A 57671-nucleotide genomic window follows, 5' to 3' on the forward strand; every position below is an offset into this window, starting at 1 on the left:
CGTATCGTTGAATAAATCGTTGTATGGCTTACATTCATTGTTTGATCCAAATCAGGAAATGTCTTTAAACGCTTTGCTATTTGCTGAGGAGACCATAAACAACGGATCGCTTCAACAATAAATTTCCAGAGGATTGAATCGATTTTGAGTTTTCTGTGACCACGTCTACGTCTAGCGAAGGTGTTATCAGAAGCATATCGAGCTTGATAAACGTCATTGATGCTATTTCTTTTAAGCTCACGATAGATCGTACTAGGATGTCTTTTAATGAGTTCAGCAAATTTTCTGGCTGAAAAGCCTTCTTTTCTTGACTCAAGCATTAATGCAGTACGATCTTCAAAGTTAAGATGATGGTATGACAATTTTATATACTCCATAAACCCTTTAAATTAATTAGGTGGTTTATGTCGCACTTCAAGTTTTACTCTGCCGTATGCTAGGGAATTATGCTGAAGAAGCAGAATCTCAACATATTAAAAGAATTTTAAAAGAATATTTAAGAAATGGGAAAAGTCTTGAAAATTTTGAATTTATAAATTTTGAAGACTATCCAAAATTTAGAATTACTCGTGAGGGTTATGAAGCTGATTTTGTCAGTCAGTTACTAACTAAGATAACGAATCCTAATTCATATTTATATAAAAGTTATATTTTGCAAGAAAATAGTGAAAATAACTCAAGTGAACAAGTTCAAAAGCTAATCAATTATAAGCTATTATGTGATAAAGATGTTCAAAAAGTAATTATAGAGTTGCTTTTTAAGATTAGGTTGTTTAATAATCAATTTATCACAGCACGTAACTTTCTAGATCTAATACATGAGCTTATATGTGGTAAAGGATATTTATTTGATAATTTATTTAATCAAGGTGATAATGAATTATTAGAAAAAATAAAAGAGTTTGATCCGACACTTTTAAGAACGAAAAATATTGATCGATTTATTCTTTCGTTTGAATTAAGTACTACAAGTGAGAAATTTAAAGAATTTAAGGAGTATTTAAAAGATTTTTTAAAAATAGAAAATTTAAATAATGCAATGTCATATATTCGACTGTTTTATTTGTTGAAATTTTCTGATTTTGGAAATGGCTATCAGCAAGATTTTAAAGAGGATTTTATTGAAGATCTTTTATTAAATTATTTGGAATTTTATCGTCATCATCAATATTATGACCCCTCCATCTCTAAGCCAATACTTAAAAGTTTTTACTCTCGAGATTTAGTTTTTGCTATCAGAAATTATATTAATAAAAAAGCTCCATATTTGGAAGAAGATCAATACTTAATTTCTGAATATGGGCACAATCAGATTATTTCAATTCTCAAAATTACACCTAACTTTGCTGCGATTGAAAAATATTCTAGTCAACAACCATGTGTAAAATTCAAAACTTTCTTGAAAATTAAAGATCATGAAAATATAAGTATTCCTGTTGATATTAGTCTATTTGATCTGATTCTAAAGTTAAAGTCAGGGTATAGACCAAGTAAAAATGATCGCAGTGTAGTGGTTATCTTAAATAAAATTGTGAATCAATTATTAGTCTTAGCTAATAAATCGAATCAAATTACAGTCAAGACAAGTGAGCAATTCTTTCGTTTAACTTTGGAAGATGACGAAATTGAAGTGGCAGGTATTAAATGAATTTGGATTTGAAATTAAAAGTAGCCAAAAAAAATATTATGGGATCTTTCTATCCTGTGGGTACACGTGGTGAGAGCAAAGGATTTGATTGGGAAATTTTAACCAATTTATTTATTTGTGAGATTTACGGTCTAGATATTTCAAGTTCATCTAAAGTAGAGCAAAAATTAAATGATTTTGAAAACTATTGCCGTTCAAGTTTTGTTCAAGCATTAGATGATCCAAGAGCATGGGATCATCTTAAAAAAATTTATTTTGATGAGAGAAATCTTGTTCTGATCTCCCCTAAACTATGTATTTATTCTATTGTAGATAAAATTGATAGTGCAAATGTTGAAAAAAGATTTTTAGGCTTAATTAAAACACTTCTTAAAGCAGGAAAGATATATCAAAATTATTCCGAACAATTAAATTTTCTAGAAAAGATTATTACAAAAAATTTTGATAAAAAGTTTGAAACAAAAGTTTCAAATGAAACTTTATTCGTAAATTACTTGCCTAGCTTAGCTGAAATTTTTTCTAACGATTTAGAATTTTTAATTAAGTATCCTAAATATTTTATTGAAAATATTCAATTATTTATACAAATATATATATGTATTTATACAATACAATTATCATTAACTATTAATAGTTGGCAAAGTTTTAAAGATCAGCATCTTTTACAGTGTTACTTTATTCTAGATTTTGAGAAAGCAAGTCAAGAACGTAATTTATTAATTCAAAGAGGCTATAAGGCTGTTGAGAAAGAATTAAGTTCAATTTTCCCTGTTCTTGCTATGACTGAGAGTTTACAAAGTGCTTTAAAAGATAAACAACCGTTATGGAAATTTTTTGAGAAAATTAATGATGTTGATTTAGATGAACTTAACAAATATTGCGAAGATTTTGCATTAGAACGTAAGTTAACGTTAAAAACAGAAAAATTAAGTACACATCTAGAGACTTTAAAAGAGTTAGAAAGATTGTTCAAGGCCCAGTTTTCTAAAACTGAGAATAGTTCCGAACGTGCTGGTAGGAATGATAATGTAGTTAAAGATATTAAAAATATTATTTTAAAGCCATTTATTAAGGCTCGAGGTCGTGCAGGAAATCTATTCGTTTTAAATCAAGAATATTTATTATTGCTGACTAATCTCGTGATCGGTGAAAATGAGCAGTTAAGGCTTTATGAGTTGATTAAAGGATTTGAAAAAAGAGGAATCTTTTTTGATCGAGAAAGCCATAAAGCTTTGGTTCTATTTTATGAAAGATTAGGTAACATCGAAAAAATGAGTGATAGTGGGGATGCAATCTATGTCAAAAAAACAATATGAAGATTTTTTAGTTGAATTATTTTGTGGTTGGGCAAAAGATCATTTAAGTACTACTGATAATAAACTTAAATTTCGGTCACCAAATCATGAAAATAGTTTAGCACTTTTTAATGCATTCAAAAGAAAATCTATATTCTCTTTTTTTTATCATGATGAAGTATTGCCAAGCCATGAGTTTTTTTATTTTGCTATAGACAGTTTTAAAGTGATTCCTATACTGCAAAAGGATCCTTCTTTAGGATCCATAGACGGATACACGGAAAATTTCATCTCAACAATTAGAGATCTAGTATCAGGTCAAAAAGACCACTTTAAAGATAGTGTGTTACTTATTATTCATAATTCATCTTTAGATACTTTAAACAACTCTTCTAAAGATTTAAGTGTATTAGGAAATGTTTGGAGTCCAAAAGCAATTCATGAAGCTTTAATACAATTTATAGATGATAGTTTTATTAATAAAGATAACCAATTGTCCAAACAATTATTGAATCACCAATTTGAATTAATCTGCTCCGATGGCGCAACAATGTTCGGTTTTCGAGAACTCTTCGATGCAGTGCAAGATGGAAAAATTGAATTTCATGAACTTGGCTATCTTAATGATGAGGGTATACAGAATTGGGTTCAAGCAGATCCTCATCAAATAGATAAGCGCTTAAGTCAAAATAAAAAGCTTAGAGATGAAATTGAATATATTGTTGAACAATTTCCAACTGAATATAAAGAGAAGCTAATTGATTTAGATTTTAGTGAAAAGTTTATAGCTGATAATTTTGATGAAAGTAATTTACAAAGTTGGAAAGCCAAATTAGATTTTGGGGCATGTCAACAAGAACAAGAAAAAAACTCTTCACAGTTGATTACATTTTTAGATTATAAAAATAATGTAGGAAAGTTATATGCTCGAGTTAAAGGTGATATTTCAAAAAAAAATACATCAGCCAGTCGTGAGCATTATTTAATTATTGAAGTTCCATCTGAAAACAGAGTGGTTGATTTAAATTTAGTTTTTGAAAATGGCCAGTTGGTTGAAAATGATATAAAAAAAATAGGGAAAGCAAAAAGAGAATTAACATCAAGAATTAATAATCGTTCAAGTAAAAGAACTGTTTTAGAATTAGGAGCCACTTTTGAAGGGATACCTAAGTTCTTGGATATTAATATTAAAAGAGCTAAACCAAAAGAATGTTTTAAATTTAAAATTCTATTATTGCCTGAAAATATATTTCCAATAGAGGCTTTTTCAACTAAATATCTATTAAATTCAAAAAGTGAGACTGTGATCTTACAGACAGATGAGAAAGAATTTAAATTTAATGAGAAAATAAGCAAAGTATATACTTTGGAAAAGTGTGATGAATATATTGATTTAGAAGCATTTAGTATTATTAATTTTGAGGACTTGTTAAATACAGAAGAAGTAGTTACTTTCATTCTAAAGGGTGAAGATAGTACGCTGAAGTTTGAAGTACAAGGAGTTTCTTCTACAACTTCTTTAACTTTGCCATTATTTTTTAATCAAGAGTTTTATTCAAATTTTTTTAATGATGATGTTTATAGCATCTATAATGTTGAGAAATCATGTATTGCTTTTATGGGGCGTGAATATAAGACTAGGTTTGAGTATAAAAAGTTACTTAATCTAGAAAATTATTTATTAGAAAATAATATTTTATCAAGTATTTTGTCAACAAGATCAGAGATAACAATTGATGATTTGCAAAAAGTTTATCCTGATTTGGCAAATGCTTATGCTGAATTATATTCTTATCTAAAAAATAAAAAAACCTTAGTGAGTTTGGTGTCATGGGGAGAACAATTCTGTCAATTAGTTGAGAATGTAGTAAATATATATATAAAACACATTAATAATATTCAAACGACAAAAATGCTTTATGCTGATGAGATTTTGTTAGTTAATCTTGGTTTTGGTGAGTTGAATGGTGAAGAATACATCACACCATTACATCCATTGAATTTAGCTTACTTTCTTAAGTTAGTATATATGTGTAAAGCTGATAAAAATCATGCTTTTAAAGATATCCATCTCACCACAATCCGTCGTCTTAATGCACAGGGATTACTTCCATTTAATTGGCATCCTAAACATCGATTTACATATAGTCAGGCGATCACTGAGCATCCATTGTGGATTAAATTGGTACCTCAAAAGCAAACAGAGTTAAGTTATATACAACCTTTGGTTAAACAAAAAACTCTTGAGTTTTTAGAGGCTTTCAAAGTTATATTCAAACAAGGCGAAAGAGATACGCTCTTAATTAACTCTATTCATAATGGCTCAAATAAAGAGTTGTTTTTAGGTATCGTGGATTTAATAGAAAGGTTTAAGTTCAAACCTGAAAGTCTACCTAAAATACATATCTCGATTTATGATCGAAAATTAGAAAATACCTATTTTGATGAAGTTGCAGACTCAACGAGCTATACAACGTTAAAAGAATTATCAAAGTTAAGTTTGAATGATCAAAATTCAGATCAGATTATAGATCTTATACGCCAACGTATTACTTATAGTAAATTTGAGATAGAAGAAGACGAAAATTTTAACTATGCTCATCTCACATTTATTAGAAATGATACTGAAGTTGAAGAGGCTCCAGTTAATTTGCGTGTGGGAAAATCTGGTATTGCATCTGATGGATTACTTGCAGGAGAAACCTCTTTTCATCAGGGGGATTCATATTTTACTAGTGCAGGACTAGAAGGAATTGATATTGAAAAAAACCTATCATTTAAAATTATCAGCCGATATAGTGCTTTGAGCTATGCTGCTTGGCAAAAGCAAAATTTTTATGAGTCACGTGGTTTATCGCTAAAAGTTTCTAATGAGTTGCAAGAGTTGTTGGGAAGTGTTTATGAAAATAGCTTATGGACAACAATTATTGATCCAAAGGTAACTCTAGACTTCTTTAAGTCACAGCAGGATGTAGTTTTAATCCATTATTCGGATAGTTACACAAACTCGGCACATTATGATGCAATTACTGTGACGAAACGTCGAGACCTATATGACCAAATTTTAAGTCAAGGTCAGGTAGGTCATATTGATGAGTTTAATGCATTCAATGGTGAATGGTTACTTAAAATGCTTACTCTGCCAGAAAATAGTAGGCGCGAAAAGAAAAGTATTATTGCTGCATATAAGTATGTAAATTGTCTATTGTTCAATAGCGATATTACCTGGGTACCTTTAAGTGTGGCGGAGATGGTACGTGTCTCAGGTAATATTGGACTCAAGATGAGTGAGTCTGATTTTAGCACCTATTGTAATGGCAAAACATTTGGAGTGATGTCTGATGATGTTTTATTTGTTGGTTTTAAAGATCAGCAAATGTATCTTCTTCCCCTTGAAGTAAAAGTAGGACAAAAACAAAGGCATCCTAAAGGAATTGAACAAGTCATAAAATTGAAAGAATATTTAGAAAATCAATTGTTTGGACGTAAGGATATAGCTGGTCATTTATATAGAGGTTTATTTGTACGACAAATCATGATGCAGGTGGAAAAATACCAACTATATAAAATTTATCCTGAAAATTATTTTGATAAATTATTAGCAAATAGAACACGTTGGTTACAAGGTAATTATGACATTACAAATATTCGGGACTATCCAAAAGGCTTTGTGGTTGCTTTTGTAGAAAATAGTAATTTCTTTAATGAAAGTTTTGAATTGATTCATAATATTTTAGTCGTTACATTGCCTGGTCCCTACCAAAATCACTTTATTTCTTCACCATTAAGAAATTTACTCAATGATTGTCGAAGTGAAACTTTATTGCATATACCAGATGAATATATTTTATCTGGTGATACGACTTCAAATGAAATAACACTATTATCAAATGAGTTAATTGATTCAGAAGATAATCTTAATAATGAGCAACATCAAGAAGATATAGAGCAAAATAATCTAAATGAAAGTAATCAACAAGAATTGTTTTTTGATAGGGAACAAATCATTAAGCCTTATAGCATAACAATCTTGGATACTAAGACTATCATTCCTGAGCCTGAGCCTGAGCCTGAGCCTGAGCCTGAGCCTGAGCCTGAGCCTGAGCCTGAGCCTGAAGCGACAAGAACTTTGCAGATCCATTTTGGAGAAAATGTCATTAGGCGTGAACAGTTATATTGGGAACCGACAAATACAGCTAAGTTCATGAATACCAATACAGGGATTATTGGTACGATGGGAACGGGTAAAACACAATTTACAAAGTCATTAATTACTCAACTGGTGCAGAAGCAGTCTGATAACGTAAATTCAGCGTCAATTGGTATGCTAATTTTTGACTATAAATCAGACTATGTGGATGAGAAATTTATTCAGGCAAGTAATGCACAAAAATATAAATTATTTAAACTGCCTTACAATCCACTGAGTCTATTTGGCGATTCACCGATGTTGCCAATTCATACCGCAACAGGTTTTGCCGAAACAATGGGCAAGGCTTTTAATTTAGGGATTAAGCAGCAGCTTAAATTAGAGAATCTAATTTTATCTTGTTATGAAGATTGTGGGATTGATGCTGAAGAACCATCTACATGGTCACTTCCAGCACCGACAATTGATGATGTCTGGAATAAATTTTTAGCACAAGATAAAGTAGATGAAGATTCTTTATATGCGGCTCTTTCCAAATTAGCTAAATTAAAAATATTTGAAACCGATGCAACAAGAATGAAAAGTCTTTACGATTTGATGACGGGCGTTGTTGTTATTGAATTGGGTGACGGTTATGCTTCGGAATTAAAAAATTTGGTTGTTGCGCTTACATTGGATTTATTTTACGTTCAAATGCAAAAGCAGGGTAAACCGATTGTAGACGGGGATTTTAGGCAAATTACGAAGATGATCTGTGTTGATGAAGCGCAGAATATTCTTTCCCAGAACTTTTCAAGTTTACATAAGATTTTGAAAGAAGGGCGAGAGTATGGTGTTGGCCTAATTTTATCAACACAAAATATCTCACACTTTAAGACATCAGAGCATAATTATGCAGACTATATGATGACATGGGTCGTCCATCGTGTAGCGCATATTGTTAATGGTGACATTAAATCAATTTTTAATATCGATGATAAGTCTGAGCAAGAGCATTTGATGGAAACTATTCGCAAACTAGATAAACATTATAGTTTATATATAGATGGGTATAAGAAAATAGTAAAAATGAAAGATAAAGCTTTTTGGGAGTTATGCCAAGAGTTGGAAGTTTATTAAGGGGAAATAATGAGTAATCATGAATCTAATTTAAGTGAGATCCAATTACGAAAGCAACAAATCTCAATTGCTAAACAAGCAGCTGAGATTGTGACATTACGAGAATGGTATGATTCAACTAAGCATGGATATGAGTTAGAAGAATATTTTAAGTATTTTTCTAATTTAGGAAGATTAGGGAAAGAGCTTCATCAGCGTGGAGTGAAAAGGGTAACTGAACTTTATGATGCTGATAATAGCGTATTTGTAGAAGCAACTTTTATTCGAAGTAATCTTGATTTATTAGCACCATTATGTGCTTTAGCTTGTGTATTCCATAAACTAGCAAAAGCCTGAATTACTCAGGCTTTTTTAGTCCAATTTTAAGTTCAATAGCATCACGAATCTGCTTTCTACCAGATCCTGAAGCATTAATAAATTTAGGGTCATCAAAAGGAATATTTTTGGCAGGTAATAATTTATTTATAAAAAATTCCTGACTAATTTTTTTGACTTCTAGGCTTTCTGGAATAATTTTTCTAAGAATGTCAAATAGAGCTTGAATTCCAACTGTTTTGATAATAAAAGAGTTCTTGGTATGTGCTTTCCAGAATACTTCATCACAAGCATGAAGATAATTTAGTACTAATGTATAAATAAATTTATCATTATTACTTACATAATATTTTCGCAAAGGTGAAGTATCATTTCTTCCAGAATTTATTAATTCATTACGGTCTTTTAATTTGTTTTTAATAATATAATTAGAGTCTTTTGCTGGATTCGTTGAAATTAATCGCATAATGCCTTCTACGATCACAGCTGTAGAAACTTGCCACTCAGCACCTTGGCTTAATCGTGCTAATGCCTCATCAGCCTTAGCTGCAATTTTTATTTTTCCACACAAGGGTGATTCTGGTAAAGATGCTAATTTTCTGGTTAAAAAAATCGATAATCTATCTGGTGTCCAACTCTTCGAATCCTCTTCTGATATATTATAACCATATAATTCATAACTTAAACTTTTGTTTACAGGTTTTTGAGTTGTATTAATAATAGAAAATAAATCAGCTTGATATCCTTTAGGTAAGTCTAAATAAACTGAGCATAGTAAATCCATTTTAAGCTGCTCTGAGTTTTTAGAGTAATCTTTTGTAAATCCAAATAAACGATGTTGCCCATCAATAATAGCTGCAATTTTTGTAGGTGAAGGAATTGTTAGGTTGTAAAGCTTACAATTATCATCAAGCTTATTTGATTTTTCAACATACCAACCAATATTTTCATAATTATTATTTTCATCTTGGTATTCATCAATTGTATAGCCAGATTCGTGATAATTAGCAGCTAATATAATTGAATTTGGAAATGCTGAGTCTTCACGGTCAATATATTCAGCAATTTTTTGTAAACGTTCTTTTTCGATATTTCTTTGCGTTCCACCTTCAAGAATATAACCTGTTTCAGTTTTTTTTGCTTTCATAATATCACTAAAGCAAACATCTAAAAGTATGTGAGCAGGAAGAGAGATTGCATAAAAATCACTCATGGGTTGAGATATTTTTATAGCAGGAACGGTAATTGGAAATTTCATGATTCATTAACCTATAATTATAATTCGAAGTCTTCGGGCATTTCACCTGGAAGTTCTTTATTTAAATTCTTTCCACCTAATGCAGCTTTTTCCACAGGTTTATCATATAAATCTTCACATAAGGACAATTGAACCCATGTAATCCACAAACTTATTAAAGTCATAAGAGTTGTAAGAAAGTAAATATTCCAATTTTTTATTTCAAACGCTGAACCAATTAATTCATAAAAGATATATGCAGCTGTGAATACGAAAAAACCTAATAAGCCTTTGACAAAGGTTGGTGCATTTTTAGTTAGAATAATCTGTAAATAGGCTCCACTAATAAACGGAGGAGTCAGCAAAATAATAGAATTAAATAAAGACTGATATTCAGCATTCTTAAGATGCCTCCACTCATACCAAACTCCCATGCAGCCACAAAATACAATAGCAAGAAAGAAGAATAGTACAAATGTTGGATGCCTTATTGGTTTTTTAGTTTGGCTCCATATGAATTGAAAGCCTTCCAAAAAACCATTAAATGGTTTAGTTGGGATATTCATGTAATGTGTCTGATACTTTTATAAGACTAATTAGATCATATTCTAAACTGACCAATAATAAAATAATAGTGATTAGCTTCTACAGCATGTTCGCGTTTAAGATATTAATAAATTATTAAGGGAGGTTTTACTCGTATTGAAGAAAATAAGTCTATTAGACTTATTTTCTTCAATCTATATATTCGCAATTAAACTCTCCGAAGATTTGTAGCGCACAGACATTGCTCCAACCCCTCTATGAATATGCCCCCGCATCCGATCCAGCAGAACTTTATTCTCTAAAGGTTCATCTGCATTGTCTTCAACATATCTTAAAAGAGATAAGAATAAATCTGTATTTTCACCTGTAAGCGTATAGGCATTAAATTCAGAACCATCTTCATTAGGTAAAGGGATGTTACCTAAGGGCCCCTCTTCTAACGACATCATTAGGGCAATACGGCAGAGTAGGTTTGGTGTTAAAGCGGTACGTTGCTTTAGCATACGGAGGCGAGTTGTTGCCTCAGATGAAATCTTAAGCTTGCTGTAATGCAATTCTCTTCTCCATATTATTGGTGCGGTTTAAGTCAGTAAAGTAGCCTGATAATACCTGAGTTGAAGCTAACTCTTGATTGTATTCTAATAAGTAACTTTCAGAAATGTACTTATCTAACTGATTGACATATTGATCATCAATTTCCGTATCAGTTGATAGAATAATGACTTGATGGCTAACATGAGGAAAATATAGCTTCATTAAATTATCACGATGTTCCCGATCTAAACGACCTAATGGAGTATCTACAATCATTGGTAAATGGCGACCACTGGTTTTAGCTAATGCCCATAGCATTGCAATCGCATAAATCTGTTTTTCACCAGCAGATAACGCTGATTTTTCAATAGACTGCCCATTTTTTTTAATTAAGCGTGTACTGAAATTTTTCACATCAATATGAAGTTCGGTAATAAAGTTTTTTTTGCGTAGAAGAGAGTTAAAGATCTCTACAAAGTTTTTACGAACCTCAATAATCTTTTGTTCAAGTAGTGCAGTTTCAAAATCAATAAGTGCTTTAATACCTTTAGCTGCTAATGAGTTTTTATGATTTTGAAGCTCGAAATCAACAACAGCTTCGTTTGCTGATTTTAGGTTGCGCTCTACCGTTACAATCTCCCAGCTGAGTTTCCGATATTCTTCATCTTTTTGTTCTAGAATTATATCAAGTTCACCTAATTTACGTTCTTTTTGCATTAATTCATCTAAATAGGCGTTTGAATCTTCGGCATTCTCTGCACGTGCAATAGAGAATTCAGTTGCCTCTTTGTCCTGATTTAGCTGTACAAAACGACTATAAAGGGTTTGAACTTTTGTCTTGGTTTCTTGTTCTAAATCAATAAGCTTTGCCAAAGATTGTTTAGGTTTGGTTAGCTCGTTAAATGCAATATGTGAGCTTACTTCAGATTGTGTATTAAAATAATTTTTGAGGAAGTGATTCAAGTTTTCCCAATGATCTTTTGTCCATAATTCTTCCTTTTGAACTGAGCTGCTTTGGAATGATGCCAATGTTTGCTCAATAAGGTGCCTACTTGCAGATTGATCGGCAGAAGAGACTTCTAAATGTGTCATGAATTTAGAAATAAGTTTAGGTGCAAACATGAATGGAAGTAAGTTATTTGCTAAGTTAGTAAGCTCTTGCTTACATAAATTAATTTCTTTATTCAGTTGAGATAGTTTTGTTTTTAATTGATCGTATTTCAATGCGATTGCACCGCCTTCTGATACAAATCGTAGTCTTTTTTGCTCAATATTTTTTAGTAAAGCTTGGTGTTCAAATTTAAGTTGAGCACATTCATTTTTTAAATTTGCTTCTTGAGATTTAAGATGATCTAAACGTTGGGTAATAATCTCAATATCATTTTGATTAGCATCATTCAATTTATTGCGATTTAAATAAGAATGCAAATCTAGACGTAGTTTTTCAATTAGATCAATTCCGAGCAGATTTTTAATTGCATCTGATAACATAGCATTATTATCTTCAGCTATATCTTGAATTTTCTCACCATCAAAAAAGAAAAGTTGTGAAATACCAAATGGGATCAACTCTAATAGAAAGTTTTCCCATTCTTGCTCTGGGACAGAAGTAACAGTTTTCCCGTTCTTTTTTAAATCTAGACTTTCTCGAAATTGGTTATCTGAACCAATGGCCCATGAACGACATACCGTAAATTCAGCAGGAATACTTCCTTCCGTATAAATAAAATTGAGTTCAACTCTAGATGTACGTTCTGGATGGTTATGATTTATCTTACTTATAAGATATTGATAATATTCTTTTTGACTAATACCTAAACCAAGTGCACGTCTACCATAAAGAGCCAAACGGATCGAGTCCAAGAAAGTTGTCTTACCTGCACCATTTCGCCCTCCAATTAAGATAATAGGTTGATTAGTTGAGGTTGATGATTTCTTTGGCTCAAGTAAAAACTCTGTGCGCTGACCATATAAACCAATATTATCAAGTATTAATGATTTAATAATCATGGCTTAGCTCCAACATTATTTAATAAATCTAACTGTCCCGATGAAACTTCTTCAGTAAATGAGGATTCATCATCATCTACTTCAATAATTTCATTAATGTCTTGCTGGGAATTACGAGCAGCTAGAATACTTGCTAAATCACGCCATTCTTCATTGAGTACTTTGCTTAATTGGTTGTGAATATTGTGACGTCTTTTAAGACCATGAGATGCTTTTTCTACGCCTATTAATTTCACCATGAGTTCCGTTGGGATTTCATGTTCCTTACAAATAGTATCAAGTAGTGCAAAGTCTTGGGTATTGTATAAGACACTATCCTCTATCTGCCAAGCTAGTTCAATATCTAAAGTTTCTTTAACGATTTGTGGAACAGAGTCAGCCCAATCACCACTTTCTGAACGCCATATTCTACGAATTTCATGGAGTTCTTCAGGGTGAATGAGTATCGGAGCTTCGCCAATAGGAGCTTCTGCTCGAACTACTTTTTGAACTTCTAAAAGTTTTCTTAGAAGCACTTTTCTGAATTCAAGTTTATAGGGCCCAGGTACAAGTTTGCCATTTGCATGGTTAAAGGCAACTTGGCCATTACGGCGTTTAAACTCTCGATAATTGAACTTTTTCTCAGGATCCTGAGTTGATGACAGCAAATCACGGTATTCAAGTAAAGGTTCTAGCCATTCTTCACCAGATTCAACCATAGCTTCCATAGATTTGTCTTGTTGGACGACGGTACATACCCAACAGCCAAAACGTGAATTTCCACAGCTTGGTGTTGTTTTATCTACAACTAATGGACATTCACCAGCTTGGGCATTTCGATACATTGTCACCAATTCACGGTTATCGTTATTCCATGGTGATTTGTTCTGTAATAGATAGTTCCATACATCATCTGTAGTAAATGCTTCAATTGGGGCAAATACAAAAGCATTTAATAAAGATGAATGTCTAGCGAGTTTAGTGCCTTTAATCTTGTGCATTGCAATAACTTGTGCACGTGTTGCACTTTCTGACGAGCGTACACCTAATACCACAACAACTTCACCAAACTCTGCAACACGTTGTGTAATAAAATCATTAGCAGGTTCGATTTTAAGACGTTCAGTACACCATCTGAATTTATTACTCGGTGCAGGATAACCACGACCAATTAGGTTTACCCAAAATGAACGCTCGACACGAGGGCTGACTTTTTGAACAATAAAGGGCATACCTTGTTCATCAGACTTTTTCTGAATGTTCTCTAAATTTTTATCTATATAGCGAACGATAATTGGCGTTTCAACAAGTGTATCGGAGCTGATAACATACACTGATTTTTGTCTTTTCTCTGGCGGTAGTTTTGCTAAAGCATTCCAAACCAATTGCAAAGCGCAGGTTGAATCCTTACCACCTGAATAACCCACTACCCATGGTCGGTTATCAGAAAGATAAACTTCCTGAATCGACTCATATATGTCGTTGAGTGTGTTATTTTCAAAAAAACTCATTAAATCATTTCCTCAGCTGCTTTCTGACTAGCAAGTATTGACTCAAGAAATTGATTTTCAATTTCTTGTGCTTCAGGTGCTAGGGGAATCGCTAAAATATTTTGAAGGTAGTTGGTCACTAGTATAATCGTATTTTTAGACTTCGTGATTTTTCCTGCATTAAGCATTCGACCAGTCCAAGTTTTTTGGTTATGACGTGACCAATTAATTGATGTGAGTTTAGGTAATACATTTTTCCATTCATGACAGTATTGAGTTAATAAAATGTTTCCTAACCTTGCAAATGCTTGAATCGTAATGCCGTGTGAATGAACATATTCATTTCTAAGATGACATGCAGAAACTCTTTTATCTAAAAGGTCTAACCAACCAGGAATATATTGAATAATTTCGTTCCAATAGGATTGAGCAAGATAGATTTTTTCTTCAGGCGTTTTATGGGATTGATGGCTTAATAAATCTTTAGTGGCTTGATGTAATGAACTAAAGGTAAAGAGTTTAGTTGTACGATTTGAAAGGCTAGTTTTTTCAAAATCAGTAAATTCTTTAAATAAGGGAACTTGTTCAATAACAGCTTTTGTGATGTAAGATTGCTCATCCCTATGATTATATAGAAGTTTAATTGACTGTGCTGGTTTAACAGCATGCATGTTTAAGTCAGCAAACATTTGTTGCGAGCGCTGTAGACCTTGGTCTGCATATATGACCACAGAGATTGTTTCATTTCCCAAATATTTACTTTGTTTGACAGCTTGTTGTATAGCTGCCCTACGATGTTGCCCATCATTAATAAGAACAGTTGCATCCATGGAAATCTTAAGGCGACCGATACTTTGAGAAATTTCACTTGGTTCAAAGTTAACCTCGCCATCTACACATGCACACAAAGATGAAAGGAGATATTCGTTAGGATTATCTAAAATATATTTTGTAAGTTGAGGAATACGATTTTTATTTAAAGTACGTTGGGCTCTTAACTGAGGAGGAAGTGATTCATCATTAAATTTGAAAAATTTTGGTACGACTTGTAATGGAACCATAATGACATAAAAAGCTTGTCGAGCTTGAATGCCCTGCATAGCAACAAATTCGAACCAATTTCCATCCATGATCATATTACTCGTAGCAGTCTATGGAAGTCTATTTTAATACGAACAGTAAGGTAGATCCACTAGATGGAAGTGTATTATATAAATTTATTTTGCATTAACTACTTACTAAAAATGATGACTATTAATCAGTATTTGCTTAGAAATTATGGATTTGTATTGAATCAGGTAGTTTTCTCTTTTGAAACTATAAAAGCGAAATTGCTTACTCTCATGCTAGTTGTCATATCTAATTTTTATGTTTTTGCAGTGTGGTGTATATAATTTGAGCTATGGGTCAAGATGAATATGGCTTGGTGTCAATGGGGGGTAATTTTTAGGTTTATGTATCGAGCAATATTTCAAAAGGATTGCCTAAATCTTGTGATAGTGGCTCCAGATAGACCTATCACTTCGAAGCCAAGATATAAATTAGAATATTCAACTATTAGCCTAATCACTCATTAACTTAAGCTGTTTTATGTTTAGGAAACGGCACAATTTTATTACGTAAACTATCAATAAAATCAGACCACTCCTGCATCATCTTCGTTCGATACTCTAAATGCTGAGCATGGTTATATGCCTGTGATACGGCATTACCAACCCTATGTGCTAACTGAATTTCAATTGCATCATGCATATAGCCTTGCTCATGTAATGTTGTAGAAGCAAGCCCACGGAAACCATGTCCAGTCATTTTGCCGTTATAGCCCATCGTACGGATCGCGCACAAAATTGCATTACTACTCATGGGATTAGCTGTGCTGTGATTATAAAAAACATACTGCTTTCTGCCTGTAAGCGGTAATAAACTCTCTAGTAGTTCAATTGCTTGCCTAGATAGTGGAACGAGATGAGGCAAAGCCATTTTCATTCTTTCGGCTGGTATACGCCATATCCTGTTCTCAAAATCGATTTCACTCCATTCCATCATTCTGAGTTCAGCAGTCCGTACAAAAGTGAGAGTCATCAACTGAAGTGCAGTTTTGATCACTGGATTACCATGGTAACGATCCATGCGTTCAAGAAAAGGAGGAAACTCCGAAATATCCAATCGAGCCATATGCTTCACTTTACGAGGCTTTAAGGCTTCGTGAAGGTGAGGTGTTGGATCATTCTCAATCAATCCTTTACGAATCGCAAAACGGAAAATACGCCCAGCTAAAGGAATGGAGCGTTTAGCCATTTCTTGCGCACCACGTGCTTCAATTTTTTTAGCACATGCCAGTACATCTTTCCCTTTGATCTGATCAATGGGCATGTTACCCAATGCAGGGAATATATCTTTTTCGAAAACAGATAAATCACGTAGATAAGTTGCTTCTTTAATAACGGCTTTACGATCCTTCATCCACTCCATCGCAAGGACTTTGAATAGCTTACTTTCATCAGTTTGCTGAAGGCGGTCATTCTTTATGGCATTAGGGTCAATATTTTTATAAAGCTGAATACGAGCTTCATCACGGGTGCGACGAGCTTGAGCTAATGAGATTTCAGGATAGCTTCCAATAGTTAAAGTACTTTCACGACCATTGAAGCGATACTTTAATCGCCAGAACCTTCCACCTGAAGGCGTGACCTCAAGGTACAGCCCTTTTTCATCGGCATAACGCTTTTTCTTTTCAAGCGGTTTTATTTTTCTAACGTGAGCATCTGTCAGCATTTTTAGCTATTTCTTTGGAATTTGGGGGACGATTTATAGTATAACCAAATCATCCCCCACTTGTCCCCCATGATGTTTCAGGAGTACAAGGATAGCCAAGGATTTAAAAGAACATTAAAAAAGGCTTAAACCATTGTGATTTAAGCCTTTTAGGTATGCTTCGGTATTTTTAAAACAAAATCTTGGCGGTGAGAGAGGGATTCGAACCCTCGATACGCGCAAACGTATACACACTTTCCAGGCGTGCTCCTTCAGCCACTCGGACACCTCACCAAGGTGTGCGATAGTACCCAAAAAAATGCACGCTGCCAAGTTGTAGTCGAACAGATTTGCAGAAAAAGTTTTTGGCTAATGATAATATTGCGCCATATCACGTTCAATTTTGAAGACAACATCATATGCAAAGTACTGCAAAAAAAGCCGCTTTGCCAGCAATGACGCTGGCAGCATTAGGGGTGGTATTTGGAGATATTGGAACCAGTCCGCTCTATGCAATACGGCAATGCTTTGTCACAGGACATGTTGATATCAGCGAAGGGTCGATTTTAGGTATTCTTTCGCTGATCTTCTGGTGTATGAACCTAACCATCAGTTTTAAGTACGTCTCAATGATCATGCGTGCGGACAACAATGGCGAAGGCGGGATCATGTCACTGCTCGCACTGAATCTGCGCTCCTCCGTTTTTAGCAATAAAAATAAAATCTTTCTGATTGCATTGGGCTTTATCGGCGCATCACTGTTCTTTGGTGATGGGATCATTACCCCAGCAATTTCAGTCCTATCGGCGATTGAAGGTTTGAGTCTGGTGACGCCTGCTTTAGATCGTTGGCTGGTTCCGATTGCTTTGGGTATCCTCACGGCATTATTCATGGTGCAGCGACATGGTACCGCCACCATGGGGAAATTCTTTGGTCCGATTACACTATTATGGTTTGCATCTATTGGTCTGATTGGACTGTGGAGCATCATCCAGACGCCTTATGTCTTGATGATGGTCAATCCGTATTGGGCGTTCCATTTTGTCTTTGATCAACCAACAGTTGCCTTTATCACCATGGGTGCAGTGATTCTGACCATGACAGGTGGTGAGGCCTTGTATGCAGATATGGGGCATTTTGGGCGCGTGCCGATTAAATTGGCGTGGTTCTTGGTGGTTCTTCCTTGCTTATTACTGAATTATGCAGGGCAAGGTGCATTATTGTTGCGTGATGCCAAAGCCATTGAAAACCCATTCTATTTACTGGTTCCCGATTGGGCCTTATTCCCGATGATTGGCTTAGCAACAGCCGCAGCCGTGATTGCCTCTCAAGCGGTGATTACTGGTGTATTTTCGATGGCGAATCAAGCCATTCAATTACGCTACTTACCGCGCCTAACTGTGCACCATACTTCGGATGTGGAACAAGGGCAGATCTATTTACCCTTCATTAACTGGGTGCTGTTTATCTCGGTGGTGATTCTGATTTTACTGTTTGAAAGCAGTGCGGAATTGGCCAGTGCTTATGGTGTCGCGGTGACCATGACCATGCTCTGCGGTACCATTCTGATCTCGACTTTAGCTTATGGTGTGTGGCGTTGGCCGTTATGGAAAGTGGCCTTATTTGCCGTACCTTTTCTGATTATTGATTTAATTTTTGTTGCTTCAACTTCATTAAAAATCTTGTCGGGCGGTTGGGTGCCGATCTTGATTGGTGTGGTGGTGTATACCATTTTAATGACGTGGAAACGTGGCCGCGAAATCGTCTATACCCGTATGGAAACCAATGCCTTGCCGATTGAATTGTTTATCAAGAGCATTGGCATGAGCAAAGAAACTCATTTCGTGCCAGGCGAAGCGATTTTCTTAACAGGAACCCCCAACATTGTGCCGCATGCAATGCTGCATAATATTAAGCACAATAAAGTGCTGCATGAACGTAATGTCATGGTCACGGTCTATACCCAAGATATTCCCTATGTGGCAGATGAAGATCGCTTAAAAGTTGAAAAACTGGATGAGCATTTTTATCGTATCTTTATCTATTACGGTTTTAAAGATCAACCCAATATTCCAGTGGCTTTGGCTCAAGCCTATAAAGCGTTGGATTTTGAGTTTGATATGATGCAAATGAGCTTCTTTATTTCACGTGATCGTATTGTACATACCGTGGGCGATGGCATGTCGCCGTGGCGTGAAAAGTTATTCATTTCGATGCAGCGCAATACCAGTCCTGTCAGTGACTTCTATCAGATTCCAACCAACCGTGTGGTGGAGCTGGGTAGTCAGATTGAAATTTAAATAAAAACAGATAATAAGGCACTTTCGGGTGCCTTTTTTATTGTCTGTTGCCTGAGTGTACAGATTTGCGACATAAAATGTCGCTCTGGGCTGAAACTCAATATACACAGGGCTTTTGAGTTGTTAAGCTGCGCGTTCATATTGATTTTGATGTAGTTATGGCAAAGAGACCAACCCGAAAGAGTAAAAGCCCATTTGCTTTTTTGAGCCAAAATGTTGGAAAAATGATGTTGGCACTGGTCGCAACAGGGAGTTTTGCGATCGCATTTGGCAGTGAAAAAATTTCCAAGTTCATCCCATTCCAATCCAGTAATACCAGTTGTTTAAAACAGTTTTATCGTGATGTTCCGCCATTACTCAGCAAAGACAGTCTAAAAAAAGACAGCTATGCACTGTGTTTTAATGATTTTAATGTGATGTACTCAGGTATTTCCAAGACCCCATTATGGACGGCAGAATATCTGACCCCAGAACGCTTGAGCGTCAAAATTAAACGGGAAGATAATTTCCACGAGGAAACACGAGTAAAGCCCGCTCATCGTGCTTTATTGTCGGACTATCGTGGTTCTGGCTATGACCGTGGTCATATGGCACCGAATGGTGATATGAATAATACGGCGGCACAGTATGACAGCTTTTCTTTGGCCAATATGGTGCCACAAGCGCCGAAGAATAATCAGGAAGTATGGCGTAAATTAGAAGAAGCCGTACGTTCGATGGTGACTAAACAGCATAAAGACGCCTATGTGCTGACAGGTCCCGTATTTGAAGGCAAGCGCCTCAAAACCATTGGCAGCGGTGTGATTGTACCGACTGCGGTCTATAAAGCGGTGTATTTACCCAAGCAAGGGATTATAGGGGCATATTATGCGCCAAATAATAATTCTCAGCAGGTCAAAGTGGTCAGTGTCTGCTATTTAGAAGAGAAACTGGGCATTAATTTATTCCCGCAGTTGACTGAACAGCAGAAGCGTAATGTCTATCAACTGCCTGTGTCTGCGCACCAAGTGAAGCCGAATAAAGACATTAGCTATTCGCATTGGGATGGTCAGAGTCAATGTGCTGAAGATGCCAAAACTGATGCGATTCAGGCGCAGCAACGTGAGTTTAGTTCAAAGCCGACTGGAGCGACGGAGAGTAAATTCCCGCAAATTGATGAAGAAACCAAGCAAGCCTTGATCAATCAATTGGTCAATGCTTTGGTGCAGTATTTCTTACAAATCTTGCGATAAGTACCGCTTGCAAAGTCAGCCTGCTTGGCTCATGTTGTGGAATAGACAAGAACAATGAGAGGGAAACGATGTTTAAACCTTTTGAACAGGGTGATGAATCTTCGGCGATTTATGATCTGACCTTGGAAAATCAGGTCGATTGCGTGAGTTTATATGGCAATTTGCAGATTACCAAAGATCAGGCAGGCCTCAAAACCGCCAAGGCATTGCAAAGCTTTATCAATGACGTGGTTGCTGCTTTGGAAAAAGAACAACTTCCTGAGCAGATTGACAGAAAACCTGAGCAGGATATTGAAAATCCGTTTCTATAAATAAAAAAACAGCCGATAAAGGCTGTTTTTTATGGGATATATCGCGCTTAGTCTTTCTCGCTGCCCACAAATTTGTAGATCACTGCACCGATAATGGCACCGATAATTGGCGCAACCCAGAATAACCACAGTTGGCTGATTGCTGCTGTTTCAGCAAATAACGCAACAGCAGTACTACGTGCAGGGTTTACCGAGGTATTGGTGACTGGAATACTGATCAAGTGGATCAATGTTAATGCTAAACCAATTGCGATTGGTGCAAAGCCTGCAGGCGCACGACGATCAGTGGCCCCCATGATCACGATCAAGAAGAATGCAGTTAAAACAACCTCAATCAGGAATGCTGACGCAACCGAGAAATGGTTCGGAGAGAGTTCACCATAGCCATTGCTTGCGAAACCGCCAGTACCTGCGAAGCCTGCTTGACCTTGTACGATGATGTACAGCACGAATGCTGCAAGCGCACCACCAATCACTTGAGACACGATATAAGGGACTAAATCTTTAGAATCAAAACGTCCACCGACCCATAAACCAACACTGACGGCTGGGTTAAAGTGACCACCTGAAATATGACCGAAAGCGTAGGCACCAGTTAATACGGTTAAACCAAACGCTAATGCAACACCTAAGAAACCAATCCCAAGTTCTGGGTATGCAGCTGCAAGCACAGCACTACCACAACCACCAAAAACGAGCCAAAAGGTTCCCAGAAATTCTGCTAAATATTTGTTCATTGTTATCACCACATCAGTTATAAAAAAATAAAAAAAGCAAACATCCAAAATTTATTATGGATATGTTTAACCTTCGTGAAAAAATTGTGAACTAATTCACATGGGTATATAGGCTCTTATATAAAACGTGCAATGAAACTGATCTGTTGTGAAACCGTTAGTTCTTCAGTATTTTTTATTAAGAACTGTAAGTTGTGTTGTTATTCCGCCATTGTTGCGGGGTTTGTTCCGTCCAGATCTTAAAGGCACGCTGAAAAGCACTTTGTTCAGAATAACAGAGCAGTAGCGCAATTTCTTGCAAACTCAGATGAGGGTCCTTTAAATATTCGGTCGCCAGCATAAAACGGACTTGCTGTACCCGTTCTTGAAAAGTAGTGTCTTGTTGTTGTAAATGGCGCTGTAATTGACGCACGGAAAGACCCAGTTTTTCAGCGATAAAATCGATCTGATATTGGTTCTTTTGCAGTCCGGTCAAAATCGCATGTTGTAGGCGTTGATCCAGTTGAGTCGAATTGGGTAATTGATCCAGCAAGGCGTGGGCTTGCTGCAACAACAACTGTTGCAGCGTATGATCGCCGGTGCGTAGGGGTTTAAAGGCCTCACTGACAGGGATCAGGAGTTGAGTCTTGGCTTGTTCAAAACGTACTTTACAATGAAAGTATTGTTCATAAATGCTGATATTTTTCGGCGCTGCATTCACGAAATGTACTTCATGTAGGTGAATACTATCACCTGACATAAACAGCTTAAGAAATTGCACCATCAAGGCAATCGCGATTTCATCGGTCAATTGGGTCGGGTGTGGCTCGGGTGCTTCCCAGCGGATGGATGCATAGGGGGGATTAAACTCAACCACTAAAGGACTGCCATCATAAATCAGGCGGTGAAAGTCTTGATAGCGTGATAGTGCTTCACCTAGATTTTCACAGGACAAGGCCAGATAGGCGATAATGCCAAGATGTTTGGGCTGTACATATTCTGCGATTTCAAGGCCTAAACCAATTTTGGGATGGAGTTGATTCAGGTCTTCGAGTAAGTCACGCCAAATCACATAATCAAAGCGTTCCTGATTTTGAATTTTTTGTAATTGTTCAGGAATTTCAATATTTTTTGCCTCGCAGTAGGCTTTTAATAAATGCCCCAAACCGCCAAAAACTGAGCCGGTATAGTTCTTGAGTTGAGACATCCTGTCCACCTCTTATCTTGTCGTGTTTTGTCAATATAAATATATCGCATCGTCAATACTTCGCCTACAAGAATTTATATCTTGAATAAAAATAAGGAAACATTTGGAGAAAACCATGATTAAGGGTTTTATCGCAGGTTTAGCGGTTGCAAATGCATTTGAATGGTTTGCACATAAATATATTTTGCATGGGGTACATCGTCCGGGGCAGCCACGTTATAGCCCTGTGCCGAAAAGCATGGAATCACACTGGGCACACCATCGGGAAGTGCGTAAGCAGGAATTTTCAGATGATTGCTATGTTGAGGGCGTGGAGCATTGGCGTACCCGCAACGAAATCATGTCATTGGCTGTGGTGGCAGGCGTTGCCAGTGTGGCGTTTTACCCAATCTCAAAAGGCATGTCTTTGGCGGCGCTGTACAGTGCGGGTAACTATTATTATGTACATCGTCGTGCACATTTAGAGCCTGATTGGGCCAGAAAAACCATTCCTTGGCACTATGATCATCATATGAATTCGAACCAAGACGCCAACTGGTGTGTAACGCGTCCATGGTTTGATTATGTCATGGGGACCCGAGTAGTCTCTTCTGCGGATCTCAAAGAAGCCAATCCTTTAGGTATTGCATTACCGGCAGCCTTGTCTAAAGCACTGACTCAAGCAGTGGAAGCGGTATTTCCAGTGAAATGGGTCGAGCAGAAACCAAAATTGGTGGCATCGCCTGCACAGCACACTGAGGCAGAAGCAAAACAAGAATCGGTGGCTTAAACTGGATAGATTTTTGGGAGTAAGCTTTTTATTGACAGATCATGACATCAAGCCTGAGGTCTTGTCGTGAATTGTCAATAAAATTGGTTTTTAATGTCAATATCTTTACTCATTTTCTCGCTAATTTAGCTCAAGCATTTTAAATGCTCAGAATTTGTTCGAAATGATGATATTGTGCTTACCCTCTAGCGTTGTATAACGCAGTTTCCATACCTTGCTTAGCAAGGTATTTTTTTGTCTGTTAGTTTTGTAAATTCAAACCTGTGAGTAGGTAATGTTCATCGCTGTCTTTAAACTTAGGCGAATACTGAAAACAGATTTTTTGCTTCGGTTGAAGGTCAGCCATGATTGGTAAATGTTGAGCAACATAGCGATTGTTTGCAAAAATGAATATTTGTCCTTGCTCGGTCTTAAACTCATATAAATATTGAATCGAGTCACCTGTTTTGGAATAACGTTTTACAGTTTGATACTGATGGAAGATGCCACAATGCTGCTGCTGAGTGGGGGAATTGACTGCGAGATAATAATAGAATTTATGTGCAGATAAATAGCTTATAAATATCAAAGGGACAAGAGCGACTATCAATACAATGTGAATCAAAGCGTTTTTTTGATTTTTTGCCCAAAAGAAAATGAAACCTGCAACAACAAAAATAATAGTCCAAACTAAAGTTTCATTCATATTTTTTCAACTAAAGATTTAGGCGTAACTAGAAAGCTACGCCCGTTACAGGCTTTAGAGACGCATCTCAATACCTTGTGCGGCAAGATATTGTTTTGCTTCTGGAATGGTATGTTGGCCAAAGTGGAAAATAGAAGCAGCCAGTACTGCATCTGCACCACCTTTTAAGATGCCATCGGCCAAATGTTGTAAGTTGCCTACACCACCCGAAGCGATGGTCGGGATATTGACGCGATCATTGATCTGACGCATTAAGGCAATGTCATAACCTGCTTTGGTACCATCAGCATCCATACTGGTAATCAGTAACTCACCTGCACCGTAGTCGGCCATTTTCACCGCCCATTCAATCGCATCGATGCCTGTTGGCTTTCGACCACCGTGGGTAAAAATTTCCCACTTGTTCTCGCCGGTTTTTTTCGCATCAATCGCGACCACGATGCATTGTGCACCAAAGCGTTGCGAGGCTTCTTGGACAAACTCAGGAGTAAACACGGCAGCCGAGTTGATGCTGACTTTATCGGCACCTGCATTCAACAATAAACGGATATCTTCAACTTTACGGACACCACCACCCACAGTTAAGGGTACAAAAACGCTTTCTGCCATGCGTTCTACGGTACGGTAAGTGGTGTCGCGTCCATGATGGGTAGCAGTAATATCTAAAAAGGTAATTTCATCGGCGCCTTGTTCGTTATAACGACGGGCGACTTCAACAGGGTCACCTGCGTCACGAATATCAAGGAATTGAACGCCTTTGACGACTCGACCATTATCAACATCTAAGCAAGGGATAATACGTTTTGCGAGCATAAAATTTTCCAAAAAATCGCCAATAAAGAAAGGGGTGCTACACCTTCATGGAGGGAACAGGTATTCTATCAAACTTCACAGCTATTTTTTGCAGGTTTTCCATGTCGGTTTATACCCCGTTGAGTTTAGAAGAAGTTCAAGCCTTTGCTGAGCCTTATGGTTTAGCGGTGATTGATCTGATTCCAATCCAAGGCGGTATTCAAAACACCAATTATTTTTTGGTGGATCAATCACAGAAACAATATGTTTTAACGGTTTTTGAAGAATTAGATGCTGAAGGTGCAGGTGAACTGGTGCCTGTACTGGATTGTTTGGGTGAGGCAGGTGTACCTGTGGCGGTGCCTTTAAAGCATAGTGCTCAGGCCATTCATACTATTGCAGATAAACCTGCACAAATTGCGCCGCGCTTAATGGGTGAGCATCCTGAAGATGCTAGCATTATCCAAATTCAGGCGATTGCGCAAGCACAAGCAAAATTGCACTTGGCCTTACAAGGCTTTCCTTTGGAACGTGATTTTAATCGTAATCATCAATATTGGTCAGATGTTGCTGAACAACTTAAGCCACAAATGAATGCGCAAGATCAGGCATTATTGGCTCAGGTGTTCCAGCAGTTTGCGGCAATTACCCAGCAGCATCCAGACCGTCCGACGGGCTTTATTCATTCAGATTTATTCAGAGATAACACTTTGTTTGAAGGCGATCAACTACAGGGTATTCTTGATTTTTATGAATTGAATCAAGATGAATGGTTATTTGATATTGCAATTAGTATCAATGACTTCTGTACTGCCTATCCAAAAGCGCATCTAGATCAAGCCAAGGCCGATGCCTTTCTTGCAGCTTATCAAAGCATTCGTCAACTCACCGTTGATGAGCTAGCCTGTTTAAATATCTTCTTGGCGATGGCAGCGTGTCGTTTCTGGAGTATGCGCTTACAAGTGGCGCAGAAAAATGCCGAGCACGGGCGTACTGGGGATGATATTTTGCAAAAAGATCCGCTGGAAATGCGCATGATGTTACAAGACCGTTTACAACGAATCACAGCTTAGGAAACAGACATGCGAGATCAAGGTCGTTTAGTTGAGTGGTTTGATGATAAAGGCTATGGCTTTATCCAACCCAATGACACAGCAAAAGATCGTGTCTTTATCCATATCAAAGACTTTGCTCGCACAGGGCCTCGACCCTTGGTTGGTTGTGCCTTAGAATATGTGGTCATTCTGGATGAGCGCGGTCGTTATCGCGCTCAACAGGCGACGTATTTGAAAGCATCGCAGGTGATTGAACATCGTGCTCGTCCGAGTCAGCCTACAGCGTCGAAACGCTGGTCTGCGATGCAGATTGGTATTGTGATTTATATTGTTTTTATGCTGATCGCAAGCTTTAGTAAATGGCTACCGCCGTATACCTTGTTATTTGTCAGCCTGATGAATGTATTGAGTTATTGGCTCTACGCACAAGACAAAGAGGCAGCACAATTGGGCAATCGACGTATTCCAGAACAGACCTTACATATCGTGGATTCTTTGGGGGGATGGTGCGGCGGTTGGCTTGCTCAGCAAAAACTGAGACATAAAACACAAAAACAACCGTTTGGTAAGATTTATTTCTGTACCATAGTCTTCCATATACTATTGATATGTTGGTTAATTTCTCCGCTCAATGTGTTTTATTGATTGAGGGAGTTTGTTTCTGGAGATTAAATAAAAATGAATTATTCCGTTGATCAAGATCCAAATCGTACTTTGACTTTGGTACTGTATGTACTTTATATCATTGCAATTTTTACTGGTGGTCTATTGGCAATCATTGCCTTGATCATCAACTATGTCAAACGTAGTGATGTCCAAGGCTCGATTTTTGAAACTCACTTTACTTGGCAAATCCGCACCTTCTGGTGGTATTTGGCTTGGAATATTATTGCCTTTATTCCATTCTCGTTCCTGTTTTTTACTGGCGATAACGGGACGGCCTTTGCAGGCGTTGCGGTTTCTGCAACCACCTTTGCCTTTGCGGTGATTTTTGGGGCATGGGTGTGGATCGTGTATCGTGCCATCCGTGGTTTGATTGCCTTGAATGACAATAAACCGATGTATCAAGATTAAGATCGACCAGAACTCGCTAGGTGCTGTATTACCTAAGCGAGTTCTCTATTGTTGTTGGTTTTCGCTGTTGCATGATAGCGATAGCTTGCCCCACGATGCTGCTCGGTCAGTAACGGACCTCGCCCAAACAGTTTCTCACGCAATGTCCCTTCGGTATATTCCGTTGCATACACGCCACGCTGCTGTAGTTCAGGTACTAAATACTCCACCACATCCTCAAAAGTCTGATGCGCCAAAATATAGGCCAAGTTAAAGCCGTCAATATCGGTTTCTTCCGTCCATGCTTGGAGTTGATCAGCCACAGTTGCAGCTGAGCCCACCAAGATTGGGCCATTGCCACCGATACTAATAAATTTGGCAATCTCTTCAATGGTCCAGATTCGATTCGGATCGGCTTTGACATAAGAATCCAGCATCGATTGAATCGCATCGGTATGAATATATTCAACTTTGTCTGCTGCATGAAATTGTGAAAAATCAACGCCAGACCAGCCTGATGCCAAAGTGAGTCCGCCGTGATAGCTAGCGTAGCTTTGATAGTCTTTAAATTTTGCTTGGGCTTTTGCATCGCTTTCATCCACCACGATGGATAGCATGGTGTAGATCAAAATCGAATGAGGATCTTTGCCTTGTTCAACTAGGTTCGAGCGAATGCCTTGCACTAGTTTTTTCACGGCTGCTTTGGTCGGTGCTGAAATAAATACACATTCAGCATTTTGGCTGGCAAACAATTGTCCACGACTGGATGCGCCTGCTTGATAGAGTACAGGGGTACGTTGCGGTGATGGTTCGCAGATATGAATGCCGGGAACGCTAAAATACTGACCTTGATGATTGATCGGATGGACTTTGCGATGATCCGCAAAAATACCGCGTTCTTTGTCACGCAGCACTGCATCTTGTTCCCAAGAACCTTCCCAAAGCTTGTAAAGCACTTCTAAATATTCGTCAGCAATATCATAGCGTTGATCATGACTGACTTGAGTTTTAAGGCCTAAATTTTTTGAGCCACTTTCTAAGTATGAGGTGACAATATTCCAGCCGATACGACCTTTGGTCAAGTGATCTAAAGTACTCATACGCCGTGCAAAGGGATAAGGGTGTTCAAAAGAAATGGACGTAGTGAGACCGAAACCTAGATGTTGGGTCACTGCCGCCATGGCTGGCACAATCTGCAAAGGATCATTCACGGGAACTTGTACGGCACCTGTGAGCGCATGTTGAGCCGATTGATGATAAACATCATAAATGCCTAAAACATCGGCAATAAAAACCCCATCAAACTTGCCACGCTCTAAGATTTTGGCCAAATCGGTCCAATATTCGAGGTCTTTATATTCAGTCGAGCGATCCTGAGGGTGTCGCCATAGGCCTGGCGATTGATGCGCAATACAGTTCATTTCAAAGGCATTAAATCTAATTTTCTTGTTCATTACTCTTTACTAAATGAAAGCTTTTAATAAATATTAATGAAAAGATATCTAATTTATTAATCATAAAAAATTCAATGTTTATCATGAATCTAATGAATAGCGTATCTGGTTTCGCTTTTTATTATTCTTTTTTAATGAAATTCAAAAAGTTATTTTATTTTCTAGGCGTGCGTGTGTTGAGGTGGAAATTAATACTATAAACGTGGTTTTTATTTGATTTTAAATGACTATTCAAAAATCATTGGGTGGGTGGTTTTATTTTAAATAAAAAGATTAGGTTCTAAATTTAACTTATAAATAGGAAATAAAAAGAGTGCTAGTTTATTTTTATAACTGGAAAATGAGTATTTATAATGACCTCAAAAATAGAAATAAAACTGGAAGATGCACAGAGTATTCCGCAAGATTTTTACTTGAATAATGCGCCAGCACATGTGATTGCTTCAGATCAAGAAGCCATTGCTGTGGCGCATCGCCTAGCGGCTACTTTTGCCAAAGAGGCAGCGAAGCGTGATCATGAGCGCAAGTTACCCTTGCAAGAAATCCAGCAATATTCTGCCTCGGGTCTGTGGGGAATTAATATTCCGAAACAGTTCGGGGGTGCAGGGGTGAGTTATAAAACCCTTGCTGAGGTGGTGACCATTATTTCCAGTGCAGATTCATCTTTAGGGCAAATTGCACAAAATCATTGGGCCTTTTTAGAACATATCCGTTTGGATGCGTCATTGGAACAGCAGCAGTTCTTCTTCGAACAAGTGCTACAAGGCAAACGTTTAGGCAATGCATTCTCTGAAAAAAACTCGAAAACCGTCGCGGATTTGACCACCAAAATTGAATTTAAAGAGGATTATGCGCTAATTAGCGGTCAGAAATTCTTTGCCACAGGCGCATTATTGGCACATTGGATTCCTGTGGTTGCTGTGAGTGACGATGGCAAAGTATTTGCAGCATTAGTGCCGCAACATACACCAGGTTTGACCATTGTGAATGACTGGAGCAGTTTTGGTCAGCGCACTACTGCCAGTGGCAGCGTGCAGCTGGATCATGTGCGAGTCGATTTAAAATATGTGGTGCCGATTCATCAGGCGTTTGAACGTCCAACCGCAGCAGGTGCAATTTCGCAAATTATTCAGTCTGCTGTCGATGCGGGAATTGCGCGTGGGGCCATTGAGGAAACCATTCGCTATGTACGTGAGCATGCCCGCCCTTGGATTGATTCCGGTTTAGAACATGCCAGCCAAGACCCTTATACCATTAGCAATATTGGCGAACTGAAAATTAAACTGCGTGCTGCAGAAGCGGTTTTAGCCTTGGCAGGCGAGGCGATTGATCGTGCTTTGGCCAATCCAACTGAAGACAGCGTAACAGAAGCAACTTTACTCACGGCTGAATCGAAAGTGTTGACTACTGAAATCGCAATACTGGCTGCTAATAAGTTATTTGAGTTGTCGGGTACCCGTTCCACCTTATCTGAATTGAATCTAGATCGGCACTGGCGTAATGCACGCACGCATACCCTGCATGATCCCGTGCGTTGGAAATACAATCTGGTGGGAAATTATTATTTGAATGGTGTGGCACTGCCACGTCATGCCTGGAGCTAAGAGGGTAGTATTATGACCAGTCAAACGAATCAAAATCTTGCCTTGGGTGCACATTATGAACAGGTGGCAGCGAAGTTCCGTCCGATTTTCCAACGAATTGCAGAAGGTGCTTTAGCACGGGAAAAAAACCGAACCTTGCCTTATGAACCGATTCAATGGTTAAAACAGGCAGGCTTTGGTGCGGTACGGGTGCCTGTGGCTTTTGGTGGTGATGGTGTTTCACAAAAGCAGTTATTTCAGTTATTAATTGAACTTGCTCAGGCAGATTCCAATGTGGTGCAGGCATTACGCGGGCATTTTGCTTTTGTCGAAGACCGTTTAAATGCCCAAAAAACGGAACCTCAGACCTTATGGTTCGAACGCTTTGTCCGTGGAGAGATTGTGGGTAATGCGTGGACCGAAATTGGTCAAGTTGAAATCGGTGATGTGGCGACCCGTGTCACGGCAGCGCAGGATGGAAAACTCCGTGTGAATGGTCAGAAGTATTATTCCACAGGTACGATATTCGCTGACTGGATTGACCTGTTCGCTTTGGATGAAACTACCAATCAGCATGTGATTGCTGCGGTGTCCACACAAGCAGAAGGCATTGATATTGCCGATGATTGGGATGGCTTTGGGCAAAAAACCACGGGCAGCGGAACCTTGACCTTAAACAATGTGGAGATTGACCGAGATCATATTCTGGTGTTTGAAAACCGCTTTAAATACCAAACCGCATTTTATCAGGTGGTGCATCTTGCGACTTTGGCGGGTATCGCACACAGTGCAGTACAGACCTTTAAGCAGGAGGTGCGCCAGCGAACGCGGATTTATAGTCATGGCAATGCCAGTCTGGTACGTGAAGATGCACAAATCCTGCAAGTGATTGGCAAAGCGTCTGCACAGGCTTATGCGGCGCAAAGTATTGCATTAAGTACTGCTGAAGCTTTGGATGTTGCGTATTTACAACATTTTCAAAATGATGAACAAGCTGAGCTAGAGGCCAATGAGCGTGCTGAATTAGTATCGGCGCAGGGGCAAGTGGTGATTGCGGAGTTGGTCTTGAACCTAAGTACCGAGTTGTTTAATGCCTTGGGTGCATCGGCCAGTAGCACCGACAAGCAACTAGACCGTTTTTGGCGCAATGCCCGTGTGGTCGCATCACACAATCCGTTGGTCTATAAACAGAAAGTGATTGGCGATTGGGAAGTCAATCAGGCGCCTTTGCCTTATGTCTGGCAGATTGGCAATAGTCCTGTTGCTGCAAATCGAAAACAAATTCCAGCTTAGTGATCTCAGCGCACAATAGATTTTATTGAACTAAAACTGTTGTGCGCTTTCCGATATTTATTTATTGTCTGGCAGTGGTTTCTTCGCAAAGAATTTAAATTTTAATTCGCTGACTAACACTCCAAGTACCACCAATACTCCTCCAAACAAGGCCAATAAAGGTAAACGTTCTCCCGCAATACGACCGATCACACCCGCCCAAACAGGTTCACCTGCATAAATAATCGCTGCACGGGTTGGATCAACCATGCGTTGTGCCCAGTTCATTACAAACTGAATCAACGCACTAGCTAAGCCGAGTGCCACTGCAATAATCAGCAATCCCCATGAAAAATCAGGAATACTGTGTTCACCCACCAAGGGCATACTGGCAAAAGATAAGAATGAAGCGACGGCCAGTTGAATCACCGTGACCCGTCTTAGATTAACTTTTCCGGCAAAGTAACCAATCAGGATAATTTCTAAAGCGATGACAAAAGCACAGATCAAGGTCAGTGTTTGCCCATAACTGAAATTAATACTGGCAAAGCCATTACCTGTTAACAAGACTAACCCAGTAAAGGCCAGTGCTGTACCGACCCAAGTCATCATTGAGGGCATCTTTTGAAAGATCACCCACATCAGAATGGGGACGAGAGGGACATAAAGTGCGGTTAAAAAGGCGGATTCGCTACTCAGAATACTTTGTAGGCCGATGGTTTGAGTGCCATAACCAATTGCAATCACAATCCCGATGGCTGTACCTGCCAAGCCCTCTTTTAGGGTTAAGCCGCGCATGGATTTAAGCGAGATTAAGAAGATCGCCAAAGCCGCGACTGCAAAACGGCAGCCGACAAAAAACATCGGACTACTAAAATTCAGGGCATATTGCACCGCCAAAAAGGTGCCACCCCAAATCATGGTAATAAAAATAAGCGCGAATTGTGCGGCTTTAGGAGATTGAGACAAAGCGGTCAACGCAGCCATCCTCATGAGTAAAGTGCAATATACTGCACATATTGCATTGCTTGTTGGTCTTGTGCAATATATTGCGCAGATTTTTATTTTCATTGTAGGAATGCATGAGTCATTCAGAGACGGTATTGCAAGATGTGGGACAGAATATCCGTCTGTTTCGTACTGAACGTCAGCTCAGCCAGCAAGATTTGGCAGATCGGGCAGGTGTCAGTCGCCGTACCATTGCTGCTTTGGAAACAGGACAGGTCAATATTAGTTTGGCCAAGCTGGATGCGATTGCAACGGCTTTAACGGTCGATTTTAAAAAGCTGGTCAGCCCATCTGAGCTGAGTGAATCTGCCATCGTCAATACCTTGGCGTGGCAAGGTCAACAGGCTGAAAGTCAGGCCACGCTGTTGGCTGCAGTACCGACCCAAACACAAGTCGAATTATGGACATGGTCTTTGGCTGTGGGTGAGGTGTATCAGGCTGAGCCAGATCAAACAGGCTGGCAAGAGTTGATTTATGTGCTGGATGGAGCGTTGACGATTTCGTTTGAACATGAAAATCGAGTGCTTCAGGCTGGCGAGTCGATTTTATTTGAAAGCTCTGTCAATTATCGTTATCTCAATCAAGGAAGTCGCACCGTTCGCTTTATCCGAAACGTGATTTATTAAGTCTAAAAAAGTGCTTAAGTTGGATTGCTTAAGCACTTTTGGCATTTATCGCTATTTCTACAAACTTAGCTTGAGCTTTGATGCGTCCCATACTTATCAATCATGATTGAACTTGCCTCGTTGAGACCTCGCACACTGACATGCACGCCTTTGCGCTGGAATTTATGCACCACACTGTCGATCATCGCCACTGAGGTGACATCCCAAATATGTGAATGGCTTAAATCAATAATGACTTCATTCACGTCTTCATTGAAATCAAAACTTTGCATAAATTTTTCTGAAGAGCTAAAGAAAATCTGTCCTTTTAGATCATAAACGCGTGCCTGATTTTCAAAATATCGCTCAACTCGAATATCTTGTTCTAATTTATTGGCAAGGAATAAAGCAGACAGTAACACGCCTGTAAGCACGCCCAAGGCCAAATTATGGGTCGCAACCACTACAACCACTGTTGCAAGCATCACGATATTGCTGCTGATCGGATTGTTGCTAAAACTGCGAATAGATTTCCATTCAAAGGTACTGATTGAGACCATGATCATCACAGCAACCAAAGCGGCCATGGGAATCACCTTTAACCAGTCACTGATAAATACGACTAAGATGAGGAGGAAAATCCCTGCCGAGAAGGTCGATAAACGGGTCAAGCCACCTGATTTTACATTAATCATCGATTGTCCAATCATGGCACAGCCTGCCATGCCGCCCATAAAACCAGAAGCGATATTGGCGATACCTTGACCCTTACATTCTTGAAATTTATCGCTTGGAGTATCGGTCATTTCATCAATAATCGTCGCCGTCATCATCGACTCAAGCAAACCGACTGCAGCCAAAGCAACAGCATAAGGAAAGATGATTTTTAAGGTTTCAAAATTAAAGGGAATATCAGGAATCAAGAATACAGGAAGCGTATCAGGTAATGACCCCATGTCTCCCACTGTACGAATATCAATACCGAAGTAGAGGGCGAGTAAAGTCACTGTGATGATGCAGACCAAGGGTGAAGGCAATAATTTACCGATTTTCGGAATCAGCGGAAATACATAGATAATGATCAGGCCCAGTAACACCAAGGCATAGACCTGCCATGTGACATTGACCAGTTCAGGTAGTTGCGCCATAAAAATTAAAATCGCCAGTGCATTGACGAATCCAATCACCACAGATTTGGACACGAAACGCATCAGTTTTGCTAACTTTAAATAGCCCGCGATAATTTGTAATACACCAGTGAGCAAGGTGGCAGCCAGCAGATATTGTAAGCCATGGTCTTTGACCAAACTGGCCATGACCAAGGCCATAGCGCCTGTTGCGGCTGAAATCATGGCGGGGCGACCACCTACAAAAGCAATCACCACGGCAATACAGAACGAAGCGTATAAACCGACTTTGGGGTCGACCCCTGCAATAATAGAGAAGGCGATGGCTTCTGGGATTAGCGCTAAACCGACAACCAGTCCAGCCAAAATATCCGCACGGATATTGGAGAACCATTGCGCTCGAATATTGGAAAACATAGAAATAGCCTATTTTTTAGGAATTTTTAAAGGCTAGTGATGTGATATACAGACACACGACTACACCACATCACTAGACAGTGATGAGTTAATACATAGGGCATGTAAAACTTAAGGTGGCGTAAGCATCATATGAGCAGAGAGGGCTTTATTTGAACTGGTGCTAGCATAGCACCCAAGGGGATAAAGCTCTAGCGATTGTTACAATAACTAGAGCCTGAAACGATTAGAGTGATTGCTGGTCTAGCAATAATTGTGCTTCACGAAGACTTAAAGTACCTTCATAGATAGCACGACCTGTAATCGCACCCAAAATCCCTTTTTTGTCTTTGAGGTTGCGTACATCGTCCAAATTGGTGACACCGCCAGAAGCAATCACAGGCAGACCTGAATAGTTGGCCAAGTTCACAGTTTGTTCAACGTTCACACCTTGCATCATGCCATCACGTGCAATATCGGTATACACAATGCTAGATACGCCAGCATCGGCAAAACGTTTAGCCAGATCAGTCGCTTTTACATCAGTCACATTGGCCCAACCATCGGTTGCCACCATACCATTGATCGCATCAATCCCGACAATGATATGACCCGCGAAGCGTTTACATGCTTGGTCAACAAACTCAGGTTCTTTCACGGCTTTGGTGCCGATGATCACGAAAGAAACGCCTGCTTCTAAATAGTGTTCAATCGTTTCAAGTGAACGGATACCACCCCCAATTTGAATTGGAAGTTCAGGTTGTGCACGCGCAATTGCTTCAACCACGGGTTTATGAATTGGCGTACCTGCGAAAGCACCATTTAAATCGACTAAATGTAAACGACGTGCGCCTTCATCCACCCAATGTTGTGCTGTTGCGACAGGATCTTCAGAGAAAACGGTATCGTCTTCCATACGTCCTTGTTTTAAACGGACACATTTACCATCTTTCAGGTCAATTGCTGGGATGATTAGCATGCTTTCGCTCCTTGCATCATCATAGAGTTTAAATTGGCTACATATTAGCAAAATATTGATCAATCGCTAAGCCTTGTCTGCTAAACCTTCCAGTATTCTCCTGATTTGTTGCAATAATTGTGTTGTGAGTAATTGTTGCTGATACAGTTGCTCGAAGCAGAGCAGTGCGGCATAGGCATCTGCGGCGGCATAATTGATTTGTTGCGGGCTGAGATGTTGAACAGACCAGTTTGAAGTACTGACTTTTTTACTTTTGGCAAAATAACGCTGGAATAAAAGAGCGATTGCCGTTTGAATACCGACCTGACTGCGATAACCAAAACTTGCAAAACTTTTGGATAGATCAATCATTGCATTGGGCTGAATATCTTTAGCACGAAAGATATGGGCATCATTTTTTAGTCCAAAACCAACTTTGAGTTGTTGTTCATTTTCGAGAATCGGTTTGAGGAAGGCTAAAATTTCAGGACTGACTTGGAACAGATAAGCTTGGTTTGCTGTTGCCAGCTGGATCAGATGAGGCCCCGTCGATTTTTCTCCAACTTTGAAGGTCGGTTTAGATTCGGTGTCGAAACCAAAAATTTGAATAGAAGCGAGTTCAGCTCGAATGGCCTTACATTGATCAAGCGTTTGGATCACCAAGATACGATCTGCGCTTAGATTCTGAAATACAGGCAAGGTGCGGATTTGTTCTTTGCTTAAAGGGGAAGGGTATTGAGGCGTATCCATTTGCATTAAAAGCTCAAAGCGTTTAATTGAGCTTAAAGGGTTTTGTCACAATAAAAAAGCCAAGTCGAAACTTGGCTTTTAATTTATCGTAGCGGATTAATTCTGTTGTTCCATTTGGATTTGCTGACTTCTTTGTTCATAATCTTGATAAGCAGGGGCAGAGATCGCAGCAATGATGCCGAAAATAAAAGCAAGGGGGATGATGATGATATAAATCCAACCTAATACTTTTTCCCAAGCTGATGTTGCCCGAACAGGACCGAAGTTATTACTTACCTCACTTCCTTTCGCGCAAAATAAATAAATTAAAAAAAATAAATTAGCTACAGGTACAAGCATCAGCAAGGATAACCAGCCACTTTGATTCCGATCATGCAAACGACGAATGGTAAATACAAACGAAAAATAGAGAAGAGCAATATAGACAACGATAAACAATATAATTGCAAGGATCGGATAATTTTGTGGTTGCTCGACATTTGTTCCAGTGGATAGTACAGCTGTAAATGCCAAGACAAAAATGAGAATCACTGCGATGATTGAACTTAAAAATGTCCAAGCAGCATAGGAAAGTCGACCAAAACGGCCTTTGGGACTCAGTGGGTGATCTACGGTTTTAGTTAAAGAGTTCATTGTTATTCCTATCTCAGTGTTTTTATGGGATTGTTAAAATTAAAAAAATGTATGCTTTAGAATAATAAAGAAAATTTTTTAAAATTAAAGTTTAAATTATTTTATGAACAACAGATCAAGTCATAACACAGCACTTGATCTGTATTTGCAAAGCTTAAATCTTCCATTCCACAAAGTTCTTTAACAGCTGTAAACCTGCTGTATGACTTTTTTCAGGATGGAACTGAGTTGCGAACAAATTGTCTTTGTGAATCGCGGTGCAGAAATTCACGCCGTAATCACAGGTTGCTGCAATGATTGACGTGTCTTTAGGTTCCACATAATAACTATGTACAAAGTAGAAACGTGCATCTTGCTCAATGTTATTCCACATGGGATGGCTTGGATCAAGTTGATGTACTTGGTTCCAACCCATGTGTGGCACTTTCAGGTTTTGAATTGCAGGGAAGTGTTTCCCGACCCCTTCAAAAATACCCAATGCAGCCACACCGCCATTTTCTTCCGAACTTTGTAGTAAGGCTTGCATACCGACACAAATCGCGAGCACAGGTTTATTAAAAGCAGCCTGACGTACCACTTCATCAATTCCAGCTTCATGCATGCCTTGCATACAGTCACGCATGGCACCGACGCCTGGGAAAACAATTTTATCCGCTTTGGCAATCAGTTTAGGATCATTGGTGACATCAACCGTCGCACCGACATGTTCTAAGGCTTTTGCCGCAGAGTGTAGATTGCCCATGCCATAATCAAGTAACGCAATACGGGTCATTACAAGCTACCTTTGGTCGAAGCAATAGTATTTTCTGCACGTGGATCAATTTCACAGGCCATACGCAATGCACGAGCCAGTGCTTTAAACACACTTTCGATCTGATGGTGGCTATTTTTGCCTTTCAGGTTATCAATATGTAATGTCATCAGGGCATGATTGACAAAACCTTGGAAGAACTCTGAGAATAAATCGACATCAAAGGTTCCGATGCGGGCACGTGTATATGGAATATCCATAAATAAGCCCGGACGACCAGAAAGATCAACCACAACACGAGACAGTGCTTCATCTAATGGTGCATAAAAATGCCCATAACGACGTAAGCCCTTTTTATCACCTAAAGCTTGCGCAAACGCTTGTCCCAAGGTGATTCCACAGTCTTCGACGGTGTGATGGTCATCAATTTCTAGGTCACCATCGCAATGAATGTCGATATCAAATAGACCATGGCGCTTGATTTGATCAATCATATGGTCTAAAAATGGAACTCCAGTGTTGAGTGTGCCTTGACCAGTACCATCGAGATTGAGACGAACTCGAATTTTTGTTTCGTTGGTATTTCTTACCACTTCACTGATACGTTGCGTCATGGACACGTTCCTCAAAAAACGTCAAAAATGATTGAATTAAAAACCAATAGTTTCGCTGTGACGAAAAAGTGACAGCATCATAGTTTGCTCAGGAGGGTTAATCAATGCCTATTACCGTACATGCTTACAGTTCTCTGGATAATCTAGGAATTCGTACTCAGCTAGAGCGACTTTACGATACCAGCCCAGAGTTTGGCGATGGGCAAGATGCAATGGAACAACTTGAACAAAATCTCCAGCAATATACCACAGTTTACACTGCTGAATTTAACACCAAAATTATAGGTGCAATTTGGGCGACAGGACAAGGCGAAAGCCGTGTTTTGGAATATATTGTGGTACATCCAGCCAATCGCGGGCGTGGGGTTGCAGAACGCTTGGTTGAAGAGGTGTGCCGGATGGAAGAAGAGCAAGGGGTTAAACAGTTTGAACCGGGTTGTGGGGCAATCCATCGCTGTTTATCACATCTTGGCAAAATTTAAGCTTTAGCTTACTGCTTTGCAGCAAAATTAAGCGCTTAAGAGAAAAATCCACAAATTTGCTTGACGGGCTTAGACAAACATTGTTTAATACGCCCACTTTGGCGTGATAGCTCAGTAGGTAGAGCAACGGATTGAAAATCCGTGTGTCCCCAGTTCGATCCTGGGTCTCGCCACCATAAATTTGTATTTTCAATCCCTGATCCCATCAGGGATTTTTTTTACCCAAAAAATGATTGCCTGAAAAATGTGCATTCAAATCAAAAGCTCATGATAATTATTGACTATTGGTCTGAGATACGGCTTAATACACCCCATTGGCGTGATAGCTCAGTAGGTAGAGCAACGGATTGAAAATCCGTGTGTCCCCAGTTCGATCCTGGGTCTCGCCACCATATTCAAAAAGCCTCAAACAAAAGTTTGAGGCTTTTTTTATATTTAAAATATTTTGCTATATTAAAGCTGAGTCAAAAATTTTAAGAATAGACTGGTATGAAAGACTTATTTTCTGAGCACAGTGAACTTTATCAACAGGCGCGGCCAACGTATCCACAAACGTTAGTAAACTGCTTAATCAAGCAACTGAATGGCTTGGCCTGTGCATGGGACTGCGGGGCTGGTTCGGGACAGTTGACTCAACTGATCGCTCCCTATTTTCAGCATGTGGTTGCAACTGATCTCAGTCAAAATCAACTAGATCAAGCCCCAGCATTACCCAATGTACAGTACTTACAGCAAGCCGCAGAGCAGACCTCATTTGCAGATCTGTCTTTTGATTTAATTACTGTCGCACAGGCCATTCACTGGTTTGATTTTGAAAAATTCTATGCGGAAGTGAAGCGAACCCTGAAAGCAGATGGCCTTGTTGCAGTGATTGGTTATGGCTTAATCCAGTTGGATGATACAGATCTAAATCAGCGAATCGATCAGCTCTATCATCATACTTTAAAGGGCTTTTGGGATGCAGAGCGACGTTATATTGATGAGCTTTATCAAACGATTCCATTTCCCTTTGGGGAAATCGCAATGCCACAGTTCCAGATCGAGTTAAGCTGGACAGGGGTACAATTGTGGGATTATTTAAACACTTGGTCTGCGGTAAAGCATTATCAAGATCAACAGCATGTTAGCCCTTTAGCGAGCTTACAAGACATTTTACAGATACAGCAGCCGATTGGGATTCGCTTTCCAATTTTGCTGAGAGTCGGGCGCTTGGCTGCATCAGAATAGGAAAATAAAAAAAAGCATGTCGGAACATGCTTTTTGGGATGGGCGCTATGCGTTAAGCAGACTTCGCCACAGCTGCGGGCGCTAACATATGACCTGTTTCTTCAAAATTGGCATGCCAAGATAAGGCTTCACGAAGAAGGTGTGGAGTATGGCCGCCACGTTCGCATGCTCGATCAAAGTAATCGTTGAGTGCACCTTGATACAGTGGGTGTACGCAGTTGTCGATAATCACACGGGCACGTTCACGTGGTGCTAAGCCACGAAGATCAGCTAGACCGACTTCAGTCACTAAAATATCAACATCATGTTCGTTATGATCGACATGGCTGACCATTGGTACGATTGATGAGATATCACCACCTTTGGCAATGGATTTAGTCACGAAGATCGCCAAGTGTGCATTACGCGCAAAGTCACCTGAACCACCGATACCGTTCATCATCTTGGTACCGCAAACGTGGGTTGAGTTCACGTTACCGTAAATATCAAACTCAAGCGCAGTATTGATACCGATAATCCCTAAACGACGCACGATCTCTGGATGATTCGAGATCTCCTGTGGACGTAATACCAATTTGTCTTTGTAATGTTCAAGATTACCGAAAACGCGCTCGCCACACTGTGCTGATAAAGTGATTGAGCTACCCGAAGCAAACTTCATTTTGCCTGCATCAATCAGTTCAAAAGTACAGTCTTGCAGTACTTCTGAATACATGACCAAATCTTCGAAATTCGAATCTTTAAGTCCTGTTAAAACCGCATTGGCAATTGAACCAATACCTGCCTGTAATGGACCTAAGTTTTTCGCTAAACGACCTTCTGCGACTTCTTTTTCGAAGAATTTAATCAGGTGATTGGCGATGCCTTGAGTTTCAGCATCAGGCGGAGTCACAGTTGATGGTGAATCTGCTGTGTCATTGAATACGATACCCACGATTTTTGCTGGATCGATTGGAATCGCTGTTGAACCAATACGGTCATCCACTTGTGTTAACGGCAATGGCGTACGGGTAGGGCGATAGGTCGGGATATAAATATCGTGTAGGCCTTCGAAATTTTCGCTGAGCGAGGTATTAATTTCGACAATGACTTTTTCTGCAAAAATCGCAAAACTTGCTGAGTTACCGACAGAAGTGGTTGGAACGATATGACCATCTTCGGTAATGGCAACCGCTTCGATCACCGCAACATCAGGACGTTTTAGTTGCTGATTGCGCATCTGTTCAACGGTTTCAGACAAATGTTGGTCGATAAACATCACTTCGCCGTTATTAATCGCGCGACGCAAAGTATTGTCGACTTGGAATGGCATACGACGGGCAAGAACCCCTGCTTCTGTCAATTGTTTGTCTAAGTCGTTGCCGAGACTCGCACCGGTAATTAATGTGATTTTTAACGGATTTTTTTTGGCTTGTTCAACCAATGCTTGTGGGACTGCTTTCGCTTCACCAGCACGGGTAAAACCGCTCATACCAACCGTCATATCATTTTTAATAAACTGAGCTGCCTGCTCTGCACTCATCACTTTGTCATGCAGTGCTGCAAGACGAATACGACTTAAAGACATCATCCATTCTCAATATTGCTTTTCATTGGATATGGAGTTTAGCGCTAAAACATGAAAAGTGAATTGAAATAAGGCTAAGGTCTAATACAGCTGCATACGCTTTATTCATCTGCTTTTCAGTTGCTTATTTTCTGTGTGATATTTGCTTGAATTTATACAGGAAAGGAATATGAGGGAAGGGTGATTTTTAGCTTTGAATTAGTGTGAAACCGAACGAAAGCCATCAATCCAGCATCGATTGGAGTGAAGACTTTAGTCGAAGAGTCTTTAACAGATGATAAACGGATGTTGATTGGGGCACTTTAAAAATGCCCTGTGAGGGTTTGTTTTATTTTGTCGATAGCATTGCTTTGTGGTTCGTCGCTGGGCGCTGGAGGAATGGGGAGGGAAATCACGACTTCCAAGCCACCTTGCTCACGGTTACGAATGTTAATCTGCCCTTGATGGATATCGACAATACGTTTCACAATTGCTAAGCCTAAACCACTGCCTTGGATCGTTCTTGCCGAATTACCACGAACAAAAGGTTGCATTAACTCTTCCACTTGATCTGGTGGAATGCCCTCACCATGGTCGGCAACCGTAATCATAATATGATCATCGACATGGCTGGCAGACAGTTCAATCGGTTCTGCGCCATAACGTTTGGCATTATTAATTAAATTGGCAATCAGGCGTTTTAAAGACAAGCTTCGTGCTGGAATGATCGGTAACTCTTGCGCTTCAAAACGAATATCTAGCGGTTTGAATTGTACCACCAGTTCTTGTAGCAGGGTATTCAGGTTGGTTTCTGTCAGTTCTTCATCAGAGCCATCCCGCATGTAGGAAATGAACTGATTTAGGATCGCGTCCATGTCATCGACATCGTAGATCAAACCTTCACGGAAGAACTCATCAGGGAGCATTTCTGCGGTCAAACGAATACGCGTCAATGGTGTGCGCAAATCATGGGAAATACCTGCCAACATAATCTGACGATCACGTTCGGTTTGTTCAAGCGTATATACCATATGGTTAAAAGCTTGGTTCACTTGACGGATTTCAAGCGGTCCGTGATTGGTATCGAGATAAGGGGCTTTGCCTGTTTTACTATAATTATTGGCTGTGTTTTGTAAGCGACGCAAAGGTCGGTTCATTTGTCGAACTAAAATTAAGATAATAATGGACGATACAATTGGAACACCAAATAACCAGCCTGCAATCAGTTCAACACTATAGTTGGTATAGGTCTTTAACGGTTCTCTCACCCAGTTCCCGTTCATTTCTGGCGTTTGAATCCAGATGCGTGGGATCGGTTTAAATTTAAAATAAACCGTGACGTTTTCTACACCCAACTCTTTTGCCAGTTTAGATTCGATCTGATTGGTGAACAGTTCCGCCAAGAATTTGTCTTCAACTTTGGGGAATTCGTTTGGGTCAGTCACATATTCAATGCCGATACGATTTTTTAACCATGTATCGACATCTACTTCGCTATCGCGATGCAGAATACGGATGTCCGGATTGTTGACCAGTTCCAATTCAATCGCGAGGTAGCGGGCATGTTGCTGTAATTCAGGAAGATAAAGTGTGCGCCAAAAGAACCACAAAGACATAAACAGGCTAAAAAACACCATGAACAGAACCAGAATGGTGGTGCGCATAGCCGCGGAACGCGGTTTAATTTTATCTAAAAAACGTTCCCATTTGGTTCGTGGTCTTTCGGAATAAGCCGAAAAGTCCGTAAACTCTTGTGGATCAATTGGTTCAAGTTTCAACGTTTAATTTCCCAAGCTTATTCAGCGCCATCTGGAACAAAAACGTAGCCTACACCCCAAACAGTTTGGATATAGCGGGCACGGGCAGGGTTATCTTCAATTAAACGACGTAGACGAGAGACTTGGACATCAATCGAACGTTCCATTGCACCCCATTCACGGCCACGTGCCAAATTCATCAGTTTGTCACGCGTCAACGGTTCACGTGGATGTTGAACCAGAGCCTTCAGAACGGCAAACTCACCTGTTGTCAGTGTAACTACCTGACCTTCACGTGTCAGTGTACGCGTGGATAGATCTAAAGACCAAGGACCAAAGCTCACTACTTCCACTTGTTGGCTTGGTGCACCAGGAACTTCACGGACTTGACGACGTAATACTGCACGGATACGTGCCAGTAATTCATTTGGGTTGAATGGTTTTGGTAAATAATCATCTGCGCCTGCTTCAAGACCCGCAATACGATCAGAGTCGCTACCACGTGCTGTCAGCATAATAATCGGGGTGTCGATATTGGACTGGCGCAAGCGACGGCAAATGCTTAAACCATCTTCGACAGGGAGCATAAAATCGAGCACGATCAGCGAGAACAATTCACGTTGTAGTAAACGGTCCATTTGAGTTGCATCATGGGCAGTTTTTACCACAAAGCCTTTGTCTTCTAAAAAGCGTTGTAACAGCGTACGCAAGCGCACATCGTCATCGACCACTAAGATGCGTTCGACCCGGTCTGTCTCATGGTGTACAGTTTCCGTCGATTCGGCAGGTACAACTAAACTCATGATGTGCTCCTTTATCGTTTATTGTCATCGTCTTTATGCAATGCGATTGTGAAATATCAATAGACCTTTGAGTATACGATTCATTGCACAGTTTTGGCTATGTTATAAAGCAACAAATATTGCCAATAAAATCAAGAGATAGATACCAAATATATACAGGCAAAATGATGACAATCAATCTATTTTTCAATATTTAGGCGAAAAAATCTTGGTATTTTAGAAACATTCAGCGATTTGCATAAACTACTTGCACAATATTCAAAAAAACAATGGTGGATTTTATAGCCATGAACTTTATAATCAGTGCTTTTAGACTTAACCCTTGTGGAATCAATCACGATGACTGACTTAGTTCAGCAGTTGGCAAATGAACTTGCCGTACGTCCAAACCAAGTAGAAGCTGCAATTCGTTTAATTGATGAAGGTGCTAGCGTTCCTTTTATTGCACGTTACCGTAAAGAAGTCACGCAAGGCTTAGACGATACGCAATTACGTCAACTCGATACACGTTTAACTTATTTACGTGATTTATTTGAGCGTCGTGAGAAGGTGATCCAATCTTTACAAGAACAAGATAAATTAAGCGATGATTTATTGGCGCGTGTAAATGCAGCTGAGACTAAAAATGCATTAGAAGAAATTTACGCCCCATACCGTCCGAAACGGACCAGTAAATCATTTAAAGCAAAAGAAGCGGGCCTTGGCGCTATTGCTGAAAAAATTATTGCAGACCAAGTTGATCCAACTGAAGCATTGGCTGGTTTTAGTCATGAAGACTACCCAGATGCCGAAAGCCAGCTGGATGCGATTCAGCATATCTTGATTGATGATTGGGCGCAAAATATTGCATTAACCACTGAATTAAAACAAACTTTTGCTAAAACTGCGGTATTGAAAAGTGCGGTTGCTTCTGAAGAGAAAAAAGAAGTTGGCAAAAAGTTCCGTGATTATTTCGAGTTCTCTGAAAACTTTAATAAAGTCCCTTCACATCGTTTATTGGCGATGCTGCGTGGTCGTCAAGAAAATGTATTGGGTTTGAAGGTTGATGGTGAAGATGATGCACCATTGGCTCGTATTGAAACTGAGTATAATCTTGAACAAATTCAACCACAAACGCGTCAAGATTATTTAAAGCAAACAGCTAAACTGTTTTGGTTAGGCAAGATTCGTCCACAAATCGAACATTCCTTACTAACCGATAAACGTTTGGCTGCTGAAGCTGAAGCAATGGATGTATTTGCTGAAAACTTACGTCATTTATTACTTTCTGCACCTGCTGGTGGCCGTACAACTTTGGGTGTTGACCCTGGTATCCGTACCGGTGTGAAGCTAGCTGTGGTGAGTAATGCTGGTGATGTGCTTGCACATAGCACCATTTATCCATTTGCACCGAAAGAAGACAAAGAAGGTTCAATTACTGAACTTGCTCGTTTGTGTCGAGAGTTCCACGTGGAACTTATTGCGATTGGTAATGGTACAGCAAGCCGTGAAACGGAAGCTGTGGTTGCGGAAATGATGGCGGCCAATACTGATCTGCAACTGACACGTATCACTGTCAGTGAAGCGGGTGCGTCAGTTTACTCTGCAAGTGAATTGGCTTCACAAGAGTTGCCTGAGCTAGATGTTTCAATTCGTGGTGCGGTTTCAATTGCACGCCGTTTACAAGATCCGTTGGCTGAACTCGTTAAAATTGATCCTAAATCGATCGGTGTAGGTCAATATCAACATGATGTGAACCAAGCTGGTTTGGCAAAAACATTGGATGCTGTGGTTGAAGACTGTGTGAATGCTGTGGGCGTGGATGTAAATACTGCTTCTCCTGCGATTCTGGCTTATATTGCCGGTTTAAATAAAGCCATTGCGCAACAAATTGTTGAATACCGTAAAGAAAATGGTCGTTTTGATAACCGTCAAGCTTTGAAAAAAGTGCCACGTTTAGGCGAGCGTACTTTTGAACAATCTGCAGGTTTCTTACGTGTGCAAGATGGTTCTGAACCATTGGATGCGTCTGCAGTTCACCCTGAAAGCTATGGGTTGGTGGAAAAAATTGTTGCTGCTAAAGCAACCACGGTAAAAGACATTATTGGTAATACCGAAATTATTCGCCAAGTCAAAGCGGATGAGTTTGTCGATGATAAATTTGGTTTACCAACCATTCAAGATGTTTTGGCTGAATTGGAAAAACCAGGTCGTGATCCACGTCCTGAGTTCCGTACTGCGAAATTCCGTGAAGACATTACTGAAGTTGCGCAATTGACTGAAGGCATGCAACTTGAAGGTGTGGTCACTAACGTAACCAATTTTGGTGCCTTCGTGGATGTGGGTGTACATCAAGATGGTTTAGTACATATTTCTGAACTTGCCAATGAATTTGTTTCTGATCCACATAAAGTGGTGAAACCAGGTCAAATTGTGCAAGTACGTGTGATGCAAGTGGACGTGGAACGTAATCGTGTGAATTTGAGTATGCGTGCTGAAGGTTCTGCACCAGCGAAAGCACCACGTCAGCAACGTCCACAACAAGATCGTACTGAACGTTCAGATCGTAAGCCACAAGGTCAACGTCCACCGCGTAAAGAAGGTGACTTTAAGCGTCCGCAAAATAACAAGCCAAAAACTGAAAAACCACAAGAGCAAAAAATTGGTGGTTTAGGTGCTTTGTTATTACAAGCAGGAATTAAAGGTTCTAAGTAATTGATAAAATAAATAAAAGCCTCTTCGGAGGCTTTTATTTTGAGCGTATTATGGTGTCTTGTCCTGAGCATGGAAGTTTGTATGTCACTTCGCGCAATCATCAATATTAATTAAATCATTCTTTGTAAATTAAGAAATATGTAGGAATTCAGATAAAATCAACAAACAGCAATTTTGTTCTATATATCTATTTAAATCGCGTTAACCTGACATGATGCAAAGAATTCAAAGGAGGTCGTGATGTCGCGTAGACCTCGTGAACAAGTCGATTACTTACACCTAGAAGAATTAGGTGGTCTGGAAATGCTGAAAGCAAGTTACTATCAGCAAGAATTCTCACGACATGTTCATGAAGGATTTTGTATTGGTGTAATTGAAGAAGGCGCACAACGCTTTTATCGCACAGGGGGCAATCATGTTGCACCACAGGGCGATATTATTCTGGTCAATGCCGATGAGGTTCATACGGGCTCTGCCGCTGTAGAAACAGGGTGGCGCTATCGTGCAATTTATCCAACCCCCGAAATATTTCACGAACTGACACGTGATTTGACTATCGTGCATGGTACAGCGCCGTGGTTTAGAGAGGCAGTACTCCATGATGAAGGGTTGGCGCAGCAATTCCGTCTGTTATTCGATTTATTGGAACAACCGCATAACACTTTATTAAAACAAACCTTGTTTCTTTCGACCATTGCCTGGTTGGTATCGAAATATAGTCAGGTGAAACCGCAGATTACTGATCTGAGTAATGCCAAGCAGCGAATTTTAAATATTAAAGAGCTGATGGCGAGCATGCCAGAGCAGGAGTTCTCTTTGGCTGCACTTGCGGAAATGGCCAATCTGAGTCAGTGGCATTTTTTACGTCAATTTAAAAAACATGTGGGACTATCACCGCATGCATGGTTGGTGCAAGCGCGGCTGCAAAAATCACAAAAACTCTTAAGACAAGGGCTTAATTTATCTGAGGTTTCACAGCAATGTGGATTCTCGGATCAGAGTCATTTTAGTCGGCATTTTCGCCAGACATTTGGTATTACCCCTGGTGGCTATATCACTTACCTCAAATAAAACAGCAATTTTATACAATTCTCACTGATCAATTTTTGGCATAGTGATGATGTCTTTTATGAGCAATTGTGATTTTGATGTTAAGTGAAAGCATAACCGATGATAGGCCAATGACAGTATCACGGGCATTCCTCAATGGAGTAATTAAAATACTGCCGCTGTGTTTTGCTGTATTACCGTGGGGATTATTGGCAGGTTCGATGGCGATTCAGGCAGGGCTGAGTACTGGACAAGCGATTGGCATGTCGGCTTTGGTCTTTGCAGGCGCAGCGCAGTTGATGACCTTAGGTTTAGTCATGGCAGGAACGCCTGCATTCACCATCATCATTTCAGTATTTCTGATTACCACACAGCATTATCTATATGCACTGTATCTGCGTGAAGATATTTCTAAACAGCCTTTAAAACATCGCTTACTGTTGGGCTTTTTGCTGACTGATGAATTGTTTGCGGTGAGTATTAAAAAGCAGCAACACTATATTTACTATTTATTGGGTGCAGGAAGCTGTTTTTATCTATGTTGGGTCTTGTTTAGTCTTTGTGGGGTGCTGCTTGCCTCATCAGTACCGAATCTTGATCAATATCACTTGGACTTTTCGATTGTAGCGACCTTTATCGCGATTGTTATTCCGTTTATTAAAAACATAAATACGTTGGTCGGAGTATTGGTATCCGTGCTGTTAACCTTAGTTTTTCTGAGTCTAGGGATTAAAAGTGCCGCGATTTTGGCAGGGGTGATTGGTATGTTGACCGCGACTTGTTTACAGAATCTTCGGGAGCGTGTGGCATGACTTGGTTCCTTCTGATTATTCTGGCTGTGGTGGTGTTTATGAATCGCTATATTTTGCTAGAACCGAATATTCCGTTACGTTTACCGAAATGGTTTCAACAATCCTTACAGTATTCTGCACCGTGTTTATTGACTGCGATTGCGACACCCATTGTATTTATGGATGAGCATGGCGCATTTCGTTCGACCTTATTGAATCCGTATTTTTTGGCCACGATTTTAACCATCATCATTGCGTATAAGGTGAAACATACCCTATTGACCATTATCCTGAGTTTGGCCTGTTTCTATGCTTTGGTGTTTTTCTTACCTTAGTAGGTTTGGGCATTGCGCTTGAATACCCAAACCTTTGTCAATATTCGACTTAACGGGTGGTATAACCGCCATTTGCAAAAATCGTTTGTCCAGTAATCCACCAGCCATCGGTAACCAAGAAGCGAACCAAAGGTTCAATATCTTCGATCTTGGTTAAGCCACCTAAAGCAGATGCTGATTTATGATAGGCCACGGCTTCTGGTGCTTCTTGACCGTAGAAAAATGGTGTATCCATTGGGCCTGGTGCGACCGCAGTAACGGAGATACCACGTTCACCAAACTCTTTTGATGCGGCACGGGTATAATGCTCGACAGGGGCTTTTAAGCCTTCATAGGTTGAATAAAGTCCCGTATAAGCTGCAAGTAAACTGGTTACGATGGTGCAGATCTTTCCATTGTCATTGAGATGACGACCTGCCGATTGAATAAAGAAATAGGCAATTTTATTGTTGATGTCATTCATGCCATCAAACTCTTGCTCAGTAGTGTCTAAATACGGTTTCTTCAGCACACGACCCACGGTATTAATCGCAATATCGACGCTACCAAAGTTTTCTTTAGCTGTGATAAACAACTGCTCAATAGTTTGGATATCGGATAAATCAGCTTGTACCAACACTGCTTTTGCTCCGAGTGCCTGTACGTCTTTTAAGGTTTGTTCGGCATCCGCTTGGGTGGCAGCACTGTTGTAATGAATCAGTAAATTTGCACCTTGTTCCGCGAACTTACGTGAAATCAAACCGCCTAAGTTTTTTGCGCCGCCTGTGATCAGTACGGTTTTTCCATTTAGATGATGTTGTGACATGTATTTGTCCTGATGTTGTTTTGCATAAAAAACATGCTAATCTAATTTATTTGTTTGAAATAGTTGTTAGTATTGAATTGATTGTGCAAAAAAGTTGAACAATAAAAATGGATAAGATTGATCGTTTAAAAATCTTCTGTTTGGTAGCAGAGAAGCAGTCTTTTGCACAAGCCGCGCTGCAATTGGGATTACCGCGTTCCAATGTGACTTATGCGATTCAAACACTGGAAAAAGAATATGAGGTATTACTGTTTTATCGCACCACGCGTAAAGTGGCTTTAACCCATGAAGGGAGTTTGTTTTACGATGAAGCCATGCGTTTGGTGGCACAGTTAAAAGAGCTGAACCGTTTTAAAACCCATGTGCGTAGTCAGGAAGGCAAGATCAGTATTGGTATGCCGAAACGCATAGCCACACAAGTTCTGATTCCTCATCTATCTGAATTTTATCAACGTTACCCCAAAGTAAAAGTGTTGGTGAATGGCAGTGATGATTTTTCTAATTTAATCGAGCAACAGTTGGATTGTGTGGTACGTGTCGGGCAAGTTCAGGATGAATATCTGCTGATTCGCCCAATTGCCCAAACCGAAATATGGACTGTAGCAGCACCGCAATATTTGGCAGAGTTTGGCGAACCTCAACGCTTTGAGGAATTACAACAGCACTTCGCGGTGGATTACCATGTCGCTAAACATTATCGAGAGTGGAGTGAACTTTTATTCCAATCACATCGAGTCAAAATGCCGTATCGTTTATTGGTTGAGAATACTGAGGCTTATATTCAGGCAGGTTTAGCAGGTATTGGCATGATTCAAATCCCTGAATTTGATGCAGCGCCTTATGTACAACAAGGACAGTTACAGCGATTATTTATTGATATTCCAAGCTTACAATTACCTGTCAATTTGTTACTGACTGACCGCCAATACCGCCCTAAATATTTTCAGGACTTTATTGACTGGTTAGATGGGTTGTTAAAAACCAAACTGTAATCGGAAAGCGAATGCTCGATTTAGGTGGGTGAAGCATGCGGGCAATAAAAAAGCATACCTGAGTATGCTTTTTTATTTTGGCAAGGATTAATAAAGACCCAGTAAGAAGCCAGCGCCTAAGGTAAAGAAACTGAATAACCAGATCCAGCCAAATGAATAGCGCAAATGGCGTCCCATATCGGTGCCTGTCAGTCCGACTGCAAGCCAAGTTGCGGGTGAGAATGGGCTGACAAAGGTTCCTGCATTGTTGCCAATCGCCATGGCGTACACCACTGAATCGGCATTCACCCCAGCGGTAGCAGTGACTTCCTGCACAATCGGTAATAGCGCAAAATAATAGGCATCCGTACTGGTAAAGATGTCCATCGGTACACCCAAAATTCCCACCAGAATGTGCAGGCTCGCAATCCATGTACTTGGTAGAATTTTAATTAAATCCAAGGCAATCGATTGCAACATACCTGACTCAGACAAAATTCCGAGGAATGCACCAGCAGCAAAAATAATGGCAACCATGCTCAGTGCTTGTGGTGCATGACGACCAATCACTTCAATCTGTGTTTTCGGCTGCGGGAAGTTGACGATCAAGACCAAGGCAAGGGCAATCATAAACACATAAGGTGCAGAGAATAGTCCAAAAGCTAAACAGATAATGGCAGCAACGATCAGACCGAGGTTAAACCACAGGTTTTTAGGTTGAGCATCTTCCTGAATATCTTCGGCAAGGTCTTTGGCCATGCAGTCTTGTTCAAAAGGCGTAGTACCGAGAGCCTGTGCTGCGAGAATGCGTTTTTTCTCACGTAATCCCATAAATACGGCAAACACCATCATCCCTGTCACACCGATCACTTGAACGGGAATCAGACTATGCCAGAGTGTGGCAGCATCTAAACCTGTCGCGGCCGAAGCACGTCCCAAAGGTCCGCCCCATGGCACCATATTCATTACGCCCATACTGCCTGCCATGAGTAATAGCATCAGATAGGGACTCATGCCCAATTTACGGTACAGTGGTAATAAAGCAGGAATAATAATTAAAAAAGTGGCAGCGCCTGATCCATCTAAATGTACAATCGCAGCAATCACAGTGGTCATCACAGCAACGATGACGACATTGCCACGGGTCATTTGAACCATGCGTTTAATCATGGGGTCAAAGACATGTAATTCTTTTAAAATGCTAAAAAACAAAATGGCGAATAAAAACATGGTCGCCACTTTGGTCACTTTGGCTAGACCGGCTTCAAAGAAACCAGAAATCTCGCTAATCGAAAAACCAGCAATGAGCGCGCCAATAAGAGGAACAATCGACATCGCAACAATTGGACTGGTTTTACCAGACATCAGTAGCGCAACAATTGTCACAATAATTAGAATACCGATCAGCGTCAGCATTATTTACTCCCTAAAGTTGTAACCTCTTGACATAAAAAAGTGTTAAAAATACACCAAAAATAAAAATTAAAGCGCCGACCATTATGCATAAAAACTTAATTGGTTCTTAGGATTAAGGATAAAAAACAAAAAAACAGGCCGAGAAATGAACATTTTGTTTAATTTTTCTGGAAAATTGGTCAGAGTAAAATGATGATTTTAATGAAAAGTAGCCAATTTTTAGATGAAAGCTGGAGATTAAAGCGGTAGATTTAATCGCCAATTCTCTAAAAATACTGCGCTGAGAACAATCAAAATGAAATGACTTGATTTTGACTTCTGTCTTTTTTTGCAGTACAACATAAATTAGAGTAATTACTCTAATTTTAAGGTTGGATAAAAATGCAGATAGGTCGACACGCTTGGATGGCACAGACTTCGGGGGATTTATCCTTAAAAGATCGTATAGCACTTTTGAGTCATAGCCTGTTGCCTGTGCTAAAACAGAGTATAAAAATGTACAGTTTGGTGAATCGGAGCAGGCTGAATGTTCAGCATGAATTGCATCTGGATGATCTTGTCTTGCCTGATAGTGTAGATGTGCAACGGGCTTTAGAGGAGATGCAGTCCTGTAGCTCAACGTCTCTGCAAAATCATTGTCTTCGTACATGGTGTTATGCCATTGCTTTTGCCAAGATGCAAAACATGCAACGTGATGATGAATTATTAGCAGTTGCATGCTTATTGCATGATTTAGGCATGACAGAACCACATTATCAGCATCATCAACATTGTCGTTGTTTCGCTGGGCAAGGGGCGTATGCAGCAAAAGATTGGTCGCTTGAACAGGGTTGGCAACCACCCCGAGCGGATCAACTTTTTGAGGTGATCAGTATGCATATGAATCCTTATGTTGGGCTCAATGAGGGAATAGAAGCGCATTTGCTGCAACAAGCGGCCAGTTGTGATGTGATTGGTAGTCGTGGTTTTGAGTTTTCAGAACAGTTTAGACAGCAATTACAGCAAAGATACCCACGACTTGATTTTAATCAGAGCATGATTGAATTTACCCAACAGGAAGCACATGAACGACCAAAATCTCGTACCGCAATGTTAGTGAACAGCGGTTTCAAACAGTTAGTGAATTTAAATCCCTATCTAGAATAAAGCTCAAAATAAAAAACCACCTTTGCTTTTACAAAAGTGGTTTAAATTGAGGACACAATTTATTTAGTGGTCATGTTCAAGATATACAGGTTTTTTCGGTAAGGCCAAGCTACAGAAAAAACAAATAATCAGCATGATAATCACATAGACGAAGAAGGTGTTTTCAATGCCCGCATCTTTAAATAATAACGCCACCGATGGTGCAGAACCGCCAAATAAGGCATTACCGACAGCATAGGAGAAACCTACACCTAAAGCACGGACATGTGGTGGGAACATTTCGGCTTTGACTAGACCACTGATGGAGGTATAGAAGCTCAGCAACATCATCAAGAAAATCAGTAATAGGGTGATAACGACAGGGGAGTCAGCAAAGCTGCGCATACCTGTCACCATGACTGGATAAATAAAGATGGCGCTGAGTAAGCTGAATGCTAACATCGATGCACGACGACCAATACGATCTGACAACATGCCAAACAAAGGTTGCGCCAACATAAAGACAAATAGCGCAGTGGTCATGATAAAGCCAACCGTTTTGCCATCCATACCAATATTAGTGAGGTAGGTTTTTGAATAAACCGTGACCACATAGAAGGTGAGTGAACCAGCTGATGTATAGCCAACAACCAATAGGAAAGTTTTCCAATGCTGTTTAAGCAAGGCAACTAAGCTACCTGATTCTTCACGTTCAGCATCTTCATGCGACAAGGTTTCTTCTAAACGACTACGGGCGAACAAAGACAATAATGCAGCAACACCACCGATGACGAAAGGGATTCGCCAGCCACCATCATTCAGCTGTTGTTCGGTCATAAAGCCGAGCAAGATCACCCCAAGCAAACTGGCAAGTAACTGACCACCTGAAAGCGTGACATACTGGAATGATGCAAAGAAGCCGCGTTGCCCTTTTAAGCCGAGTTCACTCATATAGGTTGCAACAGCACCATACTCACCACCGACAGAGAGGCCTTGCAGTAAACGTACCATGAGCAGTAAAAAGGGTGCCCACATCCCGACTTGATCATAAGTCGGTAAGGCTGCGAACAAAAATGAACTGAGTGCCATTAAGCAAATTGAAATGACCATTGATTGCTTGCGGCCTTGACGGTCAGCAATACGTCCGAATAGCCAACTGCCGATTGGGCGCATGAAAAAGCTGGCGCCAAACACCCCCCAAACATAAATGGCTTTGGTGGTTGGATCCATATCTGGAGCGGTCAATGCATGGGTAAAATAGGCAGCAAAAACGGCATAAATATAGAAATCGAACCACTCAACTAAATTCCCTGATGCCGCACCGACGATACCTTTGATACGACTTCTTTTTTCTTCCTTGCTATATGTCTGACTCATATATGTTCCTTTTCAACCAAGCAAGATTCTGTAACTGAATCTTTACAGAATGTTATATACCGCTAAAGAAGCATGAAAATGACACTATTTTGTATGCTTTTTATGAATGTATTTTTAGATAGAGAGAATAATACTGGTTTTTAGCTAAATCATTGACAGATAAAGAATGTCAGAATGGTCAATATTGGGAATTTAATGTTTTTAAAAGCAATTAATTGAGCTGTATCAAGGGACAATCTAGGAACAGGAACAAGCTGATGTTATGTAAATAGATTGTAATAAAGGCATTTTTTAGGATTTTCATCTTTTTATTTCAATTCAAGACATGGAGTGCTTGTATTGGAAGGTGAGCGTGGCAATCGCATTGGAAATATGTGATCCAGAAATATGTTAGAAGCAAAATCAATAGACGCTACTGATGATTAATACAGCAAAGCTGTGGATAAGTTTTAGTTTATACACATGGGAAGTTGTGGCCATTGCAGAAAGCTTTTAAAGCAATTGGTTGAGGTCTGGAATCGGACAATCTTTCCTCAATGGACAAGCTTCACCCTGAGTAAATCGACTTAACATCGTTCTGATTTGATGAAGCTGTACAATCTTCTCATCTATCACGTCTAACTTGTCTTGGAAAATGCTTTGTACTTGTGGGGCAGGGATTTCATCTTGGGCTGTCATCGCTAAAATCTGCTTAATTTCATTGAGCGAGAATCCAAGGTTTTTTGCAGTACGAATCAATTGCAGTTGTTGTAGGGTTTGTTCTGAATAATCTTTATAGCCGTTATTACAGGTAATGGATTGGATCAGCTGCATTTTTTCATAAAAGCGAATGGTATCCCGACTTAAATCCGTCTGTTTTGCCAATTGTCCAATTAACATGGCGATCATCCTTATTATTCTTGAATATGTCTAAAAAATGCCTTGACCATTGAGTGTACTCCATCCTTTAGCCTATGCCTACATTCAATCAAAAGAGCAGACGAGATGGGGCATAACAACTTAAAAACTCAACAAGATCAACAAGTCGCCTTGGTTGCAGGTGCAACAGGATTTATTGGTCGCTATTTAATTTTAGAGCTACTGAAGCAAGGACACACGGTTTTTGCCTTAGTTCGGAATCAAGCTAAACAACAACCTGCGCTCACAAATTGGCTCAGTCAAAAAGATGTTTCCATGAATCAATTGAGCTTTATCCAAGGTGATGTGACGCAGGCTAAGCTTGCCATCAGCGAGCAAGATTGGCAAAAATTAAGCGCAGTGAACACTTTATATAATAGTAGTGCGTTGTTTGCGTGGAACCTGAGTATGCAACAAGCGCGTGCTGTAAATGTTGAAGGTGCGTTGAATTTATTAACCTGTGTTCAGCAATATTGTGCTTTGAAGCGAGCAGTACATGTTTCGGGTTATATGCTGACGATCACGGGTCATTTACAGCAGGCAGGGCTTTGTCTTGAACAACCTGAGCGTACCCAATGGCAATCTGTGTATCAGCATCTGGGGGCTTATGAAGCATCTAAAATAGAAGCGCATTTTGCATGGATACAACAGGCGCAACAGCTATCCGTAGATTGGACCATTATCCATCCTGCAACAGTTGTTGGCGATGATGTGTCTGGTGAAATTCCCACGAATCAGCCGATCGCGCAAATGATTGATGTGCTCAAACGGGGAAAAATGGGTGCCATCCCTGCAACGGCTCAACATTATCTACCTTTAATCCGTGTCGATGACTTATGTCGGATAATGGTCAGTGCTTCTGTTGATATGGCTTTGTCGAATCAAGCGATGTTGGCTGTGAGTGAAAACAATCTGGCTTTGCATCAACTCGCTCAAATGATTGCAGATCAATTACAGGTGAGTGCACCAACTACGCATATGCCAATCGGATTGCTGAGATTTATTTTAAAGTGGCAGTGGTTGGCGGAAAAATTAGAAATGTCTACGGAAATGCTGAGTTTTCTAAGAACAGAACAGTTGGATCGAGAACGATTGACGCAGTTTCAACAGCGTTGGCAGATTTCAATGGGAAACTTAGAAGCAGCGATTCGTAAAACAACCGATTGGATGAATCAAAACACAGGCTCTTAAAATACTTATGCATAAAAAAGCAGCCAATCTGTTGAGTGGCTGCTTTTTGAATCATCGTAGGCGATTACCAGTGTTCACCTGGGAACAAACGCGCATAGGCACGTTGCATAATGTTCAATTTCTCTTGCTCACCGACAGATGCGGTAGAGCTTGGGAATAAGTTGAAACCAATCGACATCAAAATGTTGTTGACGTCAGGTGCAATCGCATAGGTAATCGAAGCAAGTCGACCTAAGTTCGTCGCGATCTTTTTCGGACGCTTCACGATTGCATAAGCAATCAAATCGGCTGCTTCTTCAGGTGAAAGCGTTGGTACATATTTATAAATTTTGGTTGGTGCGATCATTGGGGTACGCACTAAAGGCATATAAATAGAGGTAATCGCAATTTTGTGTGAGTGAACTTCCGCAGATAAACAACGACTAAATGCATCCAGCGCGGCTTTAGACGCCACATAAGCAGAAAAGCGGGTTGCATTGGCAAGAACACCAATCGAGCTGATGTTAATGATTTGGCCGTCTTTACGCTGCATCATGTGCGGTAAAATATTTAGCACTAAACGTACTGCACCAAAGTAATTTAACTGCATGGTACGTTCGAAGTCATGGAAACGATCAACCGACTCATGTACCGCACGACGAATTGAACGTCCTGCGTTGTTCACAAGAATATCAATGTGATCTACTGCTGCTAAGATTTCTTTTGAAACTGCATCAATCGATTCCATATCATTGAGATCACATGGAAATACGGTCGCTTTTCCACCTTCAGCCTCGATCTCAGCTTTGACCTCATCTAACTTCTCTTTAGTACGAGCGAGCAATAAGACATGAGCACCTGCTTGAGCAAGGTATTT

The 57671-nt window shown here is 39.8% G+C and carries 51 protein-coding genes and 3 tRNA genes (1 of these 54 running past the window's edge); 25 read left to right on the forward strand and 29 right to left on the reverse strand.

Annotation, left to right across the window (positions count from 1 at the left end; translation table 11 throughout):
- Positions 1-320: helix-turn-helix domain-containing protein (locus MN869_RS16010; RefSeq protein ID WP_243308785.1), on the reverse strand; the 320-nt coding region annotated here is incomplete at its 3' end.
- 113 nt (positions 321-433) lie between these two features.
- Here MN869_RS16010 and dptF point away from each other — a divergent pair.
- From dptF to MN869_RS16030, 4 genes are read left to right on the forward strand one after another with little or no spacing between them, the layout of a single operon-like run.
- A complete protein-coding gene (dptF, locus tag MN869_RS16015) occupies positions 434-1648 on the forward strand; it encodes a DNA phosphorothioation-dependent restriction protein DptF (protein WP_243308673.1) in 1215 nt (404 codons plus the stop codon).
- Positions 1645-2964 (forward strand): DNA phosphorothioation-dependent restriction protein DptG, encoded by a 1320-nt coding sequence (dptG, locus tag MN869_RS16020; protein WP_004991919.1) that lies wholly within the window; start codon positions 1645-1647, stop codon positions 2962-2964. The genes dptF and dptG overlap by 4 nt, the downstream gene beginning before the upstream one ends.
- The gene (gene dptH / locus MN869_RS16025; protein WP_243308674.1) at positions 2945-8212 is read left to right on the forward strand and encodes a DNA phosphorothioation-dependent restriction protein DptH; all 5268 of its coding nucleotides are present in this window, start codon (positions 2945-2947) and stop codon (positions 8210-8212) included. Before dptG ends, dptH begins: the two co-directional genes overlap by 20 nt.
- 9 nt (positions 8213-8221) lie before the next feature.
- The gene (locus MN869_RS16030) at positions 8222-8548 is read left to right on the forward strand and encodes a hypothetical protein (RefSeq protein WP_004991912.1); all 327 of its coding nucleotides are present in this window, start codon (positions 8222-8224) and stop codon (positions 8546-8548) included.
- A gap of 1 nt (position 8549) precedes the next feature.
- Here the strand turns inward: MN869_RS16030 and MN869_RS16035 are convergent, their stop codons facing one another.
- From MN869_RS16035 to MN869_RS16070, 8 genes are all read right to left on the reverse strand, one after another.
- On the reverse strand, positions 8550-9785 hold the full coding sequence (locus MN869_RS16035; RefSeq protein ID WP_004991911.1) for a DGQHR domain-containing protein: 1236 nt from the start codon (positions 9783-9785) through the stop codon (positions 8550-8552).
- A 17-nt stretch (positions 9786-9802) separates the two neighbouring features.
- A complete protein-coding gene (locus tag MN869_RS16040; protein WP_004991910.1) occupies positions 9803-10330 on the reverse strand; it encodes a hypothetical protein in 528 nt (175 codons plus the stop codon).
- A gap of 174 nt (positions 10331-10504) precedes the next feature.
- The gene (gene dndE / locus MN869_RS16045; protein ID WP_243308676.1) at positions 10505-10813 is read right to left on the reverse strand and encodes a DNA sulfur modification protein DndE; all 309 of its coding nucleotides are present in this window, start codon (positions 10811-10813) and stop codon (positions 10505-10507) included.
- Between the two features lie 31 nt (positions 10814-10844).
- Positions 10845-12854, reverse strand: a complete 2010-nt coding sequence (gene dndD / locus MN869_RS16050) for a DNA sulfur modification protein DndD (protein ID WP_004991908.1) — start codon at positions 12852-12854, stop codon at positions 10845-10847.
- Positions 12851-14344, reverse strand: coding sequence for a DNA phosphorothioation system sulfurtransferase DndC (gene dndC, locus MN869_RS16055; RefSeq protein WP_004991907.1), 1494 nt, complete (start codon positions 14342-14344; stop codon positions 12851-12853). Before dndC ends, dndD begins: the two co-directional genes overlap by 4 nt.
- On the reverse strand, positions 14344-15453 hold the full coding sequence (dndB, locus tag MN869_RS16060; protein WP_004991905.1) for a DNA sulfur modification protein DndB: 1110 nt from the start codon (positions 15451-15453) through the stop codon (positions 14344-14346). Before dndB ends, dndC begins: the two co-directional genes overlap by 1 nt.
- A 448-nt stretch (positions 15454-15901) precedes the next feature.
- Positions 15902-17098, reverse strand: a complete 1197-nt coding sequence (locus MN869_RS16065; RefSeq protein WP_004991904.1) for an integrase arm-type DNA-binding domain-containing protein — start codon at positions 17096-17098, stop codon at positions 15902-15904.
- Between the two features lie 183 nt (positions 17099-17281).
- Positions 17282-17371: transfer RNA gene (locus MN869_RS16070), tRNA-Ser, on the reverse strand.
- Positions 17372-17496: 125 nt separating this feature from the next.
- Between MN869_RS16070 and MN869_RS16075 the strand changes: the two genes are divergently transcribed.
- The 3 genes from MN869_RS16075 to MN869_RS16085 all read left to right on the forward strand — a co-directional run bounded on the left by MN869_RS16075 (position 17497) and on the right by MN869_RS16085 (position 20920).
- Positions 17497-19377 carry a potassium transporter Kup gene (locus tag MN869_RS16075; RefSeq protein ID WP_243308679.1) on the forward strand — a complete coding sequence of 627 codons (1881 nt, stop codon included), beginning with the start codon at positions 17497-17499 and terminating at the stop codon, positions 19375-19377.
- A gap of 158 nt (positions 19378-19535) precedes the next feature.
- Entirely contained in the window at positions 19536-20609 is a 1074-nt protein-coding gene (locus MN869_RS16080) for a DNA/RNA non-specific endonuclease (protein WP_243308680.1), read from the forward strand.
- A gap of 68 nt (positions 20610-20677) precedes the next feature.
- Positions 20678-20920, forward strand: a complete 243-nt coding sequence (locus MN869_RS16085; RefSeq protein ID WP_005185690.1) for a hypothetical protein — start codon at positions 20678-20680, stop codon at positions 20918-20920.
- Positions 20921-20967: 47 nt separating this feature from the next.
- Here MN869_RS16085 and aqpZ read toward each other — a convergent pair whose 3' ends face one another.
- A complete protein-coding gene (aqpZ, locus tag MN869_RS16090) occupies positions 20968-21657 on the reverse strand; it encodes an aquaporin Z (protein ID WP_243308682.1) in 690 nt (229 codons plus the stop codon).
- 178 nt (positions 21658-21835) lie between these two features.
- Complete coding sequence (locus MN869_RS16095; protein WP_171550784.1) at positions 21836-22843, reverse strand: AraC family transcriptional regulator; 1008 nt, start codon at positions 22841-22843, stop codon at positions 21836-21838.
- 115 nt (positions 22844-22958) lie between these two features.
- On the opposite strand from MN869_RS16095, the gene MN869_RS16100 reads away from it, so the two are divergent.
- On the forward strand, positions 22959-23612 hold the full coding sequence (locus MN869_RS16100; protein WP_243308683.1) for a sterol desaturase family protein: 654 nt from the start codon (positions 22959-22961) through the stop codon (positions 23610-23612).
- 241 nt (positions 23613-23853) lie between these two features.
- Here MN869_RS16100 and MN869_RS16105 read toward each other — a convergent pair whose 3' ends face one another.
- Together MN869_RS16105 and hisF are read right to left on the reverse strand one after the other, a co-directional pair.
- Positions 23854-24297 carry a hypothetical protein gene (locus MN869_RS16105; RefSeq protein ID WP_243308684.1) on the reverse strand — a complete coding sequence of 148 codons (444 nt, stop codon included), beginning with the start codon at positions 24295-24297 and terminating at the stop codon, positions 23854-23856.
- A 54-nt stretch (positions 24298-24351) separates the two neighbouring features.
- Positions 24352-25110 (reverse strand): imidazole glycerol phosphate synthase subunit HisF, encoded by a 759-nt coding sequence (gene hisF / locus MN869_RS16110; protein WP_016162352.1) that lies wholly within the window; start codon positions 25108-25110, stop codon positions 24352-24354.
- Between the two features lie 101 nt (positions 25111-25211).
- Here hisF and MN869_RS16115 point away from each other — a divergent pair, with 101 nt between their 5' ends.
- From MN869_RS16115 to MN869_RS16125, 3 genes are read left to right on the forward strand one after another with little or no spacing between them, the layout of a single operon-like run.
- Positions 25212-26162: a homoserine kinase gene (locus tag MN869_RS16115; protein ID WP_243308685.1), complete on the forward strand. Its 951-nt coding sequence runs from the start codon at positions 25212-25214 to the stop codon at positions 26160-26162.
- A 9-nt stretch (positions 26163-26171) separates the two neighbouring features.
- Positions 26172-26789 (forward strand): DUF1294 domain-containing protein, encoded by a 618-nt coding sequence (locus MN869_RS16120; RefSeq protein WP_243308686.1) that lies wholly within the window; start codon positions 26172-26174, stop codon positions 26787-26789.
- Between the two features lie 33 nt (positions 26790-26822).
- Positions 26823-27218, forward strand: a complete 396-nt coding sequence (locus MN869_RS16125; RefSeq protein ID WP_243308687.1) for a hypothetical protein — start codon at positions 26823-26825, stop codon at positions 27216-27218.
- A gap of 32 nt (positions 27219-27250) precedes the next feature.
- On the opposite strand, the gene MN869_RS16130 is transcribed toward MN869_RS16125, so the two are convergent.
- Positions 27251-28651 (reverse strand): LLM class flavin-dependent oxidoreductase, encoded by a 1401-nt coding sequence (locus tag MN869_RS16130; protein WP_243308688.1) that lies wholly within the window; start codon positions 28649-28651, stop codon positions 27251-27253.
- Positions 28652-29004: 353 nt separating this feature from the next.
- Here MN869_RS16130 and MN869_RS16135 point away from each other — a divergent pair, with 353 nt between their 5' ends.
- Together MN869_RS16135 and MN869_RS16140 are read left to right on the forward strand one after the other, a co-directional pair.
- Positions 29005-30255 (forward strand): SfnB family sulfur acquisition oxidoreductase, encoded by a 1251-nt coding sequence (locus MN869_RS16135; protein ID WP_243308690.1) that lies wholly within the window; start codon positions 29005-29007, stop codon positions 30253-30255.
- A gap of 12 nt (positions 30256-30267) precedes the next feature.
- The gene (locus MN869_RS16140) at positions 30268-31527 is read left to right on the forward strand and encodes a monooxygenase (RefSeq protein WP_243308692.1); all 1260 of its coding nucleotides are present in this window, start codon (positions 30268-30270) and stop codon (positions 31525-31527) included.
- Positions 31528-31584: 57 nt separating this feature from the next.
- Here the strand turns inward: MN869_RS16140 and MN869_RS16145 are convergent, their stop codons facing one another.
- Complete coding sequence (locus tag MN869_RS16145) at positions 31585-32484, reverse strand: DMT family transporter (protein ID WP_243308694.1); 900 nt, start codon at positions 32482-32484, stop codon at positions 31585-31587.
- A 104-nt stretch (positions 32485-32588) separates the two neighbouring features.
- On the opposite strand from MN869_RS16145, the gene MN869_RS16150 reads away from it, so the two are divergent.
- Positions 32589-33140, forward strand: a complete 552-nt coding sequence (locus MN869_RS16150) for an XRE family transcriptional regulator (RefSeq protein ID WP_243308697.1) — start codon at positions 32589-32591, stop codon at positions 33138-33140.
- 65 nt (positions 33141-33205) lie between these two features.
- Here MN869_RS16150 and MN869_RS16155 read toward each other — a convergent pair whose 3' ends face one another.
- The 6 genes from MN869_RS16155 to hisB form a co-directional block, all read right to left on the reverse strand.
- Positions 33206-34663: a SulP family inorganic anion transporter gene (locus MN869_RS16155; RefSeq protein ID WP_243308700.1), complete on the reverse strand. Its 1458-nt coding sequence runs from the start codon at positions 34661-34663 to the stop codon at positions 33206-33208.
- A gap of 226 nt (positions 34664-34889) precedes the next feature.
- Positions 34890-35621: a 1-(5-phosphoribosyl)-5-[(5-phosphoribosylamino)methylideneamino]imidazole-4-carboxamide isomerase gene (gene hisA, locus MN869_RS16160; protein ID WP_005317559.1), complete on the reverse strand. Its 732-nt coding sequence runs from the start codon at positions 35619-35621 to the stop codon at positions 34890-34892.
- Between the two features lie 66 nt (positions 35622-35687).
- Positions 35688-36356: a 3'-5' exonuclease gene (locus MN869_RS16165; protein WP_243308702.1), complete on the reverse strand. Its 669-nt coding sequence runs from the start codon at positions 36354-36356 to the stop codon at positions 35688-35690.
- A gap of 90 nt (positions 36357-36446) precedes the next feature.
- Positions 36447-36983, reverse strand: coding sequence for a DUF805 domain-containing protein (locus MN869_RS16170; RefSeq protein ID WP_243308705.1), 537 nt, complete (start codon positions 36981-36983; stop codon positions 36447-36449).
- Positions 36984-37137: 154 nt separating this feature from the next.
- Positions 37138-37755 carry an imidazole glycerol phosphate synthase subunit HisH gene (gene hisH / locus MN869_RS16175; RefSeq protein ID WP_243308707.1) on the reverse strand — a complete coding sequence of 206 codons (618 nt, stop codon included), beginning with the start codon at positions 37753-37755 and terminating at the stop codon, positions 37138-37140.
- Complete coding sequence (gene hisB, locus MN869_RS16180; protein WP_004803817.1) at positions 37755-38348, reverse strand: imidazoleglycerol-phosphate dehydratase HisB; 594 nt, start codon at positions 38346-38348, stop codon at positions 37755-37757. Before hisB ends, hisH begins: the two co-directional genes overlap by 1 nt.
- Positions 38349-38452: 104 nt before the next feature.
- On the opposite strand from hisB, the gene MN869_RS16185 reads away from it, so the two are divergent.
- The 4 genes from MN869_RS16185 to MN869_RS16200 all read left to right on the forward strand — a co-directional run bounded on the left by MN869_RS16185 (position 38453) and on the right by MN869_RS16200 (position 40057).
- The gene (locus tag MN869_RS16185; RefSeq protein ID WP_004657331.1) at positions 38453-38830 is read left to right on the forward strand and encodes a GNAT family N-acetyltransferase; all 378 of its coding nucleotides are present in this window, start codon (positions 38453-38455) and stop codon (positions 38828-38830) included.
- A 100-nt stretch (positions 38831-38930) separates the two neighbouring features.
- A tRNA-Phe gene (locus MN869_RS16190) sits at positions 38931-39006 on the forward strand.
- 140 nt (positions 39007-39146) lie between these two features.
- Positions 39147-39222 (forward strand) — tRNA-Phe (locus MN869_RS16195).
- Positions 39223-39319: 97 nt separating this feature from the next.
- A complete protein-coding gene (locus MN869_RS16200) occupies positions 39320-40057 on the forward strand; it encodes a class I SAM-dependent methyltransferase (protein ID WP_243308709.1) in 738 nt (245 codons plus the stop codon).
- Positions 40058-40109: 52 nt separating this feature from the next.
- Here the strand turns inward: MN869_RS16200 and MN869_RS16205 are convergent, their stop codons facing one another.
- The 3 genes from MN869_RS16205 to ompR all read right to left on the reverse strand — a co-directional run bounded on the left by MN869_RS16205 (position 40110) and on the right by ompR (position 44163).
- Positions 40110-41624, reverse strand: coding sequence for an acetyl-CoA hydrolase/transferase family protein (locus tag MN869_RS16205; RefSeq protein WP_243308786.1), 1515 nt, complete (start codon positions 41622-41624; stop codon positions 40110-40112).
- 302 nt (positions 41625-41926) lie between these two features.
- A complete protein-coding gene (locus MN869_RS16210) occupies positions 41927-43381 on the reverse strand; it encodes an ATP-binding protein (RefSeq protein WP_243308710.1) in 1455 nt (484 codons plus the stop codon).
- 17 nt (positions 43382-43398) lie between these two features.
- Positions 43399-44163, reverse strand: a complete 765-nt coding sequence (gene ompR, locus MN869_RS16215; RefSeq protein WP_004657337.1) for a two-component system response regulator OmpR — start codon at positions 44161-44163, stop codon at positions 43399-43401.
- A gap of 339 nt (positions 44164-44502) precedes the next feature.
- On the opposite strand from ompR, the gene MN869_RS16220 reads away from it, so the two are divergent.
- The 4 genes from MN869_RS16220 (at position 44503) to MN869_RS16235 (ending at position 49033) form a co-directional block, all read left to right on the forward strand.
- Entirely contained in the window at positions 44503-46857 is a 2355-nt protein-coding gene (locus tag MN869_RS16220; protein ID WP_243308712.1) for a Tex family protein, read from the forward strand.
- Positions 46858-47097: 240 nt separating this feature from the next.
- On the forward strand, positions 47098-47928 hold the full coding sequence (locus tag MN869_RS16225; RefSeq protein WP_243308714.1) for an AraC family transcriptional regulator: 831 nt from the start codon (positions 47098-47100) through the stop codon (positions 47926-47928).
- Between the two features lie 77 nt (positions 47929-48005).
- Complete coding sequence (locus MN869_RS16230; protein WP_243308715.1) at positions 48006-48719, forward strand: AzlC family ABC transporter permease; 714 nt, start codon at positions 48006-48008, stop codon at positions 48717-48719.
- A complete protein-coding gene (locus MN869_RS16235) occupies positions 48716-49033 on the forward strand; it encodes an AzlD domain-containing protein (protein ID WP_016542691.1) in 318 nt (105 codons plus the stop codon). Before MN869_RS16230 ends, MN869_RS16235 begins: the two co-directional genes overlap by 4 nt.
- Before the next feature lie 49 nt (positions 49034-49082).
- Here the strand turns inward: MN869_RS16235 and MN869_RS16240 are convergent, their stop codons facing one another.
- A complete protein-coding gene (locus MN869_RS16240; protein WP_243308716.1) occupies positions 49083-49838 on the reverse strand; it encodes an SDR family oxidoreductase in 756 nt (251 codons plus the stop codon).
- A 107-nt stretch (positions 49839-49945) separates the two neighbouring features.
- Here MN869_RS16240 and MN869_RS16245 point away from each other — a divergent pair, with 107 nt between their 5' ends.
- The gene (locus MN869_RS16245) at positions 49946-50830 is read left to right on the forward strand and encodes a LysR family transcriptional regulator (protein ID WP_243308717.1); all 885 of its coding nucleotides are present in this window, start codon (positions 49946-49948) and stop codon (positions 50828-50830) included.
- 87 nt (positions 50831-50917) lie between these two features.
- On the opposite strand, the gene MN869_RS16250 is transcribed toward MN869_RS16245, so the two are convergent.
- Positions 50918-52225: a citrate:proton symporter gene (locus MN869_RS16250; RefSeq protein ID WP_243308718.1), complete on the reverse strand. Its 1308-nt coding sequence runs from the start codon at positions 52223-52225 to the stop codon at positions 50918-50920.
- Between the two features lie 381 nt (positions 52226-52606).
- Between MN869_RS16250 and MN869_RS16255 the strand changes: the two genes are divergently transcribed.
- Positions 52607-53371, forward strand: a complete 765-nt coding sequence (locus MN869_RS16255; protein ID WP_243308719.1) for an HD domain-containing protein — start codon at positions 52607-52609, stop codon at positions 53369-53371.
- A 63-nt stretch (positions 53372-53434) separates the two neighbouring features.
- On the opposite strand, the gene MN869_RS16260 is transcribed toward MN869_RS16255, so the two are convergent.
- Complete coding sequence (locus MN869_RS16260) at positions 53435-54727, reverse strand: MFS transporter (protein WP_243308720.1); 1293 nt, start codon at positions 54725-54727, stop codon at positions 53435-53437.
- A gap of 492 nt (positions 54728-55219) precedes the next feature.
- Positions 55220-55606, reverse strand: coding sequence for a MerR family DNA-binding protein (locus MN869_RS16265; protein WP_243308721.1), 387 nt, complete (start codon positions 55604-55606; stop codon positions 55220-55222).
- A 105-nt stretch (positions 55607-55711) separates the two neighbouring features.
- Here MN869_RS16265 and MN869_RS16270 point away from each other — a divergent pair, with 105 nt between their 5' ends.
- Positions 55712-56815: an SDR family NAD(P)-dependent oxidoreductase gene (locus MN869_RS16270; RefSeq protein WP_243308723.1), complete on the forward strand. Its 1104-nt coding sequence runs from the start codon at positions 55712-55714 to the stop codon at positions 56813-56815.
- A gap of 64 nt (positions 56816-56879) precedes the next feature.
- Here the strand turns inward: MN869_RS16270 and MN869_RS16275 are convergent, their stop codons facing one another.
- A protein-coding gene (locus tag MN869_RS16275) for an SDR family NAD(P)-dependent oxidoreductase (RefSeq protein WP_005297403.1) crosses the window boundary here: on the reverse strand, positions 56880-57671 show its 3' portion. Its footprint extends 96 nt past the window's final position; 792 of the gene's 888 nt are visible here — the last part of the coding sequence; its start codon lies off the right edge, out of view — the gene reads right to left on this strand; it ends in the stop codon at positions 56880-56882.

The sequence above is a fragment of the Acinetobacter sp. NIPH1876 genome, from assembly GCF_022808535.1.
GTDB lineage: Bacteria > Pseudomonadota > Gammaproteobacteria > Pseudomonadales > Moraxellaceae > Acinetobacter > Acinetobacter higginsii.

Coding starts and splice junctions, on each gene's coding strand:
- MN869_RS16075 (WP_243308679.1), top strand. CDS start 17,497: ATGCAAAGTACTGCAAAAAAAGCCGCTTTGCCAGCAATGACGCTGGCA.
- dndD (WP_004991908.1), bottom strand. CDS start 12,854: ATGATTATTAAATCATTAATACTTGATAATATTGGTTTATATGGTCAG.
- MN869_RS16265 (WP_243308721.1), bottom strand. CDS start 55,606: ATGTTAATTGGACAATTGGCAAAACAGACGGATTTAAGTCGGGATACC.
- MN869_RS16115 (WP_243308685.1), top strand. CDS start 25,212: ATGTCGGTTTATACCCCGTTGAGTTTAGAAGAAGTTCAAGCCTTTGCT.
- MN869_RS16130 (WP_243308688.1), bottom strand. CDS start 28,651: ATGAACAAGAAAATTAGATTTAATGCCTTTGAAATGAACTGTATTGCG.
- MN869_RS16170 (WP_243308705.1), bottom strand. CDS start 36,983: ATGAACTCTTTAACTAAAACCGTAGATCACCCACTGAGTCCCAAAGGC.
- MN869_RS16250 (WP_243308718.1), bottom strand. CDS start 52,225: ATGCTGACGCTGATCGGTATTCTAATTATTGTGACAATTGTTGCGCTA.
- dptF (WP_243308673.1), top strand. CDS start 434: ATGCTAGGGAATTATGCTGAAGAAGCAGAATCTCAACATATTAAAAGA.
- MN869_RS16205 (WP_243308786.1), bottom strand. CDS start 41,624: ATGTCTTTAAGTCGTATTCGTCTTGCAGCACTGCATGACAAAGTGATG.
- dndE (WP_243308676.1), bottom strand. CDS start 10,813: ATGCTAAAGCAACGTACCGCTTTAACACCAAACCTACTCTGCCGTATT.
- hisB (WP_004803817.1), bottom strand. CDS start 38,348: ATGACGCAACGTATCAGTGAAGTGGTAAGAAATACCAACGAAACAAAA.
- hisF (WP_016162352.1), bottom strand. CDS start 25,110: ATGCTCGCAAAACGTATTATCCCTTGCTTAGATGTTGATAATGGTCGA.
- MN869_RS16200 (WP_243308709.1), top strand. CDS start 39,320: ATGAAAGACTTATTTTCTGAGCACAGTGAACTTTATCAACAGGCGCGG.
- MN869_RS16100 (WP_243308683.1), top strand. CDS start 22,959: ATGATTAAGGGTTTTATCGCAGGTTTAGCGGTTGCAAATGCATTTGAA.
- hisA (WP_005317559.1), bottom strand. CDS start 35,621: ATGCTAATCATCCCAGCAATTGACCTGAAAGATGGTAAATGTGTCCGT.
- MN869_RS16095 (WP_171550784.1), bottom strand. CDS start 22,843: ATGTCTCAACTCAAGAACTATACCGGCTCAGTTTTTGGCGGTTTGGGG.
- hisH (WP_243308707.1), bottom strand. CDS start 37,755: ATGACCCGTATTGCGTTACTTGATTATGGCATGGGCAATCTACACTCT.
- MN869_RS16105 (WP_243308684.1), bottom strand. CDS start 24,297: ATGAATGAAACTTTAGTTTGGACTATTATTTTTGTTGTTGCAGGTTTC.
- MN869_RS16030 (WP_004991912.1), top strand. CDS start 8,222: ATGAGTAATCATGAATCTAATTTAAGTGAGATCCAATTACGAAAGCAA.
- MN869_RS16080 (WP_243308680.1), top strand. CDS start 19,536: ATGGCAAAGAGACCAACCCGAAAGAGTAAAAGCCCATTTGCTTTTTTG.
- dptG (WP_004991919.1), top strand. CDS start 1,645: ATGAATTTGGATTTGAAATTAAAAGTAGCCAAAAAAAATATTATGGGA.
- MN869_RS16225 (WP_243308714.1), top strand. CDS start 47,098: ATGTCGCGTAGACCTCGTGAACAAGTCGATTACTTACACCTAGAAGAA.
- MN869_RS16220 (WP_243308712.1), top strand. CDS start 44,503: ATGACTGACTTAGTTCAGCAGTTGGCAAATGAACTTGCCGTACGTCCA.
- MN869_RS16155 (WP_243308700.1), bottom strand. CDS start 34,663: ATGTTTTCCAATATTCGAGCGCAATGGTTCTCCAATATCCGTGCGGAT.
- MN869_RS16040 (WP_004991910.1), bottom strand. CDS start 10,330: ATGAATATCCCAACTAAACCATTTAATGGTTTTTTGGAAGGCTTTCAA.
- dndC (WP_004991907.1), bottom strand. CDS start 14,344: ATGAGTTTTTTTGAAAATAACACACTCAACGACATATATGAGTCGATT.
- MN869_RS16140 (WP_243308692.1), top strand. CDS start 30,268: ATGACCAGTCAAACGAATCAAAATCTTGCCTTGGGTGCACATTATGAA.
- MN869_RS16150 (WP_243308697.1), top strand. CDS start 32,589: ATGAGTCATTCAGAGACGGTATTGCAAGATGTGGGACAGAATATCCGT.
- MN869_RS16245 (WP_243308717.1), top strand. CDS start 49,946: ATGGATAAGATTGATCGTTTAAAAATCTTCTGTTTGGTAGCAGAGAAG.
- MN869_RS16270 (WP_243308723.1), top strand. CDS start 55,712: ATGGGGCATAACAACTTAAAAACTCAACAAGATCAACAAGTCGCCTTG.
- MN869_RS16235 (WP_016542691.1), top strand. CDS start 48,716: ATGACTTGGTTCCTTCTGATTATTCTGGCTGTGGTGGTGTTTATGAAT.
- aqpZ (WP_243308682.1), bottom strand. CDS start 21,657: ATGAACAAATATTTAGCAGAATTTCTGGGAACCTTTTGGCTCGTTTTT.
- MN869_RS16135 (WP_243308690.1), top strand. CDS start 29,005: ATGACCTCAAAAATAGAAATAAAACTGGAAGATGCACAGAGTATTCCG.
- MN869_RS16035 (WP_004991911.1), bottom strand. CDS start 9,785: ATGAAATTTCCAATTACCGTTCCTGCTATAAAAATATCTCAACCCATG.
- MN869_RS16085 (WP_005185690.1), top strand. CDS start 20,678: ATGTTTAAACCTTTTGAACAGGGTGATGAATCTTCGGCGATTTATGAT.
- MN869_RS16120 (WP_243308686.1), top strand. CDS start 26,172: ATGCGAGATCAAGGTCGTTTAGTTGAGTGGTTTGATGATAAAGGCTAT.
- dptH (WP_243308674.1), top strand. CDS start 2,945: ATGTCAAAAAAACAATATGAAGATTTTTTAGTTGAATTATTTTGTGGT.
- MN869_RS16185 (WP_004657331.1), top strand. CDS start 38,453: ATGCCTATTACCGTACATGCTTACAGTTCTCTGGATAATCTAGGAATT.
- MN869_RS16260 (WP_243308720.1), bottom strand. CDS start 54,727: ATGAGTCAGACATATAGCAAGGAAGAAAAAAGAAGTCGTATCAAAGGT.
- MN869_RS16230 (WP_243308715.1), top strand. CDS start 48,006: ATGTTAAGTGAAAGCATAACCGATGATAGGCCAATGACAGTATCACGG.
- MN869_RS16255 (WP_243308719.1), top strand. CDS start 52,607: ATGCAGATAGGTCGACACGCTTGGATGGCACAGACTTCGGGGGATTTA.
- dndB (WP_004991905.1), bottom strand. CDS start 15,453: ATGGATGGAAATTGGTTCGAATTTGTTGCTATGCAGGGCATTCAAGCT.
- MN869_RS16165 (WP_243308702.1), bottom strand. CDS start 36,356: ATGCAAATGGATACGCCTCAATACCCTTCCCCTTTAAGCAAAGAACAA.
- MN869_RS16240 (WP_243308716.1), bottom strand. CDS start 49,838: ATGTCACAACATCATCTAAATGGAAAAACCGTACTGATCACAGGCGGC.
- MN869_RS16125 (WP_243308687.1), top strand. CDS start 26,823: ATGAATTATTCCGTTGATCAAGATCCAAATCGTACTTTGACTTTGGTA.
- ompR (WP_004657337.1), bottom strand. CDS start 44,163: ATGAGTTTAGTTGTACCTGCCGAATCGACGGAAACTGTACACCATGAG.
- MN869_RS16065 (WP_004991904.1), bottom strand. CDS start 17,098: ATGCTGACAGATGCTCACGTTAGAAAAATAAAACCGCTTGAAAAGAAA.